Below are 55,018 nucleotides of genomic sequence, written 5' to 3' on the forward strand. Positions count from 1 at the left end.
TGGACCCGTCGGGGGGGATAATCCCCCCCGAACCCCCGTATACCTGAATAGATACGTTGAAGGAGGGGACTTGCATGGGCGGGGGACGGACCGTGGCGGCCCTGGCCATTCCGGGATTGGCGGTGGCGGCGGTGTGCCGGCGGGAACCGGCTGTGGCGGTGTGTCCGCTGGCGGTGGTCGGGGCGGAAGGGCGGGTTGTGGCGGTGAACCGGGAGGCCTGGCGGCGTGGGGTGTGGCCGGGCCAGGCGGAAGGGAGATTGTCCGCCGAGGTGGTGCGTCGGCGCTCTGCGGAAGAGGAGGAAAACGCCATCCGGCAACGTGTGGTGACGCGCCTGCTGGCGGTTACGCCCGCAGTGGAGGAGAACCGGCGGGGGCGCTGGGTCATGGATTTGAGCGGAACGGAGCGCTTGCACGGGCAGGCGGGTGTGGTGACCCTGGATGGGCTGGTGCGGGAGTTGGGGCGGGAGTTCCCGGTGGTGGGCGGCGTGGGCAGCGGGCGTCCGGTGGCGCTCATGGCGGGGGAGGCGGCCTGGCGTTCCGGGCTTGACTGGTTGCGGGTCTTGTCCGGGCAGGAGAGCCGTTTTCTGGGGCCGCTGCCGGTAGGCTTGTTGCCCCGCATGGGGCAGCGCACCGTGGCGCGGTTGCAGCGTTTGGGGGTGGTGCGCATCGCCCAGTTGCTGCAGTGTCCGCAGGAGGCCTTGTTACGGGTTTTCGGGCCTCGGGCCGTGTTGTGGCGACAGGTGGCTACCGGTCAGGATCCGCTGCCCTGGCGACTTTCGGATGGTGCGACGCAGAGGTTGACGGTGGAGCTGGAACCGGGTCTTGCCCTGCAAAAGGAGGAGTCTTTGCGGGCCTTGGTTGCGGGAGGGTGCGAGACGTTGGGCGCCGGACTGCGGCAGGCCGGGCATCATGCCGTGGGGCTGGGGTTGGTTTGGGTCGATTGGGACGGGGTGCGACGGGAAAAGAGTTTGCGGCTGGAAACGGCGGAACAAGGATTCCAGGGTTTGCTGGAGGCGGTTTGGGCGGGCTTGCAGAGCTTGCGGCAACGACGGGTCATGGTGCGGCGGGTGATTATCCGCGTGGAACGGGTGGTGGCGCATCGGCCACGGGACCTCTTCGCCCCGGATGACGAAGCGGCGCGACGGCGGGCCGGCGCCCTGGATCGCACTCTGGACGCCATTCGGGATCGTTTCGGGGGGAATGCGGTCAAGAGGGGGATTCTGCTGGCGGCGGAGTCTGCAACGACGTTGCGTGAGGTGATGCCGCGATGAGTTCGCTCGAAGAGGTGGTGCCGTTGTCCCTGCGCAGCGCCTACTCTCTGTTGGAGGGGGTGGAGCAGCCGGGCGACTGGGTGGCGGAGGGGGTGCGCCGGGGTTGGTCGGCCATGGCGTTGACCGATGTGAATACCCTGGCTGGCATCGTGCCGTTCGTTCAGGCGGCGCACATGGCGGGTATTCAGCCTCTGGTGGGCGTGACCCTGCGACAGGATGCCACCGATGCGGGCCTGGTGGTGCTGGTGGCGGGTGCTTCCGGTTGGCGCGGCGTGTGCCGCGCCGTCTCCTCGTGGCGGCACGGGCGGCGGGAGGAGGCCTGGCAGAATCTTCGGGAGGGGGCCGAGGCTCTGGTGGCGCTGCCCGGTACCGCGCAATGGTTGTGGCGCTGTCTGAAGGTGGAGGGCTGGCGGCGGCAGGAGGCGGGTCTCTTTGCGCGGGTGGGGCCGACAGCCGGTGTCGAGGGGGAGGCCGGTCGGGCCGCGCTTCTGGAGTTGGCCCGCAAGGCGCGGGTGCCGCTGGTGGCCGTTGGGGATGTCGTGGCGCGGGATGTCGGCGGCTTGCGCGCCCAGCGGGTGGTTCGAGCCCTGGCTTCGGGCACCACGGTGCATCGGCTGCCGCCGAACGGGTCGGCCCCCTCCTGGGCGGTCTCTCCCGAGGCCTCTTTCGTGGCGGCCTTCTCCCATTTGCCGGAGGCGTTGGCCAATATCCGGCGTGTGGTGGAGCGTTGTCGTTTCGTGCCGGAGCTGGGCAGACCACTGTTTCCCGTCATGGCGGGCGATGTTCCCCCGGAGGAGGTGTTGCGCCGCCGCACCATGGAGGGGCTGGCCTGGCGTTACCGGCCAACGCTGCCGTTGGAGGCCTTGCGGCGTACCCGCAACGAGCTGGAGTGCATCGGGCGCATGGGCTACGCCAGCTATTTTCTGGTGGTGCATGAGATCGTCCTGGAGGCGCGACGGCGGGGTCTGCCCGTTCTGGGGCGGGGTTCGGCGGCCAACTCGACGGTGGCCTATGCCCTGGGCATCACCCATGTCGATCCGGTGGCTCACCAGCTCTTTTTCGAGCGGTTTCTCAATCCCGAACGTCTGGATCCTCCCGATATCGATCTTGACGTGCCCTGGGATCAGCGGGAGAACCTGTTGCGTTTCGTGGTGGAGCGTTTCGGCGAGGAGCATGTGGCCCTGATCGGGGCCTTTCAGACCTTTCAGACCCGTGGTTTGTTCCGGGAGGTGGGACGGGCACTGGGGCTTCCGCCGGGGATGTTCGGCGCCTTGGCGCGACGCCTGCCCGGTGGATCCCTGGAGCGGTTGGACGCGGTGCTGGCCAGCGGGCATCCGGGTTATCGGGGGTTGCCGTTGCACGAGCCGCCGTGGCGGGATGTGCTGGCCGTGTCGCGCCGTCTGGCCGGGCTGCCCCGCCACTTCGCCCTGCATCCGTGCGGCGTGGCGGTATGCGGACTTCCCGTGCGGGATGTGGTGCCGGTGGTGCCCTCTCCGGAAGGGTGGCCCGCCACCGATGCGGCCATGGGACCGGCGGAGGATCTGGGCCTGATCAAGATCGATCTGTTGGGCAACCGTTCCATGAGCGCCTTGTGTACGGCGCTGTCCGCCCTGGGACGGCGTCGCGCCGAGGATCCGGAGGGAGGGCTGGCTCCGGAGCAGGCCATGGCCGACCCGGCTACCGGAGATCTTCTGGCGCGGGGGGAGACGGTGGGCTGTTTCTACATCGAATCGCCATCCATGCGGGGCGTGCTGAAGCGTCTGGCCTGCCGGGATTTCGAAACCCTGGTCGCCGCCAGTTCCATCATTCGGCCCGGAGTGAATCAGGGCGGGCTGATGGATGCGTTCATCCGGCGGCATCACGGGCTGGAGGAGGCGAGCTGTCCCGATGAGCGTCTGCGTCCCATTCTGCAGGAGACCCACGGCATTCTGGTCTATCAGGAGCAGGTGATTCGCACGGCGGCGGTCATCGCGGGCATGAGCCTGGGGGAGGCCGATCTGTTGCGGCGGGCCATGGGCAAGAAACGACACTGGGAGAAGATGGATTGTTACCGGGAGCGTTTTTTGCGGGGCGCGGTCTCCGGGGGCATGACGGCGGAAGGGGCGCAGGCCTTGTGGGAGCAGATCAGCTCCTTCGCCGGTTACGCCTTTTGCAAGGCCCATTCGGCCAGCTTTGCCCGGCTGAGTTTTCAGATGGCCTGGTTGAAGGTGCATCATCCGGCCTGGTTTTTCGCCGGGATTCTGACCCATCAGGGAGGGTTTTATCATCCCCAGGTCTATGTGGACGAGGCGCGACGCCTGGGCATCGAGCCGCGCCGACCCTGTCTGGTGCTGGGAAGCTGGGAGAGCGTGGCCGAGGGGGAACGGGCCGTGCGTCTGGGCTGGCAATGGATTCGCCATCTCGGACGGGAGGCGGGGGAGCGCATTGCCCGCGCCGCGCCGTTTCGCCATTGGCGGGATTTTTTGCAACGGGTGCCGTTGGACCGGGAAGCGGCGGCCATGCTGGTCTTGAGCGGGGCCGCGGACGCCCTGGAAGGGGTTGTGGACCAAGCGGACCGGCAGGCGTTGTTGTGGGAGCTGGAGGCTTTTCACGGCGCGGCAGCCAAGCCGGAGGCGACGGAGCGGGGCGGTTTGTGGCCGCAAGAGGGGGAGGCCCCCCTCGCGGAGCGTGAACGGACTGCGGAAGAGGTGACCGAGACCCTGTTGCGCCAGATGCAGAGCATGGGGTTGTCCCTGGTGGATCATCCCTTGCGGCTGTATCGGGGGGAGTTGGAGGGGTTGCGAGGACGGGTGGTTTCGGCAAAACGGCTGCTCGACGTGGCGGAAGGGGCCGGCGCCCAATGCGTGGGTCTGCCGGTGGCCCGCAAGGAGATGGTGACCAAACGGGGAGAGCCCATGGCCTTCATGACCTTGTCGGATCGCACCGGGTTGATCGAGACGGTGCTGTTCCCACCGGTTTTACGGCAGGTGGGACCGGCGTTGCGGGGGCCGGGTCCCTGGCATGTGGGGGGCGTGATGCGTCAGGGCAGTCTGGTGGTGGATTGGATGCGGCGGGTTGGAACGTGAAAGCGGCATTAAGATGAAGGGCTGAACGGTTATGGATGGATTTATATCCCTCTTTTCGGGTTAAATGAGGGGCTGATGGTTCATTTGGTCCCGTCCGCTACCCGAAAGGGGGGAAGCCTTGTCCGAAGAACCCGCCGCTCCCTCGGTCTCCTGGTGGAAACGTCCGGTGCGGTTGCTGTTTCGCCTGCTGGCTCTGGTTGTCCTCTTGATCGTTTTGCTGCTGGGCGGCCATTCCTACCTGGTGGAATGGGCACCGGTTCAGGGAAAGCTGCGCGCCGTTCTCAAGGCCAATCTGCCGGGAGAAGTCGATTTTTCCCACATTTCCTTCAATCTGTTTCGCGGCCTGGCCCTGGCCGATGGTCATTGGACCGGCTGGAAGGGGCTCGATCTCCATTTCAAGGAACTTCTCCTCGACTACAAAGCCGCCGCCCTTCTGGGGGGCAAGGTGCAGATCAACCGCGTCGAGCTGAAGGGCTTTCGGGGAGGTGTCGACCTGGAAGCCTTGCGGCAACCTTCGACAGCGCAAACCGAGGGGCCGAGAACCGCTGCCTCCGCGCCGCCGCCACTGCCGCCGCTGGTGCTGGGGGAGTTGCTGGCGGAGGTGGAGAGCTTTTCCCTGCGCTTGACCTCCAGCCGCAGCATCCATCTGGAGCGGCTGAGACTCACTTCCAACCTGAATGCCACGCTCAAATCGTTGAGCGGCCAGGCGACGTTGCAGGTGGCTTCCGTGGGGCTGGTGGAGGGGAAACGCCATCTGACCACGCCGTTGGTGATGCGTTTTGAGCTGCAAGGCAGTCCGAAAGAGGGCCGCATCCGGCTGGACTCCTTTTTCACCCAGTTGGGCCCGGCGTTGGAGGTGCAAGGCAAGGGGGGGGTGACGCGGCTGGAGAACGGCGCCCTGGGGGTGACGGCGGAGGTGGAGCAGGCGGCGCTGCAACTGCCGGAAATCCGCAACCTGCTGGACCACTGGCTGCCCTCCCTGATGAGCGATGCCGAGTTCAAGGGCGGTCTCACCCTGAAAGGGCGGGTTTCGGGAGAGATCCCGCCCGGCGGTCCGGCGAGTCTGGTGGCCGGGGCGGAGCTGGAGGCCAAGGCCGTGGCGGTGCATTGGCCCATGGTGGGGCTCTATCTGGAGCCCAGCCAGGTGGGGCTGCGGGTGGAGGAGATGACCACCCATGCCGATCACCGCTTCGGGGGCCGTTTCGAGGCCACGGGGCGCATTCCGGCGTTGAGCATGGGCGGGCAGCGTCTGCAAGGGGGCGAATTCAGCCTCAAGGGTCGGTTGGAGCCCGACGGCGCGGGGGAGGCATCGCTGCACGCAGGCGTGGAGAGCATCATTCCCGATCTGACGCAGGGCCAGTTGGCGCCGTTCCCCCTGCAGGTTGATCTGCAGAGCCGGTTGAGCGCGGACCATCGCCGTCTGGAATGGCACCTCTCCCGACTGGATTCGGACAAGCTGCTGCAGATGCATTCCAAGGGCCGGCTGCATCGGGTCGACGGGGGCACGGGGTGGGAGAGTTCCGGGGAGGTGCAGGCCAAGGTGGTCCTGAAGGAGCTGTTGACCCGGCTGGCGTCGTTCATTCCGGGAGAGACGCCTCTGCGGCCCGAAGCCCGCAAGGATACCCTTTCCCTCTCCTGGCAGGCGGGGCTGGATGAGCGTTTCCAACCGGTCAGTGGTGATGCCGAAGCCCATCTGCAGGTCGCCTCGTTGCCGTTGGATGCCCGGACCTCCGGTTGGAACGGCAAAGTGGAGACGCTGAGCGCGGATGTGCAGGCCCACCTTCAGGATTCCCGCATCAAGGCGGACACCCGGATAGGCCTCGATCTGACCGGGTTGCGGCAGGGGGCGGATCCGGTACTGAAACGGGCGCGACTGACGGTTCAGGGTTCCGGCACCGGGACTTGGGACGCTGCTACCGGGCGGCCGGTTGCGGATCAGGTGAACCAGCGGCTGGAGATGGAGGTCGAGGGGTTGCACCTGCGGCAGCAGGAGGTTGCCACCGATCTGGATCGCCTGACCCTGCGGGCTGCGGGCACGGCCTGGCCGGAGACGCGACGTTTCCAGTGGGAGCGGTTGAACCTGGAGGCGCCGTCGTTGTTGCAGGTGGAGAGTCGGGGCGAGGTGCAGGGGGATTCCGGCAAGGTGGACGGCAGTCTGGAGATCAAGGCGGGCGATTTGGCCAAACTGAACAAGGCCGTGCGTCTCAAGGTTCTGGAAGAGCGGGAGATCGGCGATTTCGCGGGCCGACTGGCCCTGCGTCTTCAGACCAAGGGCCGGTTGCCCTCGGAGGAGGAGTTGGCCAAAACGACCTTGCCCATGACGGCCTCCCTGTCGCTTCAGGGAGAGGGGTTGGCGGGGCGCATGGGCAATCTGTCGTTCAAGGGGGTGCATCCGGACATGCGTTTCGGGTATACGCCGGGAGTCGGCGAAGGCCTCGACTGGAACGGCAAGGTGAAGGCCGCCCGGTTGCAGCTTCCGGGCGAGATGGTGCTACAGGAGGTGACGGGGGATTGGGGCATTGCCCTGAAGGGGGGCAGACTGTTGCAGGTGGATCACCTGAAGGCGGCGTTTCCGGGAGTCGATTTTCAGTTGGAGGGGCGGACGGAGGGTTTTGACGCGGTGCGACAGGCCCGGGGCGAGGAGGCCCTGACGGCGGCGTTGCGTCGTCTGTTTGCCACACTGCACAGCCGGTTGTTCATCGATCTGGAACGGATGAGCGCCATGTTGGCCAGGCCCGATGTGCAGGGGCGCGGCCAACTGGCCCTGGAGTTGGGACTGACCAAGGAGGAGAAGAAGCAGCAGTTCGCCTCCCGGCTGGAGATGGATTTCAAGAAGGTCGATCTGACCGCGCCGGGATTGCGGTTGCAGGGACTCGACGGGGAGGTGGATCTGCGCAAGAACCTGCGCTTTGCCAGAGAGGAGAGTCGGGGCAAAACGGCGGTCTCCCACCTGGTGCCCACGGATCTGCTGCCGGAACTCCTGGGAACCGGGAAAGAGGGGCGGGTGATCCGCATCAAATCCCTGCAATCCGGGGCCTGGAAGCTGGACGATATCCACGCCTACCTCGATTTCCAGCAGGAGACCCTGCGCTTGCAGCAACTGGGATTGAACCTCCTGGGGGGCAACGTCGGCGGGGATCTGCAGTTGGTGACCGGCAAGGAGCCGTTGTTGCGATTCCGGCTGGAGGGGGTCAACCTCGACGTGGCCACCTTGACCGGGGTCAAATCCACCTCTGCGGAAGGGGGCAGTCAGGTCGATCTGTTGCTCAACGGGGTGATTCCCTTGAGTTCCGGGGAGGAGCCGCTGGTTCTGGAGCGGGCCGAAATGAACGTGGTGGCGCCGCGCATCGGTCGGCGGGCGGTGGTGGATCTGTTGCGGTTTCTGGATCCGGAGGATCGCAACCCGGCTCTGGTGGATGCCCGTTCCAAGGTGAATCTGGCCAACCCTTCCCGGTTGGAGGTGCGATTCCGCCATGGGGTGGTCTCGTTGCGCATCGATTTTCAGGAAGGGGTGTTGGATGCCTTGCGCATGGAGCGCATCCCGGTGCGGGGTCTGGCGAAACTGAAGGGCATGCAACCGGTGCTGGAGCCGTTGCGCGGGCTGGTGGCGGTTTTACAGCGCATTGGCAGCGACAGTCTGGCCGGGGAGGAAAAGAGTCCATGAAAAGCCATTGGAAAAGAGGCGTTGCGCTGGTGTTGAGCCTGGTTCTGGCGGGGTGCGGCTCGGGACCGCTGGTGGGCATCACCGTGGTGGACGAACGCACCGCCCTGGAGAATCAGGTGTTGGGCAGCTACGAATCCCTGGGCCGGGAGATGCAACTGGTGGCTTCGGTGCGGGGCATCGATCCCCAGGGCAAGCTGGTGGAACAGGCGGCCACGCCTCCCGGCAAGATGAAGGTGGTGCGGGCCATGCAGCGTTCCGCCTTCAACCGGGACGATCTGGTCCGCTTCAAGAAGGAGGGGTGGATCGGGGAGGCCAACGACGGGCGTTTGCTGGTTCGGGAGGGGGCGACCCTGCCGGAGTCGGAACGCAAGATGGTGGAGGCCCTGATCGGAGAGGAGAACAGTGACCGGGAGGCCATCATTCGCCGGGTGCTGGAGAGCAACGAAGGCATGAAGGAGGAGGATCTGCAACGCATTCGCCGCACCTTTGCCTCCATGCGCCGGGATCAGGCCCAGCCGGGAGAGTGGTTGCAGGAGGAGGACGGCAAATGGCGACAAAAACCCTGATCGCCGCGCTCCTCGGTCTCTTTCTGCTGCCGGCGGCTGCCACGGCGCAGGAAGGCGCGGGGCAGATCCCGCGTCCGATACCGCTGGCGGGACATTCCGCGCTGGATTTCGCTCCCTCGCTGTCGGCCAACGGACGGCTGGTGGCCTTCTGTTCGGAGCGGTCCGGCAACCGGGATATCTGGCTTCTGGAACGGGGCGAGGCGGCCCGTCCCATTCCCCGGCAGGTTACGGACCATCCGGGGGAGGACCACTCTCCCGCCCTGAGTTCCAAGGGGGATCGGCTGCTCTTCGTCTCCCACCGCACCGATACCCGTGGGGATATTTACCTGCAGGATCTGCTGACCGGCAAGGTGGAGCGGTTGAGCGACGGGGCCAGCGCCGACAGTCGTCCCTTCTGGGATGGGGAGGGGCGTTTCGCCTACTACCTGAAACGCCTGCCCGGCGAGAGTACGGGTCGGTTGATGAAACGCCTGCCGGGCGAAAACCGGGAGGAGGAGGTTCTGGCCGGCCTTTCGGATTACGCCCCGGGGCCTGGGGGGCAGGTGGTGCGGCCGGGCAGACGGGGCCTGGAGGTTGTCTCTCCCGCCGACGGCGTGGTGCGGGAAGTGACCGACGGGGGATTTCTGGAGACCAACCCGGTCGTCGACGAGGCGGGTCGGATCGTTTTCGCCCGATACAGCGAAGACTCCAACCAGGACGGGGTGGTGAATTCGGCGGATCATTCCGCCATCTGGATGGCCCTCTTCGACTGGTCGGCGGGCCGGACCACCGGGCTCTATCAGATTACCCCGGAAGGGGGGTTTCACCTGCAGCCCACGGCGGCGCAGGGGGTTGTGGTCTATGCCGATCTGGGGGCGGGGGATGTCAAGGAGCTGTCGATTGCCGGATTGCCCGCCTTTTACGCTCGGGAGCAGGAGGCGCGGGAGCTGGCGGAGAATCTCTTCGACGAAGGGCGTTCCGACGAGGGGTTGATGGTGCTGGGCAACCGGGTGCGTCAGATTTCGCAGCAGGCGGCGAGCGGTCTGACCTTCGATCTGGCCTGGCGGCTTCGGGAGGCGGGACGTTTCCATCAGGCGGAAAATGTGTTGCGTTCGTTGCAGGGGTTTTCCCCCCGGGATGCGGCTTTGGGGGAGATGGGAAGGCTGGTTCTGCCTCTCTACCGCCAGGCCGGTACCCTTGATTCCCGCACGCTGCGCCAGCGCGTGGAGGAGACATCCCGCAAGGTACTGGAGCGGGCGGGTCGGGAGAAGGGGGATGCCGTGGTGGCAGGCACCGCCTGGATCGAAAGCGGGCACCTTTTCCTGCTGGCGGGGGATACCCTGCGGGCTCTGGAACACCTCTCACGGGCCACGGCCTCGGCGGACGCGGAGGTTCGGGGCCGGGCACTGTTCAGCAAGGCCAAGGTTTTTCGCACCCTGAACAACGACGGGGAGCTGCGCAAGCTCTTTCTGGAGGTGATCGCCACCTTCGGGGAGGAGAGCCGCATGGGGCGGCGGGCCATTGCCCAGGCGCTGGAAGTTGCAGCGGTGGGGGCGTCGGTTATGGATCAGACGGCGGCGTTGCGGGCCTTTGCCGACACCCGTCCCGATTTGCCGCAACTGGGCAGCGAGGCGCAGTTCCGGGTGGCGGAGTTGTACCATGCGGCGGGTGACGGTCCCAAGGCCGTGGAGGCTTTGGACGATCTCCTGCAACGCTTCGCGGAACGCAAGCCGGCGATTCGGGAACGGGCCTGGCGGCTCAAAGCCGACTGGCTGACGGAACTGGAACGTTACGAAGAGGCTGCGGCGGCCTACACCCGACTGATGGAGGTGGGGGCCAATCCGCGGGAGGCGCGGGAACTGTTGCACCGTCTGGTGGTGCAACAGGTGCGGGCCGCCCTGCAGATACGGGATCTGGGGGATGGACAGGTGGCCTTGCGACGCTTGCGCCAGATTCTGGATCGCCATCCGGAGATGGTGGAGGTGCATCGCGGCTATATCGAAACCCGGGCCATGTTGGGGGAGATGACGGGGATACGGGATCTTTACCGCACCCGGATGGGAGAAAATCCGGGGAATCCCCTCTACCAGTACGGTTACGCCCTGGCCCTCTCCTACGAGGCCAATCCCGACTTTTCCCGGTTGATCCAACTGCTGGAGGAGGTGGTGGCCCGTGATGGCGGGGTGGCCTCCTATTTCCAGACCCTGGGCTGGGCTTACGAGCAGGCGGAGCAGGTGGGCAAGGCGGGGCAGGGGCTGTTGGAAAAGGCGGCTTCGAGTTATGGCAATGCGCTGCAGTTGACCGATACCGCCCTCTTTCCGGAGAGTGAGGCGGCGCTGTTGCTCAATCTCGGCAACGTCATGCACGCCCTGGACAACCACGGCGAAGCCTTTCGCCATTACGCCCGGCGCGAAGCCCTGGGGCGCTTTACCCGCAACGTCACCACCGAATTGATCTTTCACAAGCGCTTCGGCCAGAGCGCCTTCCGCATCGGTCAGATGGAGGAGGCCGTGCGACAGTTCGACAAGGCGCTCTCCATGGTTCCCGAAAAGGAGGAGCCTCTGCGCACGGAGATCATCGAACGCCTGGCGCTGGTCTACCAGGAGATGGGACGCCACACCGAGGCGGTGGCCCGTTTTTCGGAAGCGTTGGAGGCCAATGTCAAGGCGGGGCGCACGCGCAATCTGGCCATGCTGCGGCGCAACATCGGGGTCAACCTCTATCGATTGGCCCAGTCCGGCAAGGGGGGCGACCGCAAAGCGCTGGAGTCGGCCCTGGAGAGCTATTTCCTGGGGCTGGACGCCTTGCGGCAGTTCGGCGTCAAGGAGCAAAAAGCCGGGGATAGCCTGATCCAGATGGATCTGGCTCTTTCGGGCGGCGGAGGTGGTGCGGCCAGGGGCTTCGATCAAAACGGGGAGGAGAAGCTGCTCTTCGGTTATCTGGCCGACAGCTTCGCCCGGTTGGGCGAGAGCCAAACCGCCAGGGAGTGGTTTTCCCGTCAGTTGCAGCGGTTTCCCTCGGGATTGGCCCCCGGACCGGGGGCTTCGGTTTCGCTGCTGGCCGAAAAGGCAGTGGTGCTCAACCGCCTGGCGGGGCTGGCTTATGTGCAAGGGGAGAAGGAGGTGGCCCTGGGGCATCTGCGGGAGTCACTGGGCATCACTCGCGCCTTGAGCCTCTCCCACGGCAGCCGGGTCAATCTGTTCAACCTGGCGGTGATCCTCGGAGAGTTCGTGGTGGCCGGGCGCGACGTTTCCCTCCCGCTGGTCGGGGAGATGGTTGCGGCTTGGCGGGAGCTGGCTCCGGGGGGAACGGAGCCCCTCGATTTCCACCTGATGACTTCACTGGCCTTTCTCTTCGCCACCCTGGAGGAACCGCTCGCCGTGGCGGGCGAGGAGCCGCGCAGGGGGGCCGAAAGGCTCTTTGTCTGGCAGGAGCGGGTGGCTTTGGGGCACGACCTCTACCGTCGGGCCCAGGAGTTGCTGGAGAAGGAGTCCCCTTTCGACGCCGGAGAGACGGCGGGTTTGTTGTGGCGGGTGCTGCTGAACCGGCTGGAGCTGGCGGCCTGGGCCGGAAAAGAGGAAGGTGAAGGGCAACTGCGGAAACAGGCCGGAGGTTTGCTGGAGAGCTGGTTGATGGCCGAGGGCTGGATGGCCCGCTGGCAGGAGGCCCAGGCCCAAAGCGACCCGGAGGTGCGCCTGCAAAAGCTGCTTCAGGCGGGGGAGAGCCAGCTCTCCCTCTCGCCGTTGCTCTTTTCGAGGGGCGGCGAAGCGGGTTTGGATCTTCTGGCGCGTCGCTTCCAAAGGGAGCTGGTGCGCACGCTGTGGGAGGCGGGACGGGGTGCGGAGGCCTTCCACTGGCTGGAGCGCCTCGAAGCCCGACGCCTGGCCGCGCTCCTTTATGCCCGCCACGGGGAGCCGCTCTTCTTCGCCGGATTGGGAGAGGCCGGCAGGACTCTCAAGGATCGCTTGGCGGCCATGCGGGAGGCGATTGCCCAGCCGGTCCCGGCGGCGTTGCGGAGCCGCATGGGGGAGGAGTGGGGCCAGGAGGTGTTGAGCCTTTTCGAGGAGCATCCCGAGGCGGTGGCCCTGCTCTGGTCCTATCCGCTGGACCAGGGGGTTTTGGGCAATTCATTGAGTGCCGAAGCCCCTTACCTGCGCACGTTTTCCCTCGGCGAGACCACGCTGCTGTTCCTGCACGACGGCCAGCGGATTCTCGTCTCTTCGCTGGGTGGTGATGGCCAGCCGGTGGAGGCGGCGCTGCGGGAGGCCTTGTCCGCAGCCAAACACCTCTCCTGGGCGGGCGCTTCCGCCGCCCGGTCCGATCGCCCCTCGGTGCGGGTGGGTACGGTCTACGATGTGGTGGCCGCCAACGCCTTGCGAAGGGTCTTTTTCAATCGGGTCGTGGTGGCGGGGGTGGGGGTCGACCTTGCCGGAAGGCTTCCCGGTGGCGAGAAGAGCGAGTCGGCCAAGGATCGGGAGCAGAGTCTGAAGCGGGTGAAAGAGGGTCATGTGCTGGTCTTCAACCAGGCACCCGGAGTCCAGGGTCTGGTCCTGGGGGCCTCACCCCGCGGGGTGCATTGGCAGGCCTCCTTCGCCGAGCTGGCCGGGGGGCGTGGGCATACGGTCTTTTGGCGGGGCAGCGCCCAGGCCGGAGAGGAAGAGGAGGCGGTTGCATCGAGTGGCTGGTTGCGCAGCGGCTTCCCCCATCTGGTGCGGGTGGATGGCGCGGTTTCCGAGGAGAAGCTGCTTGCATTGGTGTCGCACTACCAGCAAGGTTTGGAGCGGGGGCGCTCCCATGAGGCCCTGACGACCGCTGCCGCCGCCGTCGGTATCGCTCCGGAGAGTCTCCGGCTGTGGGGCGGCATGGGACTCGATCCGGAGGGGCGTTCGGAAGAGGTGCGACGCCTCTTTCAGGAAGAGGTGCTGGCTGCGGGAGCCGCCGCCAGGGAAGAGAAATGGCCGGAAGCGGTGTTGCATGGGGAGAACGCCCTGGCCGTCCTCGACCGGACGGGGCAGGAGGAGTTGCGTTCCCGGTTGACCCGCTTCGTGGTGGACGGTTGTTTCCGCACCGAGGCCTTCGACCGGGCGGTGGGTCATCAGCAGCAGTTGCTGGCCTGGCTGGAGAAGCGGCAGGCGCCGGTTGCGGATCTCTCCCAGGCCCACTTCACCCTGGGGGTGTTGTATTCCCGGGTGGAAGCCTTCCAATCCGCCGTGGACCATTTGCAACGGGCTCTGACCCTGTGGGAGGGCTCCAATGCCCGGGAGCGTCTGGCGGAAGGGCTCTCCACCCTGGGAGTGGTGCGGGAGAATATGGGGGATTACGCCTCCGCCCTCGAAGAGTTCGCCCGCTCCTCCAGCCTTTACGGCGAATTGGGTTCGCAAAACGATCTGGCGCAACAGTATCGCAAGATCGGTCGCATCCACTATCTGCGGCTGGGACAGTACGAGCGGGCCAGGGAGGCGTTTCTGGAGGCGTTGCAATACTTCCGCCGGACGGGGGATCGCAAGGGCGAGGTGGAGTCCCTCTACGATGTCGGCCTGACCTGGGAAAAATCGGGCAATCTGGAGGAGGCGGACCGCCATTTCCAGGAGGGGCGCACCCTGGCAACGGCTCTGGAAGATGCCTTTCTGGTGGCCAGCGGCACCTTGTATCTGGCCAACTCCGCCTGGTACCGGGGCGACTACCAGGATGCCTTCCGGCTGCTGCTGGAGACTCGCGAGGAGGCGCGCAAGGCCGGGGACAAGCCGTTGGAGATCATGGTGGAAAACACTCGGGGTCTGGTCTACTGGACCCTCAACCAGCTCGACAAGGCGCTGTGGCACCTGGAAGAGGCGGTCAAGATGTCCAAGGAGGCGGACATTCCTTCGGAGCTGGCCTCCTCCTACAACAATCTGGGGCAGATCTACCGCAGTCGGGGGGATTGCCAACAGGCCCTGACCTGGTTCGGACGGGCGGAGGAGATCGATATCCGCCTCAAGAGCCGTTGGGGGCAGAGCTACGATGCCCGCAACATCGGTTCGTGTCTGCAGATGCTGGGGCGCCTGCCTCAGGCCAGGGAACGGTTGCTGCAGGCCCGGACGCTGAGCAGCGAGCTGGGCGACGCGGTGAACCTCTCCAAAACGCTGCTGGAGTTGGGCTTGTTGCATCGCAAGCTGGGGCAAAGTGCCGAAGCGGACGCCTACTTCAACGAAGCCTTCGAACTGGCCAGTCGCCATCTGCTCAAGGAGGTTTTGTGGCGGGCTGCGGCGGGCCGGGCGGCGATTCTGGCCGAGGCGGGCCAGGCGGAAGAGGCCATCCGGTGGTACGACCGGGCGGTGCAGATGGTGGAGTGGATGCGGGCGGCGCTGCGCATCGACGAGTTGCGCAACAGCTTCCAGGAGAACAAGCAGGATCTCTACCGGGAGCTGGTCTCCCTGCTGGTGCAACAGGGGCGGGAACGGGAGGCCTTCGACTACGTGGAGCGCTTCCGGGCCCGCAACTTCATCGACCTTCTGGGCAATCAGCGCATCGCCCTGCGGGACAGCGGCGACGAAAAGGAGGTGGCTCGGGTGAGTCGGCTGTTCCAAGAGCTGGAGGGGGTTTCCCGCGAGGTGGCCTCCCACGCGGGCAAGGTGCCGCCGGCCTTGCAGGAGCGTTTGCGACAGATGACCCTCAAGGCCGAAGAGGCCCAGTTGGAGTTGCGGCAGAGGAATCCCGAACTGAGTAGCTTCGTCAGCGTCAACCCCATGGGTCTGGCCGGTTTCGAAGCCAAGGTGGAGCCGGGCGTGGCCTATCTGGCCTATCTGATCGGTGAGAAGGAGCTGTTCATCTGGCTGGTGGAACCGGGCCGGACCCGCTTTTTCAAGGTGGCCGTGGGGGCCGGGGAGTTGGGGGAGACCATTCGGCAATACCGGGAGCGCATGCAGCGGCTGGAACCGGTGGATCCGATTCTGGAGCGGCTCTACGGCTGGCTGGTGGCTCCGGTGGGCGAGGCCCTGGCCTCGGTGCGCTACCTGGGCATCATTCCCGACGGGCCGCTGCATTTCCTCTCCTTTTCGGCGCTGCGGGGGCCCAAGGGCTACCTGGTGGATGAACGTCCCCTTTTCTACGCGCCTTCGGCCTCGGCGGCCATCTTCTCCCAGGGCAAACGCAAGGCGGTGAAGAACACCCGTGTGCTGGCCATGGGCAATCCCGATCTGGGCAACTTCAATCTGAATCTGCCCCTGGCGGAACTGGAAGCCAACAGCATTCGCTGGCCTTTCCCGGACGGCGATTTCCTGGTGGGAGCCAAGGCATCCAAAGAGTGGTTCACCCGCAACGTCTCCCGCTACGGCATCATCCACATCGCGGCTCACGGGGAGTTTCAGGGGGTCAATCCCCTCTTTTCGGCCCTCTTTCTGTCGGGCAGGGAAGATGATCAGCAACGCCTGACCATGAAGGAGATCTTCTCCCTGGAGATCAACGCCGACCTGGTCACCCTGAGCGCCTGTCAGACGGGATTGGGCCAGCAGCACGGCGGGGAGATCATCGGCATGAACCGGGCCTTCCTCTATGCCGGCACCCACGCCCTCATCTCCTCGTTGTGGCGGGTGGACGATCTGGCCACGGCGGTGTTGATGAAACATTTCTATCGGGAATACGCCAAACGCAACAAGGCCGAGAGTCTGCGCGCCGCCCAGGTGACGGTGAAACGGCAGTTTTCCCACCCGGCCTATTGGGCGGGCTTCCAGTTGCAGGGGGATTATCAGTAGCCCCGGCGCAAGCGGGCGATGAGACGACGGCGGGCCTGATGCAGGGCGAGGCCCAGTTCGGGACCGGGAGGGAGCTTCAGAGAGGCGCCGGTGAGGCGGCGTCCCTGCTCCAGACAGGCTTCCAGAAAGGTCAATTGGGGCAGCGACGCTGCTTCCGCCCGACGGGCCAGCAGATCGGCCCGACAAACCTGAACAACCCCGTTCAACCGCTCCGGCTGACGCCAGACATCCATGGCGTCCAGCAGGCGCAGGATACCGGTGGGGGAGAGGGCCAGGGCACGACGCACGGGTTTATGAAAGCGGCAGCCCAGGAAGGCGGCCTCCTGGTAAGCGTTGGGGGCCCGCAGACGCCGGCAGAGGCCTCTGGCCTCCTCCGGCTCCAGTTCGTGCAACAGGGCCGCCAGACGCAGGCGGGGATCCCGGCTGAGGCCGCAGGCGGCGTCGAGGGCTTGCAGGGCGTGCTGCCAGAGGGTTGCGGCCCGATGGTGGCAGCGGCAGGGGCTGCGCCGTTTCAGGGCGGCCAGTTCGGGAAAGAGGGCCTGCAGGGCGCCCCACTCCTCCAGCGCCGTGAAGAAGGCCGCCGGGTTCTCTCCGCCCAGGGCCTTGCGGGTCTCGTCGAAGAGGCGTTCCGGGGAGAGACAGGCCAATTCGCCGTGGCCGACCATTTCGGTCAACAGCACAGAGGTCTCACCGGCCACGGTGAAGCCGTTCAACGTAGCCCGAAAACGGGCCACCCGCAGTACCCGCAGGGGATCGTCCCGAAAGGAGGGGGAGACGTGGCGCAACAATCGCTTCTCCAGATCCCGCCGCCCCCCCCAGGGGTCCAGCAGGGTGTTGCCGCGCGGATCCAGGGCCATGGCGTTGATGGTCAGATCGCGCCGTTGCAGATCCTCCTCCAGGGTGACATCGGGGGAGAAGCGCACCTCGAAGCCGGTATGTCCGGGGGCGGTCTTGTTTTCGGTGCGGGCCAGGGCATACTCCTCCTTGGTTTCGGGGTGCAAAAAAACCGGAAAGGCCCGCCCCACCTGTTTGAAACCACGCTCCAGCATCGCCTCCGGCGTGGCGCCCAACACCACCCAGTCCCGCTCTGCGGAGGGGCGTCCCAGGAGCGCGTCGCGCACCGCGCCCCCCACCAGATGGCACGAGAGTCCCTCCGTAAAGGGATCCGGGTGGGTGGAATCTTCCGGCAAACATTGCGCCGATGGTGGTGTCGGGTTACGGTGAAGCCTTTTTTTCGGCTCGTTTTTCATGGGGGACCATTTCCAAGGCATGAAACCGGCTATCGTTTCGGAAATCAATAACAAGGCCCTGCTGCACCGCTTCTGGGAGATCGTCTGGCCCTACCGCTGGAAACTGCTGCCCGCCATGCTGGGCATGATCGTCCTCGCGGCCACCAACGGGGCCATCGCCTATCTGGTGCAACCCATTCTGGACCAGGTCTTCATCAAACAGGACCGCCAGATGCTGATGGTGATCCCTCTGGCGGTGCTGGGCATCTTCATGGTGCGCGGGGTGGCCTACTATGTCCAGACCTACATGATGGAAATGGTGGGCCACCGCGTGGTGCAGACCCTGCAACTGCGCATCTACCGCCACATGCTGACCCTGGATCTCTCCTTTTTCCTCTCCACCAGCACCGGGGCGCTCATCTCCCGCATCACCAACGATACCACCCTGCTGAAGGGGGCCGCCTCCACGGTGATCTCCAACATCCTTCGGGAAGGCATGACCGTGGTCTTTCTGCTGGGCGTGGTGGTCTATCGGGACTGGTCCCTCTCCCTGATCGCCATGCTGGGCCTGCCGCTGGCGGGCTACCTGATCTACCGCTTCGGACGGCGCATGCGCAAACTCTCCCGCACCCGTCAGGAGCTGATGGAAGGGGTGGTCACCCACCTGGAACAGACCATCTCCGGACTGCGCATCGTCAAGGCCTTCTGCATGGAAGAGTACGAGCAGAAGGCCTTCACCCGGGTGACGGAACAGGTGCTGACCAATAATCTCCGGGCGGCGGTGGTGCGCTCCCTGTCGAATCCCTCCATGGATCTGATCTCCGGGGTGGCGGTCTGCGGCGTGATTCTCTACGGTGGACAGACGGTGATCGACGGGCAGACCACCACCGGCAACTTCTTCTCCTTCATGACCGCGTTGCTGATGGCCTATACCCCCATCAAGCGCTTCACCGGACTGAACAACTCGTTGCAGGAGAGCCTGGCGGCGGCACGGCGCATCTTCGATTTCCTCGATATCGAACCCGATATGAAGGATGCCCCCCAGGCCGTCGAGCTGCCGCCGATCCAGCGCGAACTGCGGTTCGAAGGGGTCTGGTTTTCCTACGGCGAAGGGCTCGATCCGGTGTTGAAAAACATCGAGTTGACCGTCCGTGCTGGGGAGCGGGTGGCCCTGGTGGGCAAGAGCGGCAGCGGTAAATCGACACTGGTGCATCTGGTGCCGCGCTTTTTCGACGTGCAGTCGGGGCGGGTCAGCATCGACGGGTGTGACATCCGGGACTGCTCCATGCTGAGTTTACGTTCCCAGATCGCCATGGTGACCCAGGAGGTCATCCTGTTCAACGACACCATCGGCAACAACATCGCCTACGGGGCTTCCCACTCCACCCGCGAGGCGGTGGAACAGGCGGCGCGGGATGCCAACATCCTGGATTTCATCCTCGGATTGCCCGAAGGCTTCGACACCGAAATCGGCGACCGGGGCATCAAACTCTCCGGCGGGCAGCGCCAGCGCCTCTCCATCGCCCGTTCCCTGCTGCGCAACGCCCCCATCCTGATTCTGGACGAGGCCACCTCCGCCCTCGACAGCGAGAGCGAGCTGGCGGTGCAGGAGGCCCTGGAGCGCCTGATGACCCACCGCACCACCCTGGTGATCGCCCACCGTCTCTCCACCATCCGTAGCGTGGATCGCATCGTGGTCCTGCGGGAAGGGGAGATCGTGGAGATCGGCAACCACGCCGAGCTGATCGCCCTGGACGGGGAATATGCCCGGCTGCACGCCCTGCAATTCCGCGAACCGGTGGAAGAGGGGCCATGAATGATTCTCCGCAGCGCATCCTGGTCATCAAGTCCCGTCACATCGGGGACGTGCTGCTGACCACGGCCTTGATCGCCACCCTCAAGGCCCACTATCCCGACAGCCGCATCACCGCGCTGGTCAAACGGGGCACCGAGAGCATGCTCTCGGCCAATCCCCATCTGGAGGCGGTCCTGACCTTTCCCCAAAGGGAGCGGGAGGAGGGCGCGGTCGCTTTCGGCGCACGGGGGTTGCGCTGGTTTCTGGCTTTGCGACGGGCGCGTTTCGACTGGGTGATCAATACCACCGAAGGGGATCGGGGGGTGATCACGGCTTTTCTGTCGGGAGCGCCGAAGCGAACCGGACTGGTGCGTTCGGAAGGCGACAAGCGTTGGCGACGCTGGCTTCTGACCGAGCCGATGACCTCCCTTCCGGGCAATCGCCACACCGTGGAGCGCAACCTCGACCTCATCGCGGGCACCATCCCCGACAATTGGCGGCGGGAGGTGGTGCTGGTTGCCACCGCCGAAGCGGCGGCCAGGGTGGAGGGGCTTCTGCGGGAGGCGGGGTGGGACGGCGCACAACCTCTGGCTTGGATCCATCCGGTGGCGCGCTGGTATTTCAAATGCTGGACCCACGACGGCTTCGCCCGCACGGGTGACTGGTTGGCGCAACGGGGCTTTGCCGTGGTGGTGAGCAGCGGGCCGGACGAGACCGGCATGGCCTGGTCGGCGGAGATGCTATCCCGCATGAACGCCCCCGTACTCGATCTTCGGGGGCGGTTGTCCCTGGAGGAGCTTTCGGCTCTGGCGGCGCGGTGCCGGTTTTTTGTGGGGGTCGATTCCGCGCCGATGCACATGGCGGCGGCCATGGGCGTGCCGACCCTGGCCCTGTTCGGACCGTCGGGCGCCTTCGACTGGGGACCGTGGCCCAACGGTTGGGAGGGGCGAACCACCCCCTATCCGCATCGCCACGGTATTCAGCAGGCCGGGAAACACCTGGTCGTTCAACAGGATTGGGAGTGCGTGCCCTGCGGCAAGGACGGCTGCAAGGGCAGCAAACGCAGTGATTGTCTGGAAACGTTGCGCTTCGAGGATGTGGAACCGTTGCTTGCCAGTCGGATAAAGGAAATCCTGCCATGACACGGGTATTGCTGATGACCCAGGAGATCCACCCCATTCCCCCGGTCAAGGGGGCGGCGGTGGAGTATTGGATCTACGCGGTCTCCAAACGGTTGGAGAACTATCAGCCCTTTATCGTATCACCGCCGCATCCCTTCCGTCCCGATTGGGAAAGGGAGGGGGACGTCCAGTTCCAGCGCATCGGCATCGGGCGTCTTTATACCCGGCTGTTTCGCAAGCTGACCCGACTGGATCCCTACGGCTATGTGGATCGGGTGGCGCATTACGCCCGCAGGGAGAAGATCGGGCTGATCCACATCCAGAACGCCCCCAAACTGGTGGCTCCCCTCCGCGCCAAGGTGCCGGGGGCCAAAATCATCCTGCACATGCAAAACGACATGGATGTGTCGGGCCTGCCGGAACTCGACGGGCTGGCTGGCTGCAGCGAATACATTCTGGACCGCTGCCGGGAGCAGGGTGTCAAGGCCCGGGTGATCCAGAGTCTGCCCAACGGGGTCGATCCGGCCCTGTTCGTGCCCTGGTGGCAGAAGCCGGAGGAGAAGGAGCGCCTGCGGGCCACCTTCAAGATGGATGGCAAGAAGGTGATTCTGTATGTGGGGCGCATCTCCCAGGAGAAGGGGGTGGATCTGCTGGTGGAGGCGTTCCGTCACCTGGACCGGGAGCGTTATGTGCTGGCGTTGCTGGGGGAGTGGCCCCAGGGTGATCCGGCCACCAGCCAGAGGGTGGCCTTTGCCCAGGAAGTGGAGCGTCGTCTGGAGGGATTGCCGGTGATTCGTCTGGGGACGGTGGAGCCGGAAGAGGTGCCCCGTTTTCACCCGTTGGCCGATTTGCTGGTGGTGCCGTCGCGCTTTGAGGAGCCTTTTTCCATGGCGGCCATCGAGGCCATGGCTTCGGGAATTCCCGTGTTGGCTTTGAAGCGCGGGGGCATGGTCGAATACATGGAAGACGGTCGCAACGCCTTTCTGCTGGATCCCTCCACCACGGACGGACCCGCTCTGGCGGATGCCATCGAACGGGTTCTGGGGGATCAGGAGACCTTGCGCCGGGTGACGCACAATGCCCGGCGTCTGGTGGAGCACCGCTTCAGTTGGAAGGAGGTGGCGGCGGCGACCGAGGCCTATTACGACGCGGTGATGGGCTGGGAAGGGGAGCAGCCCAGTGTTTCCTGAAGGGCCTGCACACCCTGCCGCAAATAGTCCGCCTCGCTGAAGACCTTGCAGGTTGTTGAGTTGGCGAAGCAGCGTTCCTGCTGGGTGCGATTACGGTAATGGCAGGGGCAGCATCCCAGGGGATGGAATATGACCAGACTGGCGGCTGCGGGATGCAGGGTATGCACCGGCAGATCGTGAGACATGAAGGCCAGATGGATATTGGCCCCGAGTTGGGCCACATGGGAGACGAAGCTGTCGCAGGTGGCCGTCACCCTGGCATGGCCGACCACGCCCAGAATGCTTTCCAGGGAGGGGGTGGTGACACAGGGCAGACCGGCCTCTTCGAACTCCCGGCGCAGGGGATCCTTGGGGGCGAAAAAGCAGCGGAAGCGTTCCGGGGAGAGCCCGGCCTGCTCGGTCAGGTCGCGCAGAAAGGCCGGTGGCAGGAACTGGAAAGAGGCGCCGCTGGGGAAGATGGCCAGATCCAGATCCTCCGGACACTCCGGGGGCAGGGGGGAGGCCACGGCCAGGGAGTGCATGCGTCCCGCCAGAACGGGATAGGAGAGGAAGTGCCCTCGCATGAGATCGATTTCCGTGCAATCCCAGGCTTCCGCCAGGGGGGCCCACATCTTGTGACCGTAATAGACCGGGGTCTCCCGGTGCCAGCGGGTGCCGGCGGCCATGGTTTCATCGGCCCAGCGTTGCAGCATGCGTTCGAAGAAACCGGGACGGGGATAACCGTAGGAGGCCAGGCGGCGGCGTTGGGCGAAATCGTGGTAGAAGTCGCCGGAGTAGCGATTGCGAAAGACGGTGGTCCAGGAGGTTTTGGACGAGGTGTGATAACGAGGACGCGGGGCCCCCTGACTTTCCGAGAGGGAATCGGCCCGGATTTCGGGAAGCAGGGCCTGAACCAGGGGTGTGGCCAGGGTGCGGGTATAGAAACAGGCATCCTGGGAGAGGAATCCCTCCTGGATCTGCATCAAGGCATGCAGACCGTAGACGGCCATGAGACCATCGCCCTGTCCCCCCTGGGCGAGAATGGATCGAATGGGTTTGGTGCGGGCCATGGCGGTTTCTTCACGGTCTGGAATGGGAGAACGGGGCCAGCCGGTGTTCGACCTCGGACCAGACACGATCCGCAGCGATCTCGGCCATCGAGGTCTTCTCACTGCAAGAACCTTGCCTTGCCGGATGCTCCACCACGGAAAGGTTGTCGTGCTGCCGGGGGCAAAGCAGGTGGCCGGGGAAGCGGCAGTGGTAGAGTACCACCATGGGTATTCCGAGGGCTCCCGCCAGATGGCTGGGGCCGGTATCGACCCCGATGTAGAGATCGAGCCGGGCCATGAGCGCCGCCGACTGCCGCAGGGAGAAGTTCCCCGCCGCGACAAGGCAGCGACCGGGGAAGCGCGCCTGAAAAATCCGGGCGGTTTCCCGGCTCTCCGCACCCCCCAGGATCACCAGTCCGGCTTGAGGGTAAGCGCCGAGGAGACGATGGGCCAGGGTCATGAAATGATCCAGGGGCCAGTCCCGGTAGGCCTTGGTGGGAAAACTGCGCAGTTGCAGGCCCACCAGGGGGCGGGGCAGGTTCGGGCCGGCAGTCGATTCCAGCCACTGTTGCGCCTGCCGCGCCTCATCCGGGCTGACCTGGTAGGCCAGTTTGAGGTTTTCGGCCCGCAAGCCCAGGGGTTGGCTCAGCAGCAGACGTTCTTCCACGGCGTGCAGGGGTTCGGCGGGTTCGGCCACGGCGGGTTGCAGCCGCGCGTTGAGGGAGTCGTCGGGCTGACGGAAGGCGATGACCCGTTTGGCCCTTCTCAGGGCATAACGCAGAGTCGGGGCGTGGTGGCCGTAAACCAGGGCCAGATCCCAGCGCACGCCAGCCAAATGGCCCAGCAGGGGGGCGAGCTTCGGACGAAAGGCCTGCAGGCGATCGACGAAGGGCAGGTGTTCCAAAAGCGCCACGCGATCCGGGTGGCCCATGAAGGTCAGATGTGCCTGGGGATAGGCCTCTTTCAGCAGGCGCACCGTCGGCGTGACCAGCAGGGTGTCGCCGATACGCGCGGTTTGGATGACCAGGATGCGGGATGGCGTCTCGACGGAGTGGGGCATCAGACCGACTCCCGCGCCGCCAAAGGGGTGACATTTTCTGTCGGTTTGCCATGCTGTTGAAAAAATTCCAGCATCTGCCGGGCCCGCTCGGCCCAGGAATATCGCCTTGCCACCAGCACTCCCGCCTCCCCCAGCCGGTGCCGCAGGGCCTCGTCCCGCAGCAGCGTATTCAGACCATCGGCCAAAGCGGTGGGATCCTCCGGGTTCACCAGCCAGCCGTTTTCCCCGTGGTGCAACACGTCCCGAATGGTCGGCAGATCACCGGCCACCACCGCTTTGCCCATGGCCAGATATTCGAAGAGCTTCAGCGGGCTGGTATAGCGACTGCCCAAACCGGTGTGGCTCAGAGGTAAAAGACAGATATCCGCCTGGGCGATGGCCTCGAAACGACGCAAGGGGGCGATGCGTCCGGCGAAGTCCACCTTGTCGGCGACTCCCAACTGTCGGGCCAGGGCCTGCAACTCGGCAATGCGCCCATCCTCTCCGCCCACGATGCGCAGCAGCGCCCCTTCCACCTGCCCCATGGCCTGCAACGCCGTTTCCAGTCCCTTCCAGCGGTGCAGACTGCCGAGATAGAGAATGGTCGGCGGGCCTCCGGTTGCCGGGGAAACCCGGCTGCGGGACGCCAGCTCCAGATCCACCCCGCTGGGGGCCACCCGGTGGGGGGTGTCGAAGCCGTAGGCGGCCTGAAGATCGGGGTAGAGGTGCGGGGTGATGGTCAGCAGCCCCTGACAGCGGGTATAGACCCGTGCCTCCCGTTGCTGCAGAAGATATCCCTTGCGCCGCCTCTTCCAGGAGTCGAGGGGATGCTCCTCCTGAAAGCTGCGGGCAAAATGCTCGTGGGTTTCGAAAAAGAGCGGCGGGTGGCCCGGTTGGGCCAGAAGCCTGTCGGCCAGCTTCAGATTGCGCAGCAGAACGACATCGGGGGCCAGCCGGGCCAGTTGCCGTTCGGCGTGCCGGTAGAAGGGCCGGTTGGAAAACCGCGACAGCAGTCTCGGGGCATCGTAAGGCAACAGGCTGACCCTGGCGGACAGAGGTCTGCCCAGGATGCCCTCCACGCTTTGCACGGGCCGGGGGGTGACCAGGTAGAGTTCGACACCCAGGCGTCCCAGGGCATCCACGGTTTGCAGAATCTGCAGGGCTTCGGGGGAGTCATCGGGCACGGGATGGGGGTCGAGGTAGGCCAGACGCATGATGGGCTTCTCTAAGGAGTGGGGAGTTGCAAGGCCTGCTCCAGCAAAGCGGAGACGTGATCCCAGGTGAAGCGTTGCACAATGCGCTGTCGGGCGGCCATGCCCATGGTCTCGCGTTCACGGGCATCGGCGGCGAGACGGGCCATGGCCCGGCCCAAGGCCCGGGCATCGCCGATGGGTGTCAGGATGCCGCAGGCCTCCTGGTTGCCCACCACCTCCGGGATGCCGCCGACGTGGCTGGCGATGACCGGTTTGCCGCTGGCCATGGCTTCGGCGATGGTGATGCCGAAGGCCTCATCCCCGATGCTGGGAAAGACGCCGCAATCGATGGCCCGATAGTATTCGGGCAGCTGATGGTGCGGCTGGCTTTGCAGAAAGATGACCCGATCGGCCAGACCCAGAGCGGCGCTTTTTTGTATCAGATGAGGTTTTTCCGCGCCGTCGCCGATGATCAGCAGACGGGCTTCGGGAAAGTCGGCCATGGCCGGACTGGCCAGGGCCTCGATGGCGAAGCGCAGCCCCTTCCACCCCACCAGGCGACCGGCGAAACCGAAGAGCAGCCCCTGGGGCAGTCCGAGGCGCTGCCGGTCCGGTGTTTCGGAGGCAGGATGGAAACGGCTGCAATCCACGCCGTTGGGCACCACCAGGGGAAATCGCTTGTAACGGCTCGCCAGTTGCCAGGCGTTGAAATGGCTTACGGAAAGAATCCGGTCGATGCGGGAGACCAGCTTGCGGTCGCCCGGAAAAAAGTCGGTGCCCCCGCTGCAAAAGGCGAAGCGGGTGGTGGTGCCGCGAGGCAGCAGCCAGGGCCAGAAGAAATCGAAGGGTTTGGTGAGGATGGCCCAGTCGAAACGGCCCGCCAGGAAATCGCCTCGGGCGGGAGGGAGCAGGGAAAGGCGTTCGCCGATACGCTGAAAGCGGCTGCCCAGATCGGGAAACCGGTCTCTCTTGCGGATGGGGTAGGTGCGGATCTCGAAGGGGACCGTCGGCAGCGAGGCGGCCTCGGCGGAAAAGAGGGTCACCTGATGCCCTCGGCGGGCAAGGTTTTCCGCCAGGCTCCAGACCCAGGTTTGGATGCCTCCGTAGGACCAGGTGACGGTTGCTTCAATGAAGGCGATGCGCGCCATGACGGGTCAACTGTTCCAGGGAGAGGGTCAGAAGGAGGAGTTGAAACACCTGTTCCGCCAGTCGATGGTGGCCCTGTTGAAAAGCCCTTGTCAATGCCGTGACTGCGCCGGCCTCGATTTGAGCCCCGCTCACCTGTTGCAGGCGGGGACCGAGATCCTGCAGGAACGGTGTCAGGGGACCGGTCAACCATGTGTTCAAGGGGGGATTGAAGCCGCGTTTGGGGGCGGTGAAGAGCCGCTCCTCCTGACAGGGGGGACAGCAGGGTCTCAAAGCCAGTTTGGCGGGTCGGGTGAAGCGTTCGGGGTGAGGCAGCGCCCAGACCTCTTCCACCAGCTTGTGGTCCAGCAGGGGCACCCGCAGCTCCAGGCCGTGGGCCATGGTGCAGAGATCGGCCTTGCGCAGGATGTAGTCGGGCAGATAGTTGTGAAAATCGATCCAGGAGAGGCGCTCCAGGGGGGAGACATTCGGGGCGGAAGGGGGCGTTTTCCAGTAGGGTTTGGGGTTGACGGGAAAATCGGGCTGCAGAAAGCGCCGCATGGCGGGGAACAGCCCCGAAAAGCGCAACATGTAGGACTCCTCCCAGGAGAGGGCGAGGGCGTCGTTGATCTTGGCCAGGCGGCCCGGCGGGGCGTGGGGGGTGAAGGTGGGCCAGATTCCCGGCAAACGGGGCTGCCAGCGGGTGGCGAGGTGTTTGGCGTAGCGTTTGTAGCCGCCGAAGAGTTCGTCCCCCCCGTCGCCGCCCAGCACCACCACGGCGGATTTGCGGGTTTCACGGGCCAGATACCAGGTGGGAATGGCGCTCGGGTCGGCGAAGGGCTCGTCCAGATCGGCCACGATGCGGGGAAAATCCTCGGCCAACTCTTCCCGGATCTGCAAAATGGTATGGGGAAACCCAAGGCGTGCGGCGAGACGGGCGGCGGTGGGCGACTCGTCGAAAGGGGTGCCGGGAAAGCCCATGGTGAAGGCCTGCATGCGGGGGCGCACCGCTTCGGGCAGGGAGGCGGCCACGGTGGCGGAATCGATGCCGCCACTGAGAAAGAGCCCCAGAGGCCGGTCCGACGGGGTGCGCAGCTGCACCGCCTCCCGCACCCGTTCCGCCAGATTGCCGGGGTGACGGGTGGCAGCCAGTTGCCAGTAGGGTCGGATCTCCATTTGATGATCCCGCAGGTCGATCCGGGCGAGATAACCGGGGGGCAGGCGCCGGATGGCCGGATAGACGGAGCGGGATCCCGGTATATAGCGGTGGGCCAGATAGGCGTCCAGGGCTTCCGGGTCGAAGCGGCGTTCCTCCTCGGGCAGAAAAGGCACCAGGGCACGCACCACGGAGGCGAAGGCCACGCCGTGACGGTTGCGGGTGTAGACCAGGGGCTTGATGCCCAGCCGGTCACGCGCCAGCAGCAGCCGGTTTTGGCGGAAGTCGAGGATGGCCAGGGCGAACATGCCGCGAAGACGCTCCAGGAAGCCCAGATCCCAGGCCAGATAAGCCTTGAGGATGAACTCCGTGTCGCCGCTGGTTTGAAAGGCGAAGCCCTGACTTTCCAGTTGCGCCCGATCCGTCTCCCAGCCGTAGACCTCGCCGTTGTAGCAGATCCACACCTGTCCATCGGGACTGGACATGGGTTGGTGGGCCGCCTCCCGCAGATCCCGCACGCTCAGGCGGGTGTGCAGCAGGGCGGTGCGCACGGCGTGGTCCGGTTCCCAGGTTTGACAACGGGCCACATCCGGACCACGGGGTCGCAACGGCTCCAGCATGGCCTGCAGCAGACCCGGCGCCACCGGACGGTGGGAGAGTAGTCCCGCGATACCGCACATTCAGCGACTCCCCGTCGCTGGGACGATGAGGCGATGAAACAGGGCCTCCATGCGGTCGAGCATCCGTTCCAGCCCGCAATGTTCGCGGGCATGATGCAGAGCCCCCTCCCCGAGTTGCTGCCGCTGCTCGGGATGTTCCAGAAGACGGCGAATGGCCGAAGCCAGGGCGTCGCTCTGTTTCGGCGGCACCAGCAGGCCGGTCTGCTCGGCAATGACCAATTCCCCGATGCTGCCGATGGGGGTGGAGATCACCGGCAGACCCGTGGCCATGGCCTGCATCAGGGCCTGGGGCACCCCCTCTTCGGCGTAGGAGGGCAGCACGAAGAGATCCATGGCCTGCAGCCAGAGGGGCACATCCTCTCGGTTTCCGGGCATGATCAGCCGCTCCGTGAGGCCCAGTTCAGCGGCCAGTCGTTGCAGATTGGCCCGTTGCGGGCCATCCCCCACCACCAGCAGGTGGCGGGATGGCTCTTCCCGGATCAATTCCGCCATGGCCTGGAAGAGGTAGACGTGACCTTTCCAGTTGCGCAGCGTGGCCACGATGCCCACGATCGGTGCGGTCTCCGGCAGACCGAGGGCGTGCCGCGCCGCCGATTTGTCGCCGGGATGGAACCGTTCCAGGTCGATGCCGGTGGGGATCGAGGTCATGTGGTCCGGGGCAACGCCGTTTTCGCTGTGCAGCCGGCTTTTCAGCGCCTCTCCGGTGGTGACCAGATGGTCGCAGCCTTTGCTGTAGAGCCAGCGGGTCAGGGGATCCTGACCCACGGTGGTGGAGACGTGGCGCAGGCGCAGCAGCGGAGGTCGCGGGGCAAGGGTGCGCACCGCCACCGCCGCCAGCCAACTGTCCACCGAGCTGTGGGAGACCACAATATGGGGGGCGAAGCGGAGAAGTTGCTTGCGCATTGCCCACAGAGCCGACAGACTCTTCTTACCCAAGGGGGTTGCCTGGGCGGGCACGCCATATTGGGGGGCGTTGCGCAGGATATGGGCTTCTTCGGGGGCCAGCAGCAGCAGTTCGTGGCCGCGCCCGATCAGGCCTCGCGCTTCGGTGAGGGTGCGGATCTCCTGTCCGCCCCAGCCGCAGGAGGCCTCCACATGCAGAATGCGCCAGGGTGGTGAAACGGCGCTGGGGTTCGATCCGGCTTCCATGCTTCCCCGCTACGTGTTGGCAAGGTGATCCAGGCGGGTGATGATATCGCACTTTTTCCGATGGACAAACCGCTGATGAGCGTCAACAAAAGCATCGTATTGGTCAGGCAGCGATTTTCCGCCTTCGGCGGGGCGGAGCGTTTTCTGGACCGGGCCCTGGAATCCCTGCGGCGACAGGGGGCGCAGGTCTCCATCGTGGCCCGTTCCTGGGACGGGGGCAGCGCCGCCGTGAACGGGGTGGTCTGCAACCCCTTCTTCCTGGGGCGGTTGTGGCGCGATGCGGGTTTCGCCTGGGGCGTCTGCCGTTTGCTTTCCAGTCGGGACGGGGTCTTGGTGCAGTCTCACGAAAGGCTGCCCTGCTGTGACATCTACCGGGCCGGGGATGGTGTTCACGCCGTCTGGCTGGAGCAGCGGGGGCGGGTGGTTTCGGGTTTGCGCCGGTTTCTCGACCGTTACAGTCCCTATCACGCCTACACCCGTTTCATGGAGGGGCGGCTTTACCGCAGTCCGCGCCTCAAGGCGGTGATCTGCAACTCCGCCATGGTCAAAGAGGAGATTCAGGAGAACTACGGGGTCGATGAATCGCTGTTGCACGTCATTTACAACGGCGTGGACAGTGAGGCCTTTCACCCCGACCTCAAAGTCAGACACCGGGAAGCCCTGCGTCGGGAGTGGAAGATTCCCGAGGAGGCGGTGCTGTTTCTCTTTCTGGGCTCGGGCTACCAGCGCAAAGGATTGGCCCAGGTTCTGACGGCCCTGGCCCGCCAGACCGACGAGGCCTGGTTGATGGTTGTCGGGCAGGAGAAGAGCCTGCGGCGTTACAAAAGGATGGCCGCGCGCTTGGGCTTGAAGGACCGGGTGCGTTTCGCCGGCGCCCAGCCCGATGTGGGCCCCTTCTATGGTGCAGCGGACGCTTTTGTACTGCCGTCGCTCTACGATCCATTCGCCAATGCGGTGCTGGAGGCCATGGCGTGTGGACTGCCGGTGATCACCTCCCGCAAATGCGGCGCGGTGGACCTGATCGCCGACGGCGAGAACGGCTATCTGGTGGACGCCCTGGACGAAACCGCCCTGGCCCTGGCCATGACCCGTCTGCACGATGGGGCGTTGCGGGAGAAAATGGGCCGAAAATCCCGCGAGACGGTGCTGCCCCTGAGCTTTGCCGCCATGGGGGAGAAGTTGCTGGCGCTGTATGAGGAGTTGCTTTCCAGGTAAAGCAGATGAGAGATGAATCAGCTTCCTTTCAATATTTATCCTTTAAAATATCAAAAAAAGAAAATGTTCTATCTTTTGACTTTTGCTTTGTTTACAATTCTTCTGTTAACGTACATCGCCAAAAGTTTTTAAGCTTGCTGGATAGCAGTCCATCACTCAGGCGGCCTCCACGCTCACGACCACCCGTCGTCCCATGGCGGCCAGCGCCATTTCAATCTGGTCGAGGCGGGAGGCGTGGCGCAGGTCCAGCAGTCGATCCACCTGGGGCAGGTGCCAGTGCAGTCGTTTGGCCAGTTCCGTCCTGTGTACCCCATCCTCCTGCATGGCTTGATGAAGGGCCAGTTTGGCGCAGATCAGGGCGTCGGGGCAGACCGTGGGGCGGCCATTGGCGGGTGAGGGCAAAGGGATCGCTCTCCGGGTGTCGATATACATCTCCAGGGCGGTTTCCAGGGCATCCTTGGCTCGCATGAGGGATTCGTCCCGGTCTTCTCCCTGGGTGATGGCGGGAGGAAGGTCCGGGAAGGTGACGACAAACCCCCCTTCTTCGGCGGGAGTGAGTTCGATGGCGTAATCCCACATCAGGCAGACTCCTGTTTCAGACCAAGCTGCTTTTTGATGGCCTCGACGGTACCCTTCTTCAATTCAGCGGAATGCATCGGCAATATCGACATCCGGCCATTCAGATAGACCCGGAGATGGCTTCCGCGTCCGGGTGCGAAGGTTGCCCCTTGCTGTGCCAGCCAGCGTTTGAATTCGTTGCTGTTCATGCTATGAAAATCTAACGGAATTATTGCTTGCGGTCAACCGTTCTGTTATGTTTTTCCCGGAGGGTATGGTTGGGGTGCGAAAGCCCTGCGGCAGAAGGCGTGATATTTTCGAGAACGTCGTGGAGACGGTCATGGCACAGCTTCGGATTCGAAATATGGATGAAGAAGTGGTTCGGAGGCTGGAACACGCAGCCTCCCTTCGGGGTATTCCCATGGAGAGACCTGTACGGGAAATCCTTGTCGCGAAGGAGTTCCCCTCCAAGGCCGAGCTGGTGGCACAAGCCAATGCCATCGCCGCCATGTCGCCCTGGTCGCCGAAGGGCTTGCCTACGTCGTCGGAGGTACTGATTCGCCAGGATCGGGACGGGTGTGACGATCCCTATCGTTGATACCAATGTGGTCAGCAAGTGGCATCTTGAAGAGGAAGAGCGGGAGGCTGCCATGCCCATTGCGGGCGGCGGTGAGGTGGTGTTGGCACTGGATTTGTTGGCGGCTGAGGTTGGCGATGTGTTAAAAATGTCGAGGAGGTATTGCTCCAAAACAGATGTTCAAGTCCGGGCAGCGTGATCAGGATCATCTCACGTTAGAAGTCGAAAGAAATGACTCACATTGAATGAGCTAGATTTCGGTTAATTCGTAGTTTGATGGCGAGGTATACATGAATCTCCTGGAACTCCCTAACGAAACATTAGTCTATATTTCTATTATTGTTAGCATGTTTGTCTTGTTTGTCTTTTTCTTTAACTCAAAAACGGCAGCGCGTGCCCCATCGATTCTAACAACAATGGGAATATTTTTTACCTTTCTTGGTATTGCCAAAGGGTTATTTTACTTTGATGCAAAAAATATTCAAAGCAGTGTTCCTGCGCTACTGGATGGGTTGCGGACTGCATTTTGGGCATCCGTGTTTGGTGTTGGGTCTGCACTGTTGATTAAAATGCGAGAGCTTATTTGGGGAATCCCAGTTCACAAAGGGGAGATTATCCGTTCCCAAGGAGCGACTATTGACGATCTGGCTGTCCATCTTATTGCTCTGCGTCAGGCACTAATTGGCACTGACGACTCAACTCTCATCACTCAACTCAAATTGGGGCGCCAGGAGAGCAACGATCGTCTTGATAGCGTAAAGCGCGTTATGGAAGAATTTACCCGCACTATGGCAGACAATAACTCCAAAGCCCTCATCGAGGCCTTGGAACAGGTCATGCGTGATTTCAATACCAAGATCAACGAGCAGTTTGGTGAGAATTTCAAGAAACTCAATTCGGCAGTAGGTGATATTTTGATTTGGCAAGAACGCTATCGTGCTCAAATGGGTGAGATGATCGTTCAGCAGGAACGCAACACAAAATCGCTGGAGCAGGCCTCTCTGAAGTTTGAAAATTTGGTCAGCCATGCCGAGCAATATACCCGAACTGCGCAGGATTTGGCTAATCTCCTGCAAGCCATCGAAATCCAGCGGAAGTCGTTGGAGGAAGGTATGACCTCCTTGGGCCAGTTATTCATCACGGCCTCCAGGAGCTTGCCCGAGATCGAAACTCGCATCGTCGATTTCGCTGCTCAGATAGCCCGATCAACCCAGAAGGCCAACGAAGATATGGCCATTGCCGCTCGTTCGAGCATGGAAAACATGCGGACTTCTGTGGAGAAGGTGATCAATAGTTCTGCTGCCCAGTTGGAGAAGTTGGAAAAGGCACTCTTGGAGGTCGAGAACACTGTTCTCAAATGTGTTCATCAAGTAAAAGAGGGGTCCACCCAGGCCAACGAGATGATGGGGCGCAGTGTGCAGGAAAGCGCCCAAGCCATCAAGAAATCACTTGCAGAAGGTCAGGATGTGATGTCTGAAGGAATACGTGCTACCAATGAGAAATTTAATAGTCAGGTCCAGGAGATGATCAATAAATCCGGGCAGCAGGTTGCTACCTTGGATTTGGCTTTAGAGAAGGAGTTGACGAAATCTCTGGAGTCGCTAGGTAAGCAACTTACTGCTCTTTCCCAGCAGTTTGTGAGAGACTATGAACCGCTAGTAGCAGCCTTGCGCGAAATCACAAACGCCGTGAGACAGAGTTAGCTTACCCATGGACAAGCCCAATCTGACATCAGAGCAGGATGACCACTGGATACCGCTCAGCGACTTGATGACGGGCCTAATGATGTTCTTTATGTTGCTTGCCGTGTCCTTCATGGTAAAAGTAGAGGCTGATTCAGACAAAATAAAACGAGTTGCTATTCTCTATGATCAGCTTCGCTCGGACCTCTATAATGATCTGGATAGCGAATTCCGGAAGGATCTGGGGCGCTGGGGAGCCGAATTGGATGCGGATTTGACCGTTCGCTTCAAGGAGCCAGAGGTTTTGTTCGATATTGGTTCTGCGATACTCAAGCCCAGGTTTACGATTATTCTCAACGAGTTCTTCCCTCGTTATGTTTCTATCCTGTCCTCTGATAAGTATCGTAACTCAATTACCGAAATACGGGTGGAGGGGCATACGTCCAGTTCTTGGGGTCAGGATAGTGCAACGGATTATGCCTATTTTAAAAATATGGAGCTATCCCAATCCCGCACCAGATCGACTCTTCAGTATATTCTTCAGTTGCCGGACGCGCTAAAAGAGCAGGATTGGTTGCGCCGGCACTTGACAGCAAATGGGCTCTCCTCCTCGAAGTTGATTATCGGATCTGACGGCAAAGAGAATTCCCTCCGCTCCCAACGTGTTGAGTTCAAGATTCGTACTGATGCCGATGCTCGTATCGCATCTATTTTGGAGGTGTCACGGTGAAACTGCCTGATTTCATTCAAGATGATGCTCTCAACGGGCTGCGCAAAAAGATGGGAGCACCTTTGGGCGACTTTAGCTTGATAGCCGAAAAGGGATTCGTCTTGACTTGCGATGAGATTATTCGTCTGACGACTCAAGGTATCGAAATACCAATATCAGAGGTAAAAGTTCTGCCAGATGGTACGATAGCCTACAAAAATAGTAGAATAATTATTTATATTCGTGATATCGTTAGTTTCAATAATAACAATCGTGGATTGCCGAAATTTCACATTGCAAACTGCGACACGCTGGAAAAAATGAGGTCCAATGATCGATTTGAACGGTATGTGGTTTCTACCAGAGAAGATGGTTTGTTTGTCATTAATGTAGTGCAGTCGAATGGAATGCCCATTCACCGGGAAGAACGGCTTTTGGTTTGCCAGAATTGCTTAACGCGATTGAACTGGGAAAGATTCGGATTTGGAATGAATAAAGCTGCACGCCTCGACTTTGTAAGGCGTTTCAGTATAGCGAAGTTCTTTGAACGCTATAAAAAGACATTCATATTAGATACTCCTGCGAGTACGGACAAAGACGCTCCGATCAACAATTACCCTAATGATTTTTATGATATTGCTGAAAGAATAAAAAGGGTCAGAGGGTACTGCTGTGAAAAGTGTAAAATTAATTTAATAAAACACCAAAGGTATTTGCATGCTCATCACAAAAATGGGCAAAAAAATGATTCGCGTCCCGAGAACATCGCTGTCTTGTGTGTTGCCTGTCATGCAGAGGAATTTGGGCATGCTCATATTAAGAATGCTCCTTATTATAACGATTTCTTAATAATGCGCGAATCCAAACCAATGAAAAAAATTGCCCCCATATCATCTGGAAATGGTAATTCACCTGCTCTCGTGCAATCTGCCAAGTTTGTTGGTTGGGAAAGAGCTGCTCGGGAAATAGCTAATACCCACGGATTGTCAGTTGAGGATTCTAGGGGTGCCGGTGGTAATTTCTGGGTTTATTTAAATTCTTCCGATCATCCAGCTTCAGATAATCTTAAAAGTATTGGGTTTAGCTACTCAGAAAAGCGTGAAGGGTTCTGGCGTAAGGAATAGGTATAGCCAAAGGTACTGAAGCATAATCCCAGACGGCGAAATCGGAAGTTCCCGCCAAACCGAGGCCCAGCAGGTGGTCGGCTCTGTGTCCAAGACTGGAGAGCAGACTGGCCAGGGTTACAGGCAGTTGAGTATCCACCAGAAAATACACCTCACGCCACGCTCAGAATGGGATAGTCAATCTGCCGGGTGGCGTATTCCAGGGCGGCAACGATATCCTCCGCTTCCAGATAGGGATAATCCGCCAGGATCTCCTCGGCGGACATGCCGGAGGCCAGCATCTCCAGAATATCCTTGACTCGTATCCGCAGGCCCCGAAGGCACGGACGCCCGCCGCATTGCCCCGGATCGGCGGTGATGCGATGCAATGGGCTCATGAGTCACCCTCTCGTTTGGCGTTCCATTCCCGCTCCAACACCTTGGCATACTTCACAAAGGTATTCAAGCAGCCCAGGCCGATGTGGATCAGGCCGGGGATGCCGTCGCGCAGTCCCTGGCGCAACAGGGCGAACTTGATGAAACGCACCAGCGGACTCAGCAGCAGATGATGCCAGCGGCAGCGGAAGCCCTTTTCAAAGAGAATCCCCGCCTGCAGGCTGGTGTAGCGGTTCTGTTTGTCCAGGTAGGTGGCGATGCCCTGTTCCGATTCGTGCAGCAGATCCCCCTTCAATACGCCGACGGCAACCCCGGCCTCGGGTTGCACGAACTCGTGTACCGGGTGGCTGGTCCACTGGGCCTTTTGGCGATGGAACAGACGCAGATTGTAGTCGGGATACCCCTCGCCGTGATAAAGCCAGCGCCCCAGAAAACGGTTGCGGCGCGGGAAGCGGTAGGCCTGGAAACGGGGATTGTCCAGGGCGTCGAGGATGGCCCGACGCAACTCGGGGGAGACCCGTTCGTCGCTGTCGAGACACAACACCCAATCGTGGCGGGCCAGGCTCACGGCCAAGTGTTTCTGGGGACCGAAACCCAGCCAGGGGTGTTGCTCCACCCGACAGCCGAAACGCTGCGCGATCTCCAGGGTCGGATCCCGACTGCCGGAATCGACCAGGAGAATCTCATCGACGAAATCGAGGCTCTCCAGGCAGGGGGGCAATACCGTGGCAGCGTTTTGGCAGATGATGACCGCCGAAAGCGGGGGCCGGGTCATCGACAGACCCCCTTGAGGGCGCGCAATACCTGATCCGGCGAAACGGAGCGGAAACAGGGGGGATGCAGCGGACCCGAAACCGGCAGGGGACAGCGGCGCAACATGCACGGCGCGCAATCAAGGCTGGATTGGAGATGAATCTGGCGGTTTCCGGGCAGACCGGAGTAAGCCGGATTGGTGGCCCCGAACAGGGTGACCGCCGGAACCGAAAGGCAGGTGGCCAGATGAGCCAGACCCGAATCGAGGCCCACCACCCCCACCGCCCGGACCATCAGCGCCGCCAACTGGCCGACGGAGAGAGGCGGCAAAACCACCGCACCCGTTCCGGCGGCCTCCCGCAGGCGATGGGCCCGTGCCTCTTCTTCCGCATTGCCCCGTGGCAACAGCACCCGCCAACCCTCGACCGTACAGCGTCGGGCCAGTTCCCCCCAGAAGGGTTCCGGCCAGAGTTTGCTGCTCCAGGCGGTGCCGTGCAACAGCATCACGAAGGGCTGATCGACCGGCAGGGGCGCTTCGGGCAGACGATTGGCATCCAGGCCGAATACCGGGGGCGTCGCGGGGAGGGCATAGTCGCCCGCTCCGGCCAGAAGGCGTCGCAACCGCAGCACCACATGATCCTCTGCCCGACACGCCACCCGATGGCGGTAAAACGGCAATGCCAGCCGCTCCCGAACCCAGGATTCATCGGGGCCCCAGCGGTTAATGCCACGGGCCAGACGGGCCAGCAGCGCGCTCTTCAACAAGCCTTGGGCATCGACGATGCAATCAAAGGGCTCTTGCCGCAAAGCCTGCAAAAAGCGGGAGGGGGCGCCGTGGCGCAAACTTTCCCAGGGGGTGCGACGCCACTGGCGCAAGGGAATTTCCACCACCCGATCCACCCCCGGATGCCAGCGGGGGATATCGGCGTAGGCGGGTTCGCACAGCCAGGTGAGATGGGCATCGGGATGGGCCCGGCGAAAATCGCTGACTGCGGGCAGACAGTGCAGCAGATCCCCCATGGAGGAGATCTTGACCAGCAGCAGCCGCACCGTCAGGACTCCAGCAGACGCCGCACCCGGGGATGCAGCGGCAGGGGTGGGGTGGTGCGTTCCCGCAGCAAGGCCTCCACCGGATCCTTGCGGGTCAGATGGCGACCGTCGGGACGGGAGCGCCAGCGTCCGTGCAGCCAATTGTACTGTTCGGCGTATTCGACGATCCAGGGGGTGAAGGCCTCTTGAATGCGGGCGGTGAAGGCGTGTTCCTCCTCTTCACCCGCCTGTTTTTCGGGCGGCTCCAGAATTTCTCCCACCTTGAGACAGGCCTCTCCGGGGGCTTCGCGCACGCAGACCAGAGGGACCACCGGGGCTTGAAAACGCATGGCCAGCCGGGCGGGACCCGCAGGGCAGAGGGCGGGCACCCCCAGAAACGGGGCCACGATGCCGCCTTCGCGGGTGTTGATGTCCACCATCAGTCCCAGCACCTGCTTTTTCAACAAGGCCGTCACGATGGCGCGGGGTTCGCGCCGGGGAATCCAGGTGCAGCCGTAGGGTTGGCGCAGTTCCGTGAAGAGAGCCTCCGCCAGGGGATTGTTGGCGTGGCGATAGACCGTGGCCAAAGGCAGACCCAGGGTGGACCCCACATGGCGCAGCCCCGGTTCCCAACTGCCCAGATGCACGGCGCAGGCCACGACGCCCCGTCCACGGGCGTGGGCGGCCAGCAGATGCTCCGCGCCTTCGTCGCGAACCCGGATGTCGGTGACGCGCACCCCCTCCAGATGGCTCAGAAAGATGTTTTCCACCGCCAGCGCGGCCAGCCGGGAATAGCCCTCTCCGGTAAGACCGTTTCCGAAGATCAACTGCGGATTGGTCCTGGCCCAATGCCATTCCGAGCGCAGCAGCAGGGAACTGAGGCGGGCCAGGCGACGGGTGCGGGCGAAGGCCGACTCCAGGCTGCCCCGTTGCAGCCAGGCGATGGCGTTGGAGAGAAACAGCCCCTCCAGACGGTGGCGAAGGGTTGTCATGGCGCCTGCTCCATCACCTGTTCCGGGGTGATCTCCCGCAGACAGCGCAGATGTTGTTCCGGGCACCGGCGTTTGAAACAGGGGCTGCAGGGCAACTGCCGCCACAGGATGACGGCGTTATCGCTCAGGGGTGGGGTATGGCGGGGATCGGAGGAGCCGAAAAGGGCGATGACCCGACCGGGGAGCGCGGCGGCCACATGCATGAGACCGGAGTCGTTGCTGACGGTACAGTGGGCCAAAGAGAGCAGGCAGACCGCCTCGTCGAGGGTGGTGGTTCCGGCCAGGTTGACCGCGGGTAGACCGATCCCCGTGGCGATGTCCCGCCCCAGCGGTTCTTCCTTGGCGGAGCCGAAGATCAGGGGTTGCAGACCGCGCTCCACGGCCAGACGGCCAAAGGTGATCCAATGGTCCGTGGGCCACTGCTTGGCCGGGCCGTACTCCGCGCCGGGGCACAGGGCCAGAAGAGGGGAGTCCGCCCGAAGGGCGATGCCGAAGCGTTGCGCCACGCTTTCCGCAAGATCCCGCTCCACCTGCAGCCGGGGTTGGGGCAGGGGAGAGGGCAGCGGGTGAGCGGAGGGCAGGGCCAGGGCCACGAAGCGGTCGATGGTGCGGGGCAGACGTTTGGCATCCAGCAGACGCCAGTCGTTGAGCAGTCCCAGACGGGCCTCCCCCAGAAAGCCGCTGCGTTGCGGAATGGCCGCCACCCAGGGGGGAATGGCCGATTTGAAGGAGCGGGGCAGTACGATGGCGCGGCGATAGTGTTCCCCGGCCAGTTGTTGGCCCAATTGCCAGCGTTTGCGCAGTCCCGCTTCGCCGTGGGCCACCTCCAGGGGGTGAACGCGGCGAATCTCCGGCATGAAGCGCAACAGACCCAGGCTCCAGGGCGGGGCCACCACATCGATGGGTTCGTCGGCATCCTGCTGTTTCAATTGGCGGAACAGCCCCTGGGCCAGCATCATGTCGCCCACCCAGGAAGGTCCGACCACCACCACGCCTCGGGGCGCGGTCTGACCGAGGTCAGCCATCTTCTTTTTGCAAAACCTCGAAGTAGCGGTCGATGCCCTCTTCCAGACTCAGGAAGGGTTGGCTGTAACCCGTCTCCCGCAGGCGGCGCATGTCGGCCTGGGTGAAGTTCTGGTACTTCTCCCGCAGGCCGTCCGGCATGGGGACGTATTGGATGGCGCCCCGGCCCAGACGCCGGATCCAGTGGTTGGCGATGTCGTTGAAGGCGCGGGCCTGGCCGGTGCCGCAGTTGAAGACGCCCTGACGCGGTGCGCCACGGGCCAGAAAGAGGTTGACCGAGACCACGTCGTCCACATGGATGAAATCCCGCAGTTGGCCACCGTTTTCGTAACCGCCGCCGCCTTCGAAGAGTCGGGCTCCGGAGGTATCTTTCAATTGCCGGTAAAGCTGATAGACCTGGGAGGCCATGTGCCCCTTGTGGTGCCGCTCCCTCGGGCCGTAGACGTTGAAATAGCGCAAGCCCGCCACGGTGGAGGTGAGCCGGGGGAAATAACGCATCACGTAACGGTCGAAGGCCAGTTTGGAATAGCCGTAGACGTTGAGGGGGGCCTCGTTTTCCGGCTCTTCGGCAAAACGGGTGCTGGAGCCGTAGGTGGCGGCGCTGGAGGCGTAGACGAAGGGAATCTTGTGGTTGACCGCTTCGTGGAAGAGGATTTTGGAGTAGGTGAAGTTGTTGTCCATCATGTAGCGGCCATTGTACTCCATGGTGTTGGAGCAGGCCCCCTGGTGGAAAATCGCCTCGACGCGCATCCGCTCGAAGAGCTTGTTTTCCACCTTTTGGCGGAACTCCACCTTGTCCATGTAGTCGGCGTAGAAGAGATCCCGCAGATTGAGGAACTTGCTGGCGGTTTCCAGATTGTCCACCACCAGGATGTCGGTGATGCCTTCCCGGTTCAGGGCGGCGACGATGTTGGAGCCGATGAACCCGGCGCCTCCGGTGACGATGTACATGGTTTGGCTCTCCTCGATGTGCGCTATTCGGCGTCTTCCCGGATTTCGGCCACGATGCGGGAGGTGGAGCGCCCCGCCACCAGCGGCACCAGGGCCACCCGGCCCCCCCAGGATTTGACTTCGTTGCCGCCGACCACCTGGTCTTCCCGATAGTCCGCCCCCTTGGCGAGGAGGTCGGGTTCCAGGGCGCGGATCAGGGTCAAGGGGGTATCCTCGTCGAAGAGGATGACCAGATCCACGGCGGCCATGGCGGCCAGCACGCGGGCTCGGTCCTCTTCCCGGATGATGGGCCGCCGGGGGCCTTTCAGGCGGGAGACGGAGTTGTCGGTGTTGAGCCCAACCACCAGGCGGTGGCCCAGGTTGCGGGCCGCTTCCAGATAGGTGACGTGGCCGGCGTGCAACAGATCGAAGCAGCCGTTGGTGAAGACCACCGTCTCCTTGCGGGCTTTCCAGGCGGCGACCCGGCTGCGGGCCGTTTCCAGGGAGCAGATCTTGTCCGACTGGTCCAGGGCCTGGGCGGAGACCACGGCTTCCAGCAGTTCATGGGCGGCGATGGGGTAGGTGCCCACCTTGCCCACTACCACACCGGCGGCCAGATTGGCCAGGTTCAGGGCGTCCAGCCGGGGCAGACCGCAGGCCAGACAGGCCCCCAGAACCGCGATGACCGTATCCCCCGCGCCGGAGACATCGAAAACCTCCCGGGCCACGGCGGGCAGCCGGGTGGTGTGGGGACCGCCGTCCACCAGGGCGATGCCCAGTTCGCTCAGGGTCACGGCCAGGAAATCGACCCGAATGTGCTGCCGCAGGCCCTCTCCGGCCTGCAGCAGGTTGTCCAGGTCGCCGATGGGGGCGGGAATGGCGGTGGCCAGTTCCAGCCGGTTGGGACACAGCACCGTGGCGCCGCTGTATTTGACGAAATCGACGCCTTTGGGATCCACCAGAACCGGAATACCCAGCCGGCGTCCGGCGGAGATCACCGCCTGGCAGAGGCCGGGGGTCAGGACACCCTTGTTGTAGTCCGACAGAATGATGGCTCCCGGCGGATCGGCCTCCTCCAAACGGGCCAGAAGGTGTTCCGTCAGGGTTTGCACCGCCTCCGGGGGCGGGTGATCCGCCTCTTCCCGATCCAGGCGCAACATCTGTTGATGCCCCCCGATGATGCGGGTCTTGGTGCTGGTGGGGCGTTGCGGCAGGGCCAGGACGGAGCGGGTGTCGCAGCCCGCTTCCGTCAGCAGGGTGAGCAGACGCCGGCCGTCGGCATCCTCGCCCACCAGTCCGGCGATCAATGGACGCATACCCAGACGGGCCAGGTTGAGGACTACGTTGGCGGCCCCGCCGCAGCGGTCGCACTCCCGGTCCCAGCGCACCACCGGAACGGGGGCCTCCGGGGAGATGCGGCTGACCGAGCCCCAGATGTAGCGATCCAGCATCAAATCGCCCACTACCAGGATGGGTTTGCCGTCAAAGCGGTTTTCGATCAACTGCAGGATGGGAGTCCTATCGGTGAACATGGTTTTCTCCCGCCATCATGGCCTCTTCCACCCAGTCGCACAGGATGTGGCCGATGAGGATATGGGCCTCCTGGATGCGGGCGGTGGTGCGGCAGGGGATGGTCAGGCAGAGATCGGCGATCTCCTGCAGCCTGCCGCCGGCGTTTCCGGAAAAGGCTGCGGTGAAAGCCCCGATCTCCCGTGCCTGCAACAGGGCGTTGACCACGTTGGGACTGTTGCCGGAGGTGGAGATGCCCACCACCAGATCTTCGGGACGGCAGAGGGCTTCCACCTGGCGGGAAAAGAGTCGTTCGTAGCCGTAATCATTGCCGACGGCGGTCAGAATCGAGGTATCGGTGGTCAGGGCAATGGAGGGCAGCCCCTTGCGTTCCCGGGCGAAACGTCCCACCAGTTCGGCGGCCAGATGCTGGCTGTCGGCGGCGCTGCCGCCGTTGCCCATCCAGAGGATCTTGCCTCCGGCCTGCAGGCAGCGGGTCATGGCCTCGGCCAGTTGTTGAATCCGGGGCGCCAGGGGCACGAGGGCAGCCACGGTGGCCTGGTGCTCCTGAATGGTCCTTTCGATGTCGATCAAGGCAGCCTCCCTGCTTGCAGATGCTCCACAAAGGCGGACAAATCGGCGAATACCGGTACTTCTGGATGTTCCCTGGCCGACTCCTCGCCTTTGCCGGTACGCACCAGGGCCGGACGGCATCCCGCAGCCCGCGCGGCCAGCACATCCCGCCCGGCATCCCCGACGAACCAGGTGGTGGCCGGATCGAAGCCCCATTCGGCTTGGGCCCGAAGGATCAGACCGGGTTTGGGCTTGCGGCAGGAACAGGCCTCCGAGGCGAGGTGGGGGCAGAGGTAGATTTTTTCCAGGCTCCCCCCGGCCATCTTGCATTGTTCCTGCATGAAATGGTGGATTTTGTCCAGGTTTTCCGCCGAGAGCAGTCCCTTGCCGACACAGGCCTGGTTGGTGATCACCAGTACGGTGTATCCCAGACGATGCAGTTCGGCCAGGGCCGACAGCACGCCGGGCAGGAAGGCGAACTCCTCCAGGGAGAGGACGTAGTCGGGGCGGTCGCGATTGATGACGCCGTCGCGATCCAGCAGCACGATGGGTGGGGCTTTCGAGAGACCATCCATGGAAAAATTCTCGTTCGGGCCGGAGAAAGGTGGCATTATACCTCCGGCGTATCGATGTGGAAACCGGGGTTGGAGGTTCTTTGGAGGTTGTTCGCATGAGGCTTTCAAAGCGGTCTAAAATGTCATTGGTGCAGTTTTTTTTGAGATTTAATCGTCACGAGCAACAAATACTGTTTGAAAAACACGATATCCATGATGTATGGTATAGTTTTGATGTCATTCGCGAGTCTCTGGAGTCGGCATCGGAAGAGAGTATAACAAGTTTGCTTGATGAAATGTGCCGGACTCCGGTTTCCATGCGAAGATGCATGGACGATGATATATATTTTGAAAGATGGGGCGATCTGTGTCGCAATCTTGAGTTGGATGGTTATATTCGTCGAATAGATGAATGGGGTCATCCATCCGGCCCGTTTATTGCTAATGATCCTGCCCCGGCGGGGCAGGAGCCGTTGGAGGATCTCCTCACGGTCGAGTTCGACGAGTCTCATCTGAATGGAGCGGAGGATATCCTCGGGTTGTTGAGTAAGTCGGCGAAAGCTTACGTTCGAGGGGACCATAACGCCGCGCTCGTCAACGCACGGATTGCCTTGGAATCTACTGCCAGAGCATTGGCCGACTCTCCAACATCTCCCGATTCGATCAAATGGGGATCTATCTTATGCGATCTTAAGAGGAGGGATATGATCACGGATGAGCACGAAAAAGCCTTGGCGGGTGTTTATGGCATATTATCCAAAGCAGCCCATCATCATATGACGGAACAGGAATATGCCCGTTTTGGTCGCAGTCTCGCATGCTCTATGATATTCTTCCTGCTTAGAGTCAAGCTAAAGAGTAATTAAATGGATTTCGATGTCTATTGCGATGAAAGTCGCCCGGACCTGCTGACCTCCAGAAATTCCACGGGCCGATTCATGGTCATCGGTAGCCTGTGGCTGGAATCGTTCCGCCGAAAGGGTGCCAAGAGTGACATTCATGCTCTGCGAGACCTTCATCGGATTGGAGGAGAGTTCAAGTGGCAGAAGGTTTCCCCATCAAAAATCCAATTTTATCTTTCTCTGCTTGACTGGTTTTTCGCACAAGCGGAAAGTGCGAAGTTTAAATGTATATTGGTGTCGCATGATCCGAACGATTTGGAATTTCACGAGGGAGATGGCGAGCTTGGATTTTATAAATATTATTTTGAAATGCTTCATCCGGGAATCGTGGATCCAAATCGTTATTCAATATTTTGCGACTACAAAAGCAATCGCCTGATGACTCGATTGCAGACTTTGAGAGGCTGTCTTTCTGCCGGGTACTCCACCTCGCCAGTCGTGCAGGTGCAAGCCGTCCGCTCCGAGGAGTCGGTTCTCATTCAATTGACCGATCTTTTAACAGGTGCGGTTAGCGCCAGGTTGAATGATTCATTGGTGCAGGGCAGCGCCAAAACGGTTTTGGTTAGCCATCTGGAATCCCGACTGGGACGCCCTCTGCTGCCCGAAAATCGGGGAGGGTCAAAATTTGATATCCTAGAATTTCGTCGGGCCGGGGGAAGTTGAGTTGGGCTATCCTCCGCTGCTCGGATTGCTGAATGTCGAGGCCTTTCGAAAGCATTTCGAGTCTTTGTATTGCCAGCAACCGATTGTCACCTTCGACGGGATTTCCGTTCGATTCCGGAAAGAGGATTTTGATCATTGTTGTTTCGAATCCAGTCAACGCAATGGCATAAAGGATTGTTTTTCGCTGCCGAGAGCGGAGAGACTGGGGTGGATCCGGGAAGCGCTTCAGGATCCACGAAGCGACCGTTATATCGGATGGGATAGTAGCAAAAAGCGTTACGACCCGCACCGCCGCGTGACCGTGGTGATGGGAGACTATGTTGTCGTGATCGCGATAACGGGGTATGAATCGGCTCGGTTTGTAACGGCTTTTGTGGCGGATAGTCCCGAAACCATCACAAAAATCAAAACCGCTCCTCGATGGGCCATAAAAAACCGCTGATTCGCCAGGCTGGCTCAGCGGGGGCCTTTGCAGGTTCTGCTGCCACTGGCAGAGAACACCCTCATAGTGGTTTAACGGGAAGGGTAAGTCAATCGAATTCGGTTGCTTGCAGTCTTCTGGCCATTTCCGCTGAAGACCGATCCTGATCGAGGGGCTTTTGCGGAACTGGCACCGGTGAGGGCCATGTGCCATCATGGTCTGTGCGTTGGTGAGAAAATCGTTCCTACCACGCCTGAACCCTTGGGGGGCGGACGGGCAGGATTGGCCGCAGAAAGGACTCGACTTGTGACCCAGTACGTGCGTTGGCGGCAATGTCTGTTGCTCGTGGTGATGATGCTGTGGGCCCTCCCCCTGCGGGCGGAAGAGACGACGGAGACCGTCGGGCCCGCTCCCGGAGAGCGATTGCAGTTCAATCTGAGCTGGATGGGCATTCCCGGCGGTCGTGCCGAGATGCGTTACACCAAGCCAGAGGCCGACACATATTCCATCGAGACCACCCTGGATTCCATCGGGGCGGTTCGCTTCATGTATCTGGTGGAAGACCGCCTGGAGGCCAATGGGATGGTCACCCCCCAGGGTTTGTTGAGTCGCACCTACCTCAAGCTGCAGAACGAGGGCAGCCGCAACCGTCGCACCGACTATTTTTTCAACCGGGATCTACAACAGGTGCTGATCACCATCAACAACGGCCATCCCAAGCGGTTCGACGAGATGGGGCCGGATGTCAACGATCCCATCACCGCCTGGTACGCGCTGCGTTTCCACAACGACGTGCGCCCCGGAGCCATACTGAACATGCCGATTTTGGATGGCACCAAACGCTACGTGGCGGATGTCTTCATCGGGGAACAGGAGCGCATGGCCACTCCCCTGGGCTTCTTTGACGTGTTGCCGGTGCGGCCTCAGTTGGAACACTCCGATCTCTTTCGGCACCAGGGCAACCTGGTGGTCTATGTGACCAACGATGCCCGACGCATGCCGGTCCGGGTGGAAGCCAAGGTCAAGGTCGGCAGCGTGGTGGCGGATCTGGTCTCCTATGACGACGGCAAGGGGGGACATCAGGAAATTCAACTGGAGAAACGATGAACGCGACCTCCCCGTTGAAGGTGGCCGTGGTCATTCCGGCCCGTTTTTCCTCGACCCGTCTGCCCGGCAAACCCCTGGCGGAGATCGGCGGGCGGGCCATGATCTGCCATGTTTACGATCGCGCCGTCGCCGCCGGTGTGGGGGAGGTGGTGGTGGCTACCGACGACAGCCGTATCCGTCAGGTGGTCGAGGCCGGGGGCGGGCGGGTGGTGATGACCCGTCACGACCATCCTTCCGGAACGGACCGGGTGGCGGAAGCGGCCCGATCGCTGCCGGTGGATGTGGTGGTCAATGTGCAGGGCGACGAACCCTTTCTGGATCCGGAGATGGTGCGCCGGGTGGTGGAGCCCTTCGCCCAAGGGGCGGTCATGGCCACCCTGGCCCATCCGCTGCAATCCTGGTCCGAGTTTCTCGATCCCAACGTGGTCAAGGTGGTCTGCAATCGCCGGGGGGAAGCCCTCTATTTCTCCCGGGCGCCGGTGCCTTTTCCCAGGGATCTGCTCTCCGGGAGCGGTTCGGTGGCAGCCGTTCCGGCAGCGGCCCCCGAAGGCGTTTTGCGCCATATCGGCATTTACGCCTACCGGGCCGATTTTCTGCAAACCCTCGCCTCCCTGAGTCCCACCGCCTTGGAACGGGTGGAAAAGCTCGAACAGTTGCGTGTTCTGGAACACGGCCACCCCATCCGGGTGGTCCCGGTGAGCAAGGCTCTGCCCGGCGTCGATACACCGGACGACCTGGAACGGGCACGAAACCTGTACCGAAAAGGCTCGGGTGGGATATAATCCCGCCGACATCCACATCCTTCCTTCGCGGCGCATTGGGCAACCTGCATGGCCAAATTCATTTTCATCACCGGTGGCGTGGTCTCTTCCCTGGGCAAGGGGCTGGCAGCCGCCTCCCTGGCTTGTCTGCTTCAGGCGCGTGGTTGCCGGGTGACCATCCAGAAGCTCGACCCCTACATCAACGTCGATCCCGGAACCATGAGCCCCTTCCAGCACGGCGAGGTCTACGTCACCGATGACGGTGCCGAAACCGATCTGGACCTGGGCCACTACGAGCGGTTTCTGGGGGTGCCCCTCAGCCGGCGCAACAACGTCACCACCGGGCGCATCTACCAGCAGGTGATCCAGAAGGAGCGCCGTGGCGACTATCTCGGCTCCACGGTGCAGGTCATTCCCCACATCACCGACGCCATCAAGGAGGCCATCCAGTCCGTGGCGGTGGACGGGGATCTGGTCATCATCGAAATCGGCGGCACCGTCGGTGACATCGAATCCCTGCCGTTTCTGGAGGCGATTCGCCAGATGCGCATCGATTACGGGCGCAGCAACACCCTCTTCATCCATCTGACCCTGCTGCCCTACATCCCCACTGCCGGAGAGCTGAAAACCAAACCCACCCAGCACTCCGTCAAGGAGTTGCGGGCCATCGGCATTCAGCCGGACATCCTCATCTGCCGCAGCGACCGGGAGATCCCGCCGTCGGAAAAGAACAAGATCGCCCTGTTCTGCAACGTGGACCGGGACGCCGTCATCTCCTGCGTGGATCAGGACACCATCTACCGGGTACCCTTCTCCCTCTACCGAGAAGGGTTGGCGCGCAAGGTCTTCACTTTGCTGGAAATGCCCCAGGTGGAACCGAACCTGGAGGCCTGGGAACGGGTGCTGGACAAGGTCACCAACCCTGCCGGCAAGGTGACCATCGGCATCGTGGGCAAATACGTCAATCTGAAGGATGCCTACAAATCCCTGGTCGAGGCCCTCTCTCACGGCGGCATCGCCAATGATACGCGGGTCAAGATCCGCTGGGTCGACGCCGAAGCCCTGGAGAGCGGCGACCCCGAAGTGCTGCTCAAGGGAGTGGACGGCATTCTGGTGCCGGGAGGCTTCGGCGAACGGGGCATCTCGGGAAAGATCGCCGCCATTCACTATGCCCGGGAGCAGAGGATCCCCTATTTCGGCATCTGTCTGGGTATGCAGATGGCGGTGGTGGAGTTCGCCCGCAACGTGGCCGGCATTGCCGAAGCCAATTCCACGGAGTTCGACGAGAATTGCCAGGCCCCCGTCATCGGTCTGATGTCCGAATGGATGGACGGCGAGGCCTTGCAGCGTCGCAGCAAAGCCGATGACAAGGGCGGCACCATGCGGCTGGGCTCCTATCCCTGCCTGCTGCTGGAAGGCACCGTAGCCAGTCGGGTTTACGGGCGCACCCTGATCGACGAGCGGCATCGCCATCGTTACGAGTTCAACTCCGCCTATCGGGCCGTTCTGGAAAAGGCCGGTCTGGTCGTTTCCGGCACCAGCCCGGACGGCGCCCTGGTGGAGATGATCGAGGTCAAGGGGCATCCCTACTTTGTGGCCTGCCAGTTCCATCCCGAATTCAAATCCCGTCCCCGGGATCCCCATCCCCTCTTCGTGGCTTTCGTGCGGGCAGCGGTGGAGCACAAGCATGGTTGAGGGTCTGCCCGGCAGGCGTGTCGTCGTCGGGGGGGTTCCCTTCGGCAACGACCTGCCCCTGGCCTTTCTGGCGGGACCGTGTGTCCTGGAGGGGGAGGATTTCGCCCTGCGGGCTGCGGAGGTCGTGGCGGAAACCGCCCGCAAGGTGGGGTGTGGCGTGGTCTTCAAGGGCTCCTTCGACAAAGCCAACCGCACCTCCGGCGAGAGCTACCGCGGGCCCGGACTGGAAGAGGGGTTGCGCATTCTGGAAAAGGTGCGTCGGCAGACGGGGCTGCCCGTGGTGACCGATGTTCACGATGCCTCCCAGGTGGCGGTGGTGGCCGAAGTGGCCGATCTGCTGCAAACCCCGGCCTTTCTGTGTCGTCAGACCGATTTCATTCGGGCGGTGGCCTCGGGGGGTAAACCGGTCAACCTGAAAAAGGGGCAGTTCCTGGCTCCCCAGGATATGGCCAAGGTGGCGGCCAAAGCGGCGGATACCGGAAACCACGATCTGATGCTGTGCGAACGCGGTTTCGCCTTTGGCTACGGCAACCTGGTGGTGGATATGCGCGGCTTGATCATCATGGCCGGCAGCGGCTATCCGGTGATCTTCGACGCCACCCATTCGGTACAGTTGCCGGGGGGCATGGGTCACGCCTCCGGAGGGGAACGGCGCTATGCCCTGCCTTTGGCACGGGGGGCGGCGGCCGTGGGGGTTGCGGGGGTTTTTCTGGAGACCCATCCCGACCCGGATCAGGCTCCGTGCGACGGGCCGAACATGATTCCGCTGCACCATCTGGAATCCTTTTTCCGCCAGGTGACGGAAATCGACCGGGTGGTGAAGGGACACTGAAGGGGGACACGATGGGGCTCAAGACGCCGTTGTACGGGGATCATGTGGCTGCAGGGGGACGCATGGTCGATTTCGGGGGCTGGGACATGCCGCTGCATTTCGGCTCCCAATTGAAGGAACATCTGGCGGTGCGTGCCTCGTGGGGGTTGTTCGATGTCTCCCATATGGGCATTTGCGACGTGACGGGGCCCAATGCCCTGGCTTTCCTGCGTCGTCTGGTGGCCTGCGACCCGGGGCGCTTACAGCCGGGAGCGGCCCAATACGGGGTGATGCTGCTGGAAGACGGTGGTATCGTCGACGACCTGCTGGTCTACCGCCTTGGCGAAAATCGCTATCGACTGGTCATCAACGCCGGCACCCGACAAGGTGACCTGGCCTGGATGCGCCCTCTGTCGGGCGGCTATCCACAAACGGAGATTCGGGAGCGCACCGATCTGGCCATGATCGCCATTCAGGGGCCGCATGCCCTGTCGCAGGTGGTTGACCTGTTGCCGGATGGGGAAGGCATTGCCCGACTGGCCTCCTTTCATGGGCTGGAAACGGCGGAGGGCTGGTTCATCTCCCGTACCGGTTATACCGGCGAGCCGGGGGTCGAGGTCATGTTGCCGGTGGCGGAGGTGGGGCCCTTGTGGCAGCGCCTCCGGGAGGCGGGGGCGGCGTTGTGCGGCCTGGGCTGCCGGGATACCCTGCGTCTGGAAGCGGGCATGAACCTTTACGGTATGGATATGGATCGGGGCAACCATCCCCTGGAATCGGGCATCGCCTGGACCGTTCACTGGGATCCGCCGCAGCGCGATTTCGTGGGGCGCGCCGCGCTCGAAGTCCTTCGCGCACGGGGGGATCACGCCGTGCGGGTCGGTTTGGTCCTGGAAGGGCAGGGGGTGTTGCGTCGGGATCAGGCGGTATTGTTGGACGGAAAAGAGATCGGTCGCACCACTTCGGGCACCTTTTCGCCGAGTCTGGGGTGCGGCATCGCCATGGCGCGGGTTCAGGCCAAATTGGCCGTGGGTTCGACCTGCCAGGTTCAGGTACGGGACAAAGCCTTGACGGTTCGGGTGGTGCGTCCTCCGTTCCTGGGCAAAAAGGAGTAGCCAATGCCTTTCATTCCTCACACCCGGGCGGATGTGGAGGCCATGTTGGCCACCATCGGCGTCAGCAGCCCGGAAGCGCTGTTCGACGAGATTCCCCAATCCCTGCCCCGCAGTCCCCGGGGGCTGATCGATGCGGGTTTGAACGAGATGGCCCTGACCCGGCTGATGAAAGAACGGGCCGGACGGGATGCCGAACTGGTCTGTTTTGCCGGTGGTGGGGCCTACGAGCACCACATTCCGGCGGCGGTGTGGGAGTTGGCCTCCCGAGGGGAGTTCTACAGCGCCTACACCCCCTATCAGCCGGAAGCCAGTCAGGGCATTCTGCAGGTATTTTACGAATACCAGTCCATGCTCTCCGCGCTGACGGGTCTGCCGGTGGCCAACGCCTCCATGTACGACGGAGCCACGGCCCTGGTGGAGGCCATTCGCCTGGCCCTGCGGCAGCGCAACCGGGAGCGGGGCGGGCGGGTACTGCTGCCGGCCTCCCTGGTGGAGAGCTATCGGGAGGTGGTGGAGACCCTGCTCTCCGCCCAGGGGGTGACACTGGAATACCTGCCCTGGGACGAGCGCGGCGGAGGTCTGGATACCGGGGGTGTTTCCGGAGAGGTGGATGTCCTGGTGGTGGCCCAACCCAACGGTCTGGGCATCGTCGAGGAGGTGGACACCCTGGTGGACCGGGGCCATGGGCTGGGGGCGCTGGTGGTGGCCCTGATCAATCCGGTGGCCATGGGGCTGCTGAAACCGCCGGGTGAGTGGGGCCGCAAGGGGGCGGACGTGGCCTGCGGCGAGGGTCAGCCCCTGGGCGTGCCCCTCTCTTCGGGAGGCCCCTATTTCGGCTTCATCTGTTGTCAGAAGGAGCTGGTGCGGCAACTGCCGGGCCGGGTGGTGGGGCGTACCGTGGATCGCAACGGTCGGGGCGGTTTCGTGTTGACGCTGCAGACCCGGGAACAGCACATCCGCCGCGCCAAGGCCACGTCCAACATCTGCACCAACCAGGGTTTGCTGGCCATCGCATCGGCCATTCACATGAGCCTGCTGGGACCACGCGGCTTGAAGGAGGTCGCTCTGGCCTGCCACGCCAATACCCGACGCCTGCTCGACGGCCTGACTGCGCTGCCGGGGGTGAGTCGCGTCCTTTCGGGGCCTTTCTTCCACGAAGGGTTGATCCGCTTGCCTTCGGGCCGTTTGAAGCCTCTTCTGGAGCATCTGCGCGGGCGGGGAATCCTTGGGGGTGTATCTCAGGACCGGCGCGGCGCGGGCTTCGAGGATACCTTGCTGGTTTGTGCCACCGAAACCCGCACGGCTGCCGAAATCGAGCAATACATCCAGGCGGTCGGCGCCTTTCTGAAGGGGTCATGAGATGCTGATCTTCGAGAAGAGCAAGGCGGAGCGCTGCTGTCAGGCTCAGATGCCGGGACCGGGACCGGAAGCGGACGATATTCCCGCGCATCTGCTGCGCAGTCGGGCACCGGTCTGGCCGGAGGTCTCCGAGTTGGAGGTGGTGCGCCACTTCACCCGTCTCTCCCAGTTGAACTACTCCGTGGATACCCACTACTATCCGTTGGGATCCTGCACCATGAAGTACAACCCGAAGGCCTGCCATCGTCTGGCCAGTCTGCCGGGTTTTCTGCAACGCCACCCCCTGGCTCCGGATGAGAGCGGTCAGGGGGTGCTGTCGTGCCTGTTCGAACTGCAGGAGATGCTGCAAAACATCACCGGCATGGCCCAGGTCTCCCTGGCTCCCATGGCGGGAGCCCACGGCGAATACGCCGGAGTGGCCATGATTCGCGCCTACCACGCCTCGCGCGGGGATACGGAACGCACCGAGATGCTGGTGCCTGCGGCGGCCCACGGCACCAATCCCGCCACGGCGGCCATGTGCGGCTTCACGGTGGTGGAGATTCCCATCGATGCCGAGGGGGATGTCGATTTGCAGGCCCTGGATCGTCATCTGGGACCACGCACCGCCGGATTGATGCTGACCAACCCCTCCACCCTGGGGGTTTTCGAGCGCAACGTGGCGGAGATGGCGCGGCGGGTTCATCAGGCGGGCGGGCTGCTCTACTACGACGGCGCCAACCTCAATGCCATCGTGGGCAAGGTGCGTCCCGGCGACATGGGTTTCGACGCCATTCACGTCAATGTTCACAAGACCTTCGCCACCCCTCACGGTGGCGGCGGTCCCGGCTCGGGACCGGTCGGGGTGGGGGAGCGGCTGCGCCCCTTCCTGCCCCTGCCCATGGTGGCGTGGACGGCGGAGGGCTATCGCTGGCTCGGAGGTGAGGAGCGGCCCCAAACCATCGGGCGCATGTCCGGATTCGGCGGTAACGTCGGCATTCTGTTGCGGGCTTATGCCTATTTGCGCATGGTGGGCGCGGAAGGTTTGAGCCGTATCGCCGATTATGCCACACTCAATGCCAACTATCTGATGGTGCGCTTGACCAAAGCCGGATTCCGGGTGGCCTATCCCGGCAGGCGGGCCACCCATGAGTTCATCGTTACCCTGGAGAAGGAAGCCCACGAGATGGGGCTGCGGGCCCTGGACATGGCCAAGGCTCTGCTGGATCGCGGTTTTTATGCGCCCACGGTCTATTTTCCCCAGATGGTGCCCGAGTGCCTGCTGATCGAGCCGACCGAGACCGAGACGCGGGAAGAGCTGGACCGTTTTGCCGATGCCATGATCGCCATTCGGGAACAGGCTCGCACCGAGCCCGGCTGGCTGGCGACAACCCCCACCACCACTCCCGTCACCCGGCTGGATGAAGCCCTGGCGGCGCGCAAGCCCGATCTGGTCTGGAGTGGCGTCAACGCGAATCAGGAGAAGCAAGCATGAGCCGAATTACCCGTCTGCAGGCGCGTGAGATCCTGGATTCCCGAGGGAATCCCACGGTTGAAGTCGATTGCTGGACCGAAAAGGGGGCTTTCGGACGAGCCGCCGTGCCATCGGGGGCTTCCACCGGCACCCGCGAGGCCGTGGAACGCCGCGATGGCGAGGCCGGGCGCTATCAGGGCAAAGGCGTGCGCCATGCCGTGGCCTCGGTTCGGGATGAGCTGGCTCCTGCGGTCAGTGGCATCGAGGTGAGTTTCCAGGGGGATATCGACCGGATCATGATCGAGCTGGACGGCACGGAGAACAAGTCCCGCCTTGGGGCCAACGCCATTCTGGGCGTCTCCATGGCGGTGGCCAAGGCGGCCGCAGCGGAGGCCGGTCTGCCGCTGTTCCGCTATCTGGGCGGCGCCCACGCCTCCTTGATGCCGGTGCCGATGATGAACATCCTCAACGGCGGAGCGCATGCCGACAACAACGTCGACATCCAGGAGTTCATGATCATGCCGGTGGGGGCGGGCTCCCTCGTCGAGGCGGTGCGCATCGGCGCGGAGATCTTCCATGTCCTCAAAAAGGTGCTCAAAAAGCGCGGTCTGAACACGGCTGTCGGGGACGAGGGCGGCTTCGCCCCGAACCTCGACTCCAACGAAGAGGCCATCCGGGTCATTCTGGAGGCGGTGCAGCAGGCGGGTTACGCCCCCGGCGAAGAGGTGGTGCTGGCCCTGGACTGCGCCTCGTCGGAATTCTTCGACACCCAGACCGGTCGTTACCGTCTGGCGGGCGAAAACCGGAATTTCACCTCCGACGAGCTGGTGGATTATTATCAGAACCTGTGCGAACACTATCCCATCCTCTCCATCGAGGATGGCTGTGCCGAAGACGATTGGGACGGGTGGAAGATTCTGACCAAACGCCTGGGAGATCGCATTCAACTGGTGGGCGACGATCTCTTCGTGACCAATTCCCGGATTCTGGCTCAAGGCATTCAGGAAGAGGTGGCCAACGGCATCCTGGTGAAGGTGAATCAGATCGGTACCCTCAGCGAAACCTTCGAAGCGGTGGAGATGGCGCAGCGGGCCGGTTTCTCCACCATCATCAGCCATCGTTCCGGCGAAACGGAAGATACCACCATTGCCGATCTGGCGGTGGCCATGAATGCCGGACAGATCAAAACCGGCTCTTTGTGTCGCACCGACCGGGTGGCCAAGTACAATCAGCTGATTCGCATCGAAGAGAGCCTGGGCCGTTCCGCGCGCTACGGCAGTCGGGAGATTTTCTGCAATCTGGTTCCGGGGTCGGGGGGTTGATACAGGATAACTATTTCTAACTTTGCGCTTTTCTTGTCGGTCTCCTTGAGATAGACTCGCAGCTCAGGGTATCTCCCTACACGCAACGAGAAGGAACCGTCCATGGCCAGAAAAGCCGCCCAGCCCGTCAACGAAGAACCGATGGTGAAAATCGGTGTGGTTGCCCGTCACCTGGGAATTTCCATCCGCACCATTCACATGTACGAAAGGGAGGGGTTGTTCATCTCCTTTAAAAATCCGGCCGGAACCCGCTATTTCAACCATCAGGATGTGGAATGGCTGGAGGAGGTGCGTCACATGATCAAGGCGGGCATCAGCATCGCTGGCATCCGCCGCCTGATGTCTCTGATTCCCTGTTGGGAAGCCAAGGACTGTGTGCATGTGGCCAAGGGAACCTGTCCGGTGTTGACCGACGGCACCCAACCCTGTTGGGCCAATCGGAACAATAAATGTTCCCAGGGACCGCAATTCTGCCGTCAGTGTGAGGTCTATGGGCTGCGTTTCATGGTGACCTCCCTGAAGAACAGCATGCAGATCAGTCTGCGTGACAAACAGGGCCTGTTGAACGGACGGGTTGCCAATGCGACTGCCGCCTGATCCATCGTCTCTTGCCGCGAGGCCCGGTTCGGGCCTCGCGCACGGTTTTTCGGTCTGAACATGGATTGGAATGACCCCCCGTTTTCCGAGAGCGAACCCCCCGCAGCCTCTCCCCAGCCGACGCCGCCCCCGGACGGCATGCCCCTTTGGGTGCGCCATTTGGAGGAGGCTCGCCAGGAACAGCGTCGTGTCCTGGAGCGGCTCCACGAAGCCCAGTAGACCGAGCAGCGCG

At 62.8% G+C, this 55,018-nt stretch carries 45 protein-coding genes; 27 read left to right on the plus strand and 18 right to left on the minus strand.

Annotation, left to right across the window (positions count from 1 at the left end; genetic code table 11):
- The first annotated feature begins 74 nt into the window (after positions 1-74).
- The 5 genes from HQL56_01690 to HQL56_01710 all read left to right on the plus strand — a co-directional run bounded on the left by HQL56_01690 (position 75) and on the right by HQL56_01710 (position 16,275).
- A complete protein-coding gene (locus tag HQL56_01690) occupies positions 75-1,271 on the plus strand; it encodes a hypothetical protein (protein ID MBF0308225.1) in 1,197 nt (398 codons plus the stop codon).
- Positions 1,268-4,336: a DNA polymerase III subunit alpha gene (locus HQL56_01695; GenBank protein MBF0308226.1), complete on the plus strand. Its 3,069-nt coding sequence runs from the start codon at positions 1,268-1,270 to the stop codon at positions 4,334-4,336. Before HQL56_01690 ends, HQL56_01695 begins: the two co-directional genes overlap by 4 nt.
- A 118-nt stretch (positions 4,337-4,454) precedes the next feature.
- Entirely contained in the window at positions 4,455-8,000 is a 3,546-nt protein-coding gene (locus HQL56_01700) for a hypothetical protein (protein ID MBF0308227.1), read from the plus strand.
- Positions 7,997-8,566 carry a DUF1318 domain-containing protein gene (locus HQL56_01705; protein ID MBF0308228.1) on the plus strand — a complete coding sequence of 190 codons (570 nt, stop codon included), beginning with the start codon at positions 7,997-7,999 and terminating at the stop codon, positions 8,564-8,566. The genes HQL56_01700 and HQL56_01705 overlap by 4 nt, the downstream gene beginning before the upstream one ends.
- Positions 8,548-16,275: a CHAT domain-containing protein gene (locus HQL56_01710; protein MBF0308229.1), complete on the plus strand. Its 7,728-nt coding sequence runs from the start codon at positions 8,548-8,550 to the stop codon at positions 16,273-16,275. The genes HQL56_01705 and HQL56_01710 overlap by 19 nt, the downstream gene beginning before the upstream one ends.
- On the opposite strand, the gene cca is transcribed toward HQL56_01710, so the two are convergent.
- Positions 16,269-17,525 carry a multifunctional CCA tRNA nucleotidyl transferase/2'3'-cyclic phosphodiesterase/2'nucleotidase/phosphatase gene (cca, locus tag HQL56_01715; protein MBF0308230.1) on the minus strand — a complete coding sequence of 419 codons (1,257 nt, stop codon included), beginning with the start codon at positions 17,523-17,525 and terminating at the stop codon, positions 16,269-16,271. The genes HQL56_01710 and cca overlap by 7 nt on opposite strands.
- Positions 17,526-17,568: 43 nt before the next feature.
- Here cca and msbA point away from each other — a divergent pair, with 43 nt between their 5' ends.
- From msbA to HQL56_01730, 3 genes are read left to right on the plus strand one after another with little or no spacing between them, the layout of a single operon-like run.
- The gene (gene msbA / locus HQL56_01720; GenBank protein ID MBF0308231.1) at positions 17,569-19,320 is read left to right on the plus strand and encodes a lipid A export permease/ATP-binding protein MsbA; all 1,752 of its coding nucleotides are present in this window, start codon (positions 17,569-17,571) and stop codon (positions 19,318-19,320) included.
- Positions 19,317-20,441 (plus strand): putative lipopolysaccharide heptosyltransferase III, encoded by a 1,125-nt coding sequence (gene rfaQ / locus HQL56_01725; GenBank protein ID MBF0308232.1) that lies wholly within the window; start codon positions 19,317-19,319, stop codon positions 20,439-20,441. Before msbA ends, rfaQ begins: the two co-directional genes overlap by 4 nt.
- Entirely contained in the window at positions 20,438-21,610 is a 1,173-nt protein-coding gene (locus HQL56_01730) for a glycosyltransferase (protein ID MBF0308233.1), read from the plus strand. Before rfaQ ends, HQL56_01730 begins: the two co-directional genes overlap by 4 nt.
- Here the strand turns inward: HQL56_01730 and HQL56_01735 are convergent.
- The 6 genes from HQL56_01735 to HQL56_01760 are packed head-to-tail and all read right to left on the minus strand — an operon-like array spanning position 21,562 to position 28,980.
- Positions 21,562-22,659 (minus strand): hypothetical protein, encoded by a 1,098-nt coding sequence (locus tag HQL56_01735; protein ID MBF0308234.1) that lies wholly within the window; start codon positions 22,657-22,659, stop codon positions 21,562-21,564. The genes HQL56_01730 and HQL56_01735 overlap by 49 nt on opposite strands.
- Positions 22,660-22,669: 10 nt before the next feature.
- Positions 22,670-23,698, minus strand: a complete 1,029-nt coding sequence (locus HQL56_01740) for a glycosyltransferase family 9 protein (protein ID MBF0308235.1) — start codon at positions 23,696-23,698, stop codon at positions 22,670-22,672.
- Positions 23,698-24,891 carry a glycosyltransferase family 4 protein gene (locus tag HQL56_01745; GenBank protein ID MBF0308236.1) on the minus strand — a complete coding sequence of 398 codons (1,194 nt, stop codon included), beginning with the start codon at positions 24,889-24,891 and terminating at the stop codon, positions 23,698-23,700. The genes HQL56_01740 and HQL56_01745 overlap by 1 nt, the downstream gene beginning before the upstream one ends.
- 11 nt (positions 24,892-24,902) lie before the next feature.
- Positions 24,903-26,018, minus strand: coding sequence for a glycosyltransferase family 4 protein (locus tag HQL56_01750; protein ID MBF0308237.1), 1,116 nt, complete (start codon positions 26,016-26,018; stop codon positions 24,903-24,905).
- Positions 25,996-27,831, minus strand: a complete 1,836-nt coding sequence (asnB, locus tag HQL56_01755) for an asparagine synthase (glutamine-hydrolyzing) (protein MBF0308238.1) — start codon at positions 27,829-27,831, stop codon at positions 25,996-25,998. Before asnB ends, HQL56_01750 begins: the two co-directional genes overlap by 23 nt.
- Positions 27,832-28,980, minus strand: a complete 1,149-nt coding sequence (locus HQL56_01760) for a glycosyltransferase (protein ID MBF0308239.1) — start codon at positions 28,978-28,980, stop codon at positions 27,832-27,834.
- Between the two features lie 75 nt (positions 28,981-29,055).
- On the opposite strand from HQL56_01760, the gene HQL56_01765 reads away from it, so the two are divergent.
- A complete protein-coding gene (locus tag HQL56_01765; GenBank protein MBF0308240.1) occupies positions 29,056-30,195 on the plus strand; it encodes a glycosyltransferase family 4 protein in 1,140 nt (379 codons plus the stop codon).
- Between the two features lie 156 nt (positions 30,196-30,351).
- Here HQL56_01765 and HQL56_01770 read toward each other — a convergent pair whose 3' ends face one another.
- Positions 30,352-30,774: a type II toxin-antitoxin system HicB family antitoxin gene (locus HQL56_01770; protein MBF0308241.1), complete on the minus strand. Its 423-nt coding sequence runs from the start codon at positions 30,772-30,774 to the stop codon at positions 30,352-30,354.
- On the minus strand, positions 30,774-30,962 hold the full coding sequence (locus HQL56_01775; GenBank protein ID MBF0308242.1) for a type II toxin-antitoxin system HicA family toxin: 189 nt from the start codon (positions 30,960-30,962) through the stop codon (positions 30,774-30,776). The genes HQL56_01770 and HQL56_01775 overlap by 1 nt, the downstream gene beginning before the upstream one ends.
- 131 nt (positions 30,963-31,093) lie before the next feature.
- Here HQL56_01775 and HQL56_01780 point away from each other — a divergent pair, with 131 nt between their 5' ends.
- The 5 genes from HQL56_01780 to HQL56_01800 all read left to right on the plus strand — a co-directional run bounded on the left by HQL56_01780 (position 31,094) and on the right by HQL56_01800 (position 34,845).
- On the plus strand, positions 31,094-31,351 hold the full coding sequence (locus HQL56_01780) for a hypothetical protein (protein MBF0308243.1): 258 nt from the start codon (positions 31,094-31,096) through the stop codon (positions 31,349-31,351).
- Positions 31,332-31,529 carry a hypothetical protein gene (locus HQL56_01785; GenBank protein MBF0308244.1) on the plus strand — a complete coding sequence of 66 codons (198 nt, stop codon included), beginning with the start codon at positions 31,332-31,334 and terminating at the stop codon, positions 31,527-31,529. Before HQL56_01780 ends, HQL56_01785 begins: the two co-directional genes overlap by 20 nt.
- Positions 31,530-31,620: 91 nt before the next feature.
- The gene (locus HQL56_01790; protein MBF0308245.1) at positions 31,621-33,033 is read left to right on the plus strand and encodes a hypothetical protein; all 1,413 of its coding nucleotides are present in this window, start codon (positions 31,621-31,623) and stop codon (positions 33,031-33,033) included.
- A 7-nt stretch (positions 33,034-33,040) separates the two neighbouring features.
- On the plus strand, positions 33,041-33,742 hold the full coding sequence (locus tag HQL56_01795) for an OmpA family protein (protein MBF0308246.1): 702 nt from the start codon (positions 33,041-33,043) through the stop codon (positions 33,740-33,742).
- A complete protein-coding gene (locus HQL56_01800; GenBank protein MBF0308247.1) occupies positions 33,739-34,845 on the plus strand; it encodes an HNH endonuclease in 1,107 nt (368 codons plus the stop codon). The genes HQL56_01795 and HQL56_01800 overlap by 4 nt, the downstream gene beginning before the upstream one ends.
- Here HQL56_01800 and HQL56_01805 read toward each other — a convergent pair.
- From HQL56_01805 to HQL56_01845, 9 genes are read right to left on the minus strand one after another with little or no spacing between them, the layout of a single operon-like run.
- Entirely contained in the window at positions 34,802-34,984 is a 183-nt protein-coding gene (locus HQL56_01805; protein ID MBF0308248.1) for a DUF5615 family PIN-like protein, read from the minus strand. The two genes, HQL56_01800 and HQL56_01805, sit on opposite strands and share 44 nt — an antisense overlap.
- A 13-nt stretch (positions 34,985-34,997) precedes the next feature.
- Entirely contained in the window at positions 34,998-35,222 is a 225-nt protein-coding gene (locus HQL56_01810) for a DUF433 domain-containing protein (protein ID MBF0308249.1), read from the minus strand.
- Positions 35,219-35,995 (minus strand): glycosyltransferase family 2 protein, encoded by a 777-nt coding sequence (locus HQL56_01815; protein ID MBF0308250.1) that lies wholly within the window; start codon positions 35,993-35,995, stop codon positions 35,219-35,221. The genes HQL56_01810 and HQL56_01815 overlap by 4 nt, the downstream gene beginning before the upstream one ends.
- Entirely contained in the window at positions 35,992-37,023 is a 1,032-nt protein-coding gene (waaC, locus tag HQL56_01820; GenBank protein ID MBF0308251.1) for a lipopolysaccharide heptosyltransferase I, read from the minus strand. Before waaC ends, HQL56_01815 begins: the two co-directional genes overlap by 4 nt.
- Before the next feature lie 2 nt (positions 37,024-37,025).
- A complete protein-coding gene (locus HQL56_01825) occupies positions 37,026-37,994 on the minus strand; it encodes a lysophospholipid acyltransferase family protein (GenBank protein MBF0308252.1) in 969 nt (322 codons plus the stop codon).
- Positions 37,991-39,019 carry a lipopolysaccharide heptosyltransferase II gene (waaF, locus tag HQL56_01830; GenBank protein MBF0308253.1) on the minus strand — a complete coding sequence of 343 codons (1,029 nt, stop codon included), beginning with the start codon at positions 39,017-39,019 and terminating at the stop codon, positions 37,991-37,993. Before waaF ends, HQL56_01825 begins: the two co-directional genes overlap by 4 nt.
- A complete protein-coding gene (gene rfaD, locus HQL56_01835; GenBank protein MBF0308254.1) occupies positions 39,012-39,968 on the minus strand; it encodes an ADP-glyceromanno-heptose 6-epimerase in 957 nt (318 codons plus the stop codon). Before rfaD ends, waaF begins: the two co-directional genes overlap by 8 nt.
- 23 nt (positions 39,969-39,991) lie before the next feature.
- The gene (gene rfaE1, locus HQL56_01840) at positions 39,992-41,479 is read right to left on the minus strand and encodes a D-glycero-beta-D-manno-heptose-7-phosphate kinase (protein ID MBF0308255.1); all 1,488 of its coding nucleotides are present in this window, start codon (positions 41,477-41,479) and stop codon (positions 39,992-39,994) included.
- Positions 41,466-42,170, minus strand: coding sequence for a D-sedoheptulose 7-phosphate isomerase (locus HQL56_01845; protein ID MBF0308256.1), 705 nt, complete (start codon positions 42,168-42,170; stop codon positions 41,466-41,468). Before HQL56_01845 ends, rfaE1 begins: the two co-directional genes overlap by 14 nt.
- A 529-nt stretch (positions 42,171-42,699) precedes the next feature.
- Between HQL56_01845 and HQL56_01850 the strand changes: the two genes are divergently transcribed.
- The 13 genes from HQL56_01850 to HQL56_01910 all read left to right on the plus strand — a co-directional run bounded on the left by HQL56_01850 (position 42,700) and on the right by HQL56_01910 (position 55,005).
- Positions 42,700-43,449, plus strand: a complete 750-nt coding sequence (locus HQL56_01850; GenBank protein ID MBF0308257.1) for a hypothetical protein — start codon at positions 42,700-42,702, stop codon at positions 43,447-43,449.
- The gene (locus HQL56_01855; protein MBF0308258.1) at positions 43,450-44,148 is read left to right on the plus strand and encodes a DUF3800 domain-containing protein; all 699 of its coding nucleotides are present in this window, start codon (positions 43,450-43,452) and stop codon (positions 44,146-44,148) included. It abuts the gene before it with no gap.
- Position 44,149: 1 nt separating this feature from the next.
- Positions 44,150-44,590, plus strand: coding sequence for a hypothetical protein (locus HQL56_01860; protein MBF0308259.1), 441 nt, complete (start codon positions 44,150-44,152; stop codon positions 44,588-44,590).
- Between the two features lie 285 nt (positions 44,591-44,875).
- Positions 44,876-45,676 (plus strand): DUF3108 domain-containing protein, encoded by an 801-nt coding sequence (locus HQL56_01865; protein ID MBF0308260.1) that lies wholly within the window; start codon positions 44,876-44,878, stop codon positions 45,674-45,676.
- Positions 45,673-46,458 (plus strand): 3-deoxy-manno-octulosonate cytidylyltransferase, encoded by a 786-nt coding sequence (gene kdsB / locus HQL56_01870; protein MBF0308261.1) that lies wholly within the window; start codon positions 45,673-45,675, stop codon positions 46,456-46,458. The genes HQL56_01865 and kdsB overlap by 4 nt, the downstream gene beginning before the upstream one ends.
- 48 nt (positions 46,459-46,506) lie before the next feature.
- Positions 46,507-48,132, plus strand: coding sequence for a CTP synthase (locus tag HQL56_01875; protein MBF0308262.1), 1,626 nt, complete (start codon positions 46,507-46,509; stop codon positions 48,130-48,132).
- Positions 48,125-48,964: a 3-deoxy-8-phosphooctulonate synthase gene (gene kdsA, locus HQL56_01880; GenBank protein ID MBF0308263.1), complete on the plus strand. Its 840-nt coding sequence runs from the start codon at positions 48,125-48,127 to the stop codon at positions 48,962-48,964. Before HQL56_01875 ends, kdsA begins: the two co-directional genes overlap by 8 nt.
- Before the next feature lie 11 nt (positions 48,965-48,975).
- On the plus strand, positions 48,976-50,055 hold the full coding sequence (gene gcvT / locus HQL56_01885) for a glycine cleavage system aminomethyltransferase GcvT (GenBank protein ID MBF0308264.1): 1,080 nt from the start codon (positions 48,976-48,978) through the stop codon (positions 50,053-50,055).
- A 3-nt stretch (positions 50,056-50,058) separates the two neighbouring features.
- Positions 50,059-51,414 carry an aminomethyl-transferring glycine dehydrogenase subunit GcvPA gene (gene gcvPA / locus HQL56_01890; protein MBF0308265.1) on the plus strand — a complete coding sequence of 452 codons (1,356 nt, stop codon included), beginning with the start codon at positions 50,059-50,061 and terminating at the stop codon, positions 51,412-51,414.
- A 1-nt stretch (position 51,415) separates the two neighbouring features.
- A complete protein-coding gene (gene gcvPB, locus HQL56_01895) occupies positions 51,416-52,888 on the plus strand; it encodes an aminomethyl-transferring glycine dehydrogenase subunit GcvPB (GenBank protein ID MBF0308266.1) in 1,473 nt (490 codons plus the stop codon).
- Positions 52,885-54,189 (plus strand): phosphopyruvate hydratase, encoded by a 1,305-nt coding sequence (eno, locus tag HQL56_01900; protein MBF0308267.1) that lies wholly within the window; start codon positions 52,885-52,887, stop codon positions 54,187-54,189. The genes gcvPB and eno overlap by 4 nt, the downstream gene beginning before the upstream one ends.
- 102 nt (positions 54,190-54,291) lie before the next feature.
- Positions 54,292-54,786 carry a MerR family transcriptional regulator gene (locus HQL56_01905; protein MBF0308268.1) on the plus strand — a complete coding sequence of 165 codons (495 nt, stop codon included), beginning with the start codon at positions 54,292-54,294 and terminating at the stop codon, positions 54,784-54,786.
- A gap of 60 nt (positions 54,787-54,846) precedes the next feature.
- Positions 54,847-55,005, plus strand: a complete 159-nt coding sequence (locus tag HQL56_01910; GenBank protein ID MBF0308269.1) for a hypothetical protein — start codon at positions 54,847-54,849, stop codon at positions 55,003-55,005.
- The last annotated feature ends 13 nt before the right edge of the window (positions 55,006-55,018 follow it).

This window comes from Magnetococcales bacterium (genome assembly GCA_015231925.1).
GTDB lineage: Bacteria > Pseudomonadota > Magnetococcia > Magnetococcales > JADGAQ01 > JADGAQ01.

Excerpts from the sequence above, each read along its gene's own strand:
- HQL56_01875 (MBF0308262.1), top strand. The coding sequence starts at position 46,507 with ATGGCCAAATTCATTTTCATCACCGGTGGCGTGGTCTCTTCCCTGGGC.
- cca (MBF0308230.1), bottom strand. The coding sequence starts at position 17,525 with ATGAAAAACGAGCCGAAAAAAAGGCTTCACCGTAACCCGACACCACCA.
- HQL56_01760 (MBF0308239.1), bottom strand. The coding sequence starts at position 28,980 with ATGGAAGCCGGATCGAACCCCAGCGCCGTTTCACCACCCTGGCGCATT.
- HQL56_01710 (MBF0308229.1), top strand. The coding sequence starts at position 8,548 with ATGGCGACAAAAACCCTGATCGCCGCGCTCCTCGGTCTCTTTCTGCTG.
- HQL56_01735 (MBF0308234.1), bottom strand. The coding sequence starts at position 22,659 with ATGGCCCGCACCAAACCCATTCGATCCATTCTCGCCCAGGGGGGACAG.
- HQL56_01695 (MBF0308226.1), top strand. The coding sequence starts at position 1,268 with ATGAGTTCGCTCGAAGAGGTGGTGCCGTTGTCCCTGCGCAGCGCCTAC.
- HQL56_01825 (MBF0308252.1), bottom strand. The coding sequence starts at position 37,994 with ATGACAACCCTTCGCCACCGTCTGGAGGGGCTGTTTCTCTCCAACGCC.
- gcvPB (MBF0308266.1), top strand. The coding sequence starts at position 51,416 with ATGCTGATCTTCGAGAAGAGCAAGGCGGAGCGCTGCTGTCAGGCTCAG.
- rfaE1 (MBF0308255.1), bottom strand. The coding sequence starts at position 41,479 with ATGTTCACCGATAGGACTCCCATCCTGCAGTTGATCGAAAACCGCTTT.
- HQL56_01845 (MBF0308256.1), bottom strand. The coding sequence starts at position 42,170 with ATGCCGTCCGGCCCTGGTGCGTACCGGCAAAGGCGAGGAGTCGGCCAG.
- gcvPA (MBF0308265.1), top strand. The coding sequence starts at position 50,059 with ATGCCTTTCATTCCTCACACCCGGGCGGATGTGGAGGCCATGTTGGCC.
- HQL56_01765 (MBF0308240.1), top strand. The coding sequence starts at position 29,056 with ATGAGCGTCAACAAAAGCATCGTATTGGTCAGGCAGCGATTTTCCGCC.
- gcvT (MBF0308264.1), top strand. The coding sequence starts at position 48,976 with ATGGGGCTCAAGACGCCGTTGTACGGGGATCATGTGGCTGCAGGGGGA.
- HQL56_01905 (MBF0308268.1), top strand. The coding sequence starts at position 54,292 with ATGGCCAGAAAAGCCGCCCAGCCCGTCAACGAAGAACCGATGGTGAAA.
- HQL56_01770 (MBF0308241.1), bottom strand. The coding sequence starts at position 30,774 with ATGTGGGATTACGCCATCGAACTCACTCCCGCCGAAGAAGGGGGGTTT.
- HQL56_01775 (MBF0308242.1), bottom strand. The coding sequence starts at position 30,962 with ATGAACAGCAACGAATTCAAACGCTGGCTGGCACAGCAAGGGGCAACC.
- HQL56_01815 (MBF0308250.1), bottom strand. The coding sequence starts at position 35,995 with ATGACCCGGCCCCCGCTTTCGGCGGTCATCATCTGCCAAAACGCTGCC.
- kdsA (MBF0308263.1), top strand. The coding sequence starts at position 48,125 with ATGGTTGAGGGTCTGCCCGGCAGGCGTGTCGTCGTCGGGGGGGTTCCC.
- eno (MBF0308267.1), top strand. The coding sequence starts at position 52,885 with ATGAGCCGAATTACCCGTCTGCAGGCGCGTGAGATCCTGGATTCCCGA.
- kdsB (MBF0308261.1), top strand. The coding sequence starts at position 45,673 with ATGAACGCGACCTCCCCGTTGAAGGTGGCCGTGGTCATTCCGGCCCGT.
- asnB (MBF0308238.1), bottom strand. The coding sequence starts at position 27,831 with ATGTGCGGTATCGCGGGACTACTCTCCCACCGTCCGGTGGCGCCGGGT.
- HQL56_01810 (MBF0308249.1), bottom strand. The coding sequence starts at position 35,222 with ATGAGCCCATTGCATCGCATCACCGCCGATCCGGGGCAATGCGGCGGG.
- HQL56_01910 (MBF0308269.1), top strand. The coding sequence starts at position 54,847 with ATGGATTGGAATGACCCCCCGTTTTCCGAGAGCGAACCCCCCGCAGCC.
- rfaD (MBF0308254.1), bottom strand. The coding sequence starts at position 39,968 with ATGTACATCGTCACCGGAGGCGCCGGGTTCATCGGCTCCAACATCGTC.
- HQL56_01705 (MBF0308228.1), top strand. The coding sequence starts at position 7,997 with ATGAAAAGCCATTGGAAAAGAGGCGTTGCGCTGGTGTTGAGCCTGGTT.
- HQL56_01740 (MBF0308235.1), bottom strand. The coding sequence starts at position 23,698 with ATGCCCCACTCCGTCGAGACGCCATCCCGCATCCTGGTCATCCAAACC.
- HQL56_01795 (MBF0308246.1), top strand. The coding sequence starts at position 33,041 with ATGGACAAGCCCAATCTGACATCAGAGCAGGATGACCACTGGATACCG.
- HQL56_01730 (MBF0308233.1), top strand. The coding sequence starts at position 20,438 with ATGACACGGGTATTGCTGATGACCCAGGAGATCCACCCCATTCCCCCG.
- HQL56_01790 (MBF0308245.1), top strand. The coding sequence starts at position 31,621 with ATGAATCTCCTGGAACTCCCTAACGAAACATTAGTCTATATTTCTATT.
- HQL56_01690 (MBF0308225.1), top strand. The coding sequence starts at position 75 with ATGGGCGGGGGACGGACCGTGGCGGCCCTGGCCATTCCGGGATTGGCG.
- HQL56_01780 (MBF0308243.1), top strand. The coding sequence starts at position 31,094 with ATGGCACAGCTTCGGATTCGAAATATGGATGAAGAAGTGGTTCGGAGG.
- HQL56_01855 (MBF0308258.1), top strand. The coding sequence starts at position 43,450 with ATGGATTTCGATGTCTATTGCGATGAAAGTCGCCCGGACCTGCTGACC.
- waaF (MBF0308253.1), bottom strand. The coding sequence starts at position 39,019 with ATGGCTGACCTCGGTCAGACCGCGCCCCGAGGCGTGGTGGTGGTCGGA.
- HQL56_01850 (MBF0308257.1), top strand. The coding sequence starts at position 42,700 with ATGAGGCTTTCAAAGCGGTCTAAAATGTCATTGGTGCAGTTTTTTTTG.
- HQL56_01745 (MBF0308236.1), bottom strand. The coding sequence starts at position 24,891 with ATGCGTCTGGCCTACCTCGACCCCCATCCCGTGCCCGATGACTCCCCC.
- rfaQ (MBF0308232.1), top strand. The coding sequence starts at position 19,317 with ATGAATGATTCTCCGCAGCGCATCCTGGTCATCAAGTCCCGTCACATC.
- HQL56_01750 (MBF0308237.1), bottom strand. The coding sequence starts at position 26,018 with ATGGCGCGCATCGCCTTCATTGAAGCAACCGTCACCTGGTCCTACGGA.